The following is a 57,671-nucleotide window of genomic DNA, read 5'->3' on the forward strand; positions in this document are numbered from 1 at the left end:
ACGATGAAGAGACTGAGACCCTTCGTCCCGGCGGGCGCTCCTTCCACCCTGGCAAGAACGAGATGGACGATATTGCTGGCGAGATCGTGCTCGCCCGCCGAGATGAAGATCTTGGTCCCGGTAATGGCATAGGTGCCATCGCCCTTCCGCTCCGCCCTCGTGCGGATGAGACCGAGATCCGTGCCGCATTGCGGCTCGGTGAGGTTCATGGTGCCGGTCCAGGTTCCCGCCACCATCGGGGGAAGATAGAGGGCCTTCTGCTCCGCTGTGCCGTGTTGCAGGAGCGCCGCGATCGCGCCCTGCGTCAATCCGGGATACATGGCGAGCGCCATGTTGGCGGAGGATGCGAATTCGTTGACGATAGCCGCGAAGGTATAAGGCAGCCCCTGCCCCCCATAGTCAGGCGGCGTGGCAAGGCCGACCCACCCCCCCTTCACGAAAGCCCCGTAAGCTTCCGCGAAACCCTCGGGCGTGCGCACGGAACCATCGGGATCGCGACGACAGCCCTGTCGGTCCCCCACGGCATTAAGCGGGGCAAATCCTTCTTCGGCGAGTCGGGCAGCTTCCGTCAGCACCGCCGAGGCGAGATCCGGAGTGATGTCGGTGAAGGCATCGAGATGGCTGTAGTGATCAAGGGAGAACACGTCGTTGATCAGAAACAACACATCCTCGAGGGGCGCCTTGTAGCTCGGCACGATATCGTCTCCTCCCATCGGAACTTCCCGCCACCTCTTAGCTAGGAAGACTTGCGACATTTACCAAATGCGCACGCACGAATGATGCATCCCCTGCCATTTTACGTGAAGCGGATGCAGGCGGAAGACACCGCCCTACGCAGATTGATCAGGAAAAATACGCGACCTGCGGACGATACAACCATTTGGTGCAAACATCCACTTCATTCGTTAACTGGTTGTTAACCGTAAATTGAAAAGAGTGGCATTGCGAGGCAGACTCTCGATTCCGCCGCTTTTGTGAAGTTGCGGTGGTCCCAACTCAGAGAGATGCCTTCGGCAGCACGTGACCGCACGAGGACCATCGCGATCATGACTCAGAACGTTCCCTGGAGTGTCAAAGGGATCGATCCCCAAGCCCGCGAGGCTGCGAAGGATGCAGCCCGCAAGGCCGGCATGACGCTGGGCGCGTGGCTGAACAGCATGATCGCGGAAACAACCCAACCGGGCGGCGGCGGGCTCCACCGCTTTTCGTTCGACAGCGAATCGCAGGATGTCTTCGCGCACGCGGCCGACAGGCTTTCCCTCGAGACGGCGGCACTGAAAGCGCGCGCCGCCGAGGCGGCCTCCCGCGGCGCGCACACCTCCCAGCCCGGCCCGGTCGCCGCGCTGGAAAACCTGCTGGACAGCGTCGCCAGGCGCCTCGACGCGATTGAAACCCGTCTCGATACGCAGCACGCGGCGGAGCCGACGCTGTCGGCCGTCGAGAAGCTTGAACAACGTTTGGAGTTCCTCACCGCGGCGGTAGCGCCGTCCGGTGCAACGGCGGCGGAAGATATGTTGCGTACTCTCGAGAAGCGATTGACGGACATCATCGTTCGGCTTGGCCCTGATGCCAGCGCAGCGATTGCGCCCCGGCGCGAGACCCAAAGGCATCTTACCGAGGGGGCGAGCACCGGTGGTGGTCAGCATGAGCCGCCCCTCTCGCCCCACAGGGCCGCGAGCCTTCGTGGGACGACCCCGTTTCATGAACCCATCACCCGCCCTGGCGGCGGTGATGCAGACATCGATCGATTCGCGGCAACTATCGCCGAGATCCGCCGTCGGCAGGCCAGACTGTCTGAAGAAGGCGAGCAGGACATCGCCGACATGCCGGCCGACACGGAAGACGCCGATATGGACCAAACTGACAAGGCCCGCCCCGCATACAGGACGGCCATGCCGGCAAGCCAGTCGGCGCCGAGCGGGATTTCGGTAGACGTTGCGGAGCGGCTCGAAGCCCTGACGGAAAAAATCGACGCTTTGCTCGTGCCGGGCCGCTTCCCCGCGCTCGACGGCGTGATCGAGCGGCTCGATCGAATCGACGCCCACATCGAGCATCCGAAGCTCCCCGGCGATTTCGGACGTGTCGAGCAGTTGCTGACGGTTGTCGCTGACCGGCTCGAAGCGAACCATGACAAGGCGCTCGATACGGAGAGTCTCGATGCGCTTGAAACACAGATCGCGCACCTCGCTCATCGCGTCGATGATGCCCTGCGCAACAAACCGACCGACGCCAGCCTCGAGAAGAAGCTGGGCGAGCTCGAGGTAATCATCGTCGGCCTCGTCGATCGGGTGCAGGGCCTGCAGAAAGAAGCTGTCGAATCCGTCGAGTTCGCCACGCGCAGCGCCGTATCGGACGCCCTCAGCGCGAAGATTTGGGACGGCTCTGACGACATGAGCGGCCTCAAAGCCGATATCGCTGACCTCAAATCCGTTCACAGCGCTATAAGCGAACGCACGCAGGACACCCTCAGCGCCGTGCACCAGACGCTGGAACTGGTGGTGCAGCGGCTTGCTCTCATGGAATCGGAACGCGCTTTTGGCCGAAAGCCGGACCTCTCGCGCTCGCTGTTCGAAAAGCAGGCGTCACAGATCCTTGCGGCCGATCGCGAGGCCTCGGCCGGCACGCCGCCGTCCACCGCGGAATCCGCACGCGCTGCCGCCGACGCGGCCCCCATGCCGGCGCCGGATGTCAAATCGAGCTTCATCGCCGCTGCACGGCGCGCCGCCCAGACGGCAACGGTCGAAATGGGAGTGGCCGCAGCGGCGCCGCAAGCCGCCGCAGCGCAAGCCACGCCGAAGCAACCTCCCGTGGCGGCCCCTGCCTCCACCGCGCCCCAATCCGAGGCGGACGGGGCTGCCGCCATCGTGCGGGGACGTGGTGAATCCCTGATCGAACGCCTGCGTCAAGGCTCGACCCGCCGCCGCAAGTTGGTCTTCGGCCTTGCCGCTCTCGTCATCGCTCTCGGTGCGGCGCAACTCATCGTCTCGTATGGGCGGCTTTCGAAAGACGGCACCGCGCCCATCGCGACCAATGAACACAGCGCCGTTCCGTCCGAACCCGCGCCGAATGCGCCGAGCCTCGCGCAGGCTAAGCCCCATAACGCACCGCCCGCGACCAAAGCTCAACAGTCGGTTGCGCTCGGGCCAAATTCGCAGATGGCGGATGTCCCCGCCGCGAGCTCCGCTCAACCAGGCCAGCTCGGATTGAAGGACTTTGTCAATCCTCTTGCCCCGCCATCAGCCAACCCGGCTGCAAGCTCCGATAACTCGGTTACCACCGGCTCCATAAAGCCGCTGCCCGAGTCGACCCTTCCCGACACCAGGCCCGCTCAAGACAGTCGGTCCACCCAGGTCGGCACTGTTCCCATGGCGCCCTTGTTCCCCGCGCCAAGCCCATTCGCGCCCGAAACCGTGGCTCCCGAAACGGCAAAGCCTCGCGAGATCACCACCCTTCTGCCTAAGGACATGTTAGCAGGCATTCCCGCGGGCATCGGCACGGACGCCCTGCGACAGGCAGCAGAAAAAGGCAATGCCGCCGCCGTTTATGAACTGGCGTCACGGCTCGCCGAGGGGCGCGGGATCCCCCGTGACATGAAGAGCGCGGCGCGGCTGTTCGAGATCCAGGCGGAAGCAGGTTTTGCACCGGCGCAGTATCGTATCGCCAATCACTACGAGAAGGGCTTTGGCGTCGATCGCGATCTTGCCAAGGCGCGTGAGTGGTATCAGCGTGCCGCCGAGGCCGGCAACGCGAAGGCCATGCACAATCTGGCCGTTCTCTACGCAGAAGGCGTCAGCGGTAAACCGGATTACCCGACCGCCGTGAAATGGTTCCGCAGGGCGGCCGAACTCGGCATTCGCGACAGCCAGTTCAACCTCGCCATCCTTGCCGCGCGTGGCCTCGGCATGGATCCCGACCTGGTGCAATCCTACACCTGGTTCGCCGTTCTCGCCGAGAACGGAGACGCCGACGCCGCCGAGAAGCGGGACAGCGTCGGCGCCCGCCTGTCCCCCACGGACCTCACCCTGGCGCGCGCCGCCGCGGAGCAATGGGTCGCCAAGACGCCCGATCCGGCAGCCAATTCGGTCGAGGTGGCGCCGGAGTGGAACAGGCCGGCGATGCCGAAGAACACGACGGGAGACGCCGGCGCAGGCGCTAAAACGAAAACGCGAGGTTGACCTTTCGTTCCGTGGGCGTAACCATCTGAAAAAACGCATATCCAAAGGGTGGAATCGACGATTCTCTAAGGACTATGCGCCGTATTGTTGGACCGGCATCGTGCTTGCGGTGCCGGTGCTTTGTCACATGTGCTGATTCCGTTCGTAAGGCGCGTCGTGCAGATCTATCTTCCCATCGCCGATGTCTCGGTGAACTGGTTGCTGCTGCTGGCAATGGGCGGCGGTGTCGGCTTCATTTCCGGCCTGTTCGGCGTGGGCGGCGGCTTCGTGATGACGCCGTTGCTGATTTTCATCGGCATTCCGACTGCGATCGCCGTCGCCACCCAAGCGGCGCAGATCGCCGCGTCCTCGATGACCGGTTCCATCGGCTACTGGCGACGACGGGCCGTGGACGTGAAGCTCGGCCTGGTGCTCGCTGGGGGCGGCCTCATCGGCACAGTCCTCGGCGTGTGGTTCTTCAATGTGATGCGGCGGCTTGGCCAGCTCGATGTCATTATCGCCATCGCCTATGTCGTGCTCTTCGGCGTAATCGGCGGATTGATGCTGTTCGAGAGCCTGCGCGCCATATGGCTGACCCGCAAGGGCGTCAGACGACCGCCGCGCAGGCCCGGCGAACATCCCTGGTATCTCGGATTGCCGCTGAAGATGCGCTTCCACCAGTCGAAGCTCTACGGAAGCATCATACCGCTGGCGCTGCTCGCCCTCCTCATCGCCTTCATCGGTGCCGTGCTTGGCATCGGCGGCGGCTTTATCGCCGTTCCCGCGCTGATTTACCTGTTCCGCATCCCGGCCGCGGTCGTGGTGGGCACCTCGCTCTTCCAGATCCTGCTCACCATGGTGGCGGCGACGATCATGCACGCCACCTCCAACCATTCAGTTGATCTGGTCCTCGCCCTGCTCCTGATCGTCGGGGGCGTGATGGGAGCGCAGTTTGGCGCGATCGTCGGGCGTAATCTACGCGGCGACGCTTTCCGTCTGCTGCTCGCGCTCCTCATACTCGGCGTCGGCGTCCGCTTCGCCGGCGATATCATCCTGAAGCCCGACGAGACCTTTTCCATCGTGACGCTGGACAACTGATGAAACGGAGCGCGCTGGCCCTTCTCGCTTGTCTCGCCAGCATGTTACCGGCGACCGCGGAAACGCTCGTCACCTCGCTGTCGACCTATCGCGTTGCCATCAACTCGAATTACACCGGAGCCTCCCTCGTCCTCTTCGGCTCGATCGAGCGCGACGCGCGCACGGCGACACGCGCCGCGCCCTATGATCTCGTCGTCACCGTGCGTGGTCCCAGGCGTACGGCCCTGGTGCGCGAGAAGGAACCGCTGGGTCCGCTCTGGATCACCCGCGGGCAGCGCCGCTTCGTCGACCAACCGGTTTATCTCGCCGTCGTAAGCTCGCGCGCCATCACCGACATCGCGGGAGAACCCGTGCGCGGGCGGCTGAAGCTGGGACTGGAAGCGGAATTCGCGTCGCCTCTTCCCGGCGCGAACATCATGGGCGAGGACTTCATCGACGCCTTCATTCGACTGCGCCGCCAGCAACACCTCTTCCAGGAAGATCCCGAAGGTGTTGTCTTCCTGACGCGGAACCTGTTCCGGGCGAAGATTGATCTGCCCGCCATAGCCCCGACAGGCCTCTATGAGGTGGAAACCATCCTCTTGTCTGACGGGGTCGCGCTCTCGCGGCAGTCAACCAATTTCGAGGTCGAAAAGACGGGCTTTGAACAGGCAACGGTCGTTCTCGCCCGCGACTATGGCTTCCTCTACGGTCTCATCGCCGCCGCGAGCGCGCTCTTCCTTGGCTGGCTGGCGACAGTCGTCTTCCGCCGTGAGTAGCGGCGCGAAAGGCGTCGGCGCTCAATCCGGCAGCAATTGCGGCGACGCGATAGCGAAGGTGCGACGGCCGAGCACGTGGGCTGTCATCCCGCGCGGGAAGAGCGGCGCGAAGGCCTCATCGCGTACGTTCAGCCCGCCGGCATAGGCGCCAAAGGCCGGTAGCACGCAGCGCCCAGGCCCGAGTGCGAAGCAGCGGCGGCGGACGACCTGGCCTCGCGAGGCAACTTTCGCGACAGGATGCAGATGGCCAGCAAGCTCGAAGGCCGCACGGCAATCCGGCGCGCTACCGGGAATATGCCGCAAGGCTATCCCGCCGGCCGACATCTCCGCGACCACGTCGCCGCCAACTCCGACCGGCGGTGAGGGATCATGATTTCCGGTGATCCAGATCCATTGGCGTCCGCGCTGCAACGCCTCAAGCCGGTCCCGATCACCAACATCGAGCCTCGATCCGCCGCCATCATCGTGGAAGCTGTCGCCGAGCGCGACAACGATGCGCGGCGCATATATGTCGATCACGGCCGCCAGTCGCTCCAGCGTCGCCTTGGTATCGTAAGGCGGCAGAAAGATCCGGCGGCGAGCATAGGAGGAGCCCTTCTCAAGGTGCAGGTCCGCCACCACGAGCATGCGCTCCTCGCTGAGGAAGAGCGCCCCGCGCGGATCAGCCTCGGCCACAAGCCCACCGAGCAGCACCGCGCGAGCAGTGTTCTGGCTTCCGCCCTCGGCGCTCTCCCTGGCGATCACCATGCTCAAATCAATGTCTCGCTCATTCGCCGCAGCCGCGCCTTACCCCAGTGCCTCTTCGATGAGGCTCGCCTCCGCATCCGCCAGGATCGTCTCAGCTGCCTCGCCGTAGACCAGCTCACGGCCGATTTCCAGCATCACGGCGATCGAGAGCGGCGACAGCCGCTCAAGCGGCTGATGCGTGATTCGGCCCTCGATGCGCCCCAGCATGCCGGCGAGGCGCGCGAGGTCAAGCAGGCCAGTGGCCGCATCCGCCCGCGCCGCTCGGAGGAGGAGATGCTGCGGTTCGTGGCGGCGCAGCACGTCGTAGACGAGATCAGTCGACATGGTGACCTGGCGCTGCGACTTCTGCTGCGCGGGAAAGCGGCGCTCGATGAGACCGGCGATGATGGCGCATTGCCGAAAGCTGCGCTTCATGAGCGCCGATTCGGCGAGCCATTCCTCCAGGTCGTCACCCAGCATGTCCTGGCCGAAGAGGCCATTGACAGACAATCTGTCCGCAGCAATGGCGGCATCAATATCCGACAGGCACCAGGCGGCGAGGCCATAATCGTTGGCCACGAAGCCAAGGGGGTTGAGCCGTGCCCGCTCCAGCCGGCGGGTCAACAGCATGCCGAGCGTCTGATGGGCGAGCCGCCCCTCGAAAGGGTAGCAGACAAGAAAATACCTGCCCGCGCGCGGAAAAGTCTCCACCAGGAGCCCCTCGCGGCCGGGCAGGCGCGAAAGCCGTCGCTGCCCCTCCAGCCAGTTCGACACGGGTGTTGGCAAGCGATGCCAGTCGTCCGGGGCCGCCAGCATCGCACGCACCCGATCCGCGAGAAAGGTCGAGAGGGGAAACTTGCCACCTTCGTAAGAGGGGACCTTGGGATCGGTACCAGGCGCCGTGCGCTGGGTGATCACCTCGTTCTCCACAATGGCCTCGAAGCGCAGGACCTCGCCGGCGAAGACGAAGGTGTCACCGGGCGAAAGCCCCTCCGCGAAATATTCCTCCACCTCGCCGAGGACGCGCCCGCCGCGCATCCAGCCTTGAGTCGGCTGGACGCCCCGGCGCGGCTTCGAGACGCGCACCTTGAGCATCGCCGCCTCGACTATGGTGCCGACGTTCAGACGGTATTGCTGGGCCACGCGTGGATTGGCGACGCGCCACAATCCGTCGCGCCCCCGCGCGATCTTGGCGAAGCGCTCATAGCTTCTGAGCGCGTAACCGCCGGTCGCGACAAAATCGACGGTTGCGTCGAAATCAGCCCGGCTGAGGCCGGCGTAAGGCGCCGCACGCCGTACTTCCTCATAGAGCGCATCAGCCGCGAAAGGGGCTCCGCAGGCCATGCCGAGAATATGTTGCGCGAGCACGTCCAGCGCGCCGATGCGCGCATCCGGCGTGTCCTGTGCAGCCTCGGCGACCGCATCGAGCGCTGCCCGGCACTCCAGCACCTCAAAGCGGTTCGCCGGCACCAACACCGCCTGCGACGGCTCGTCGAGCCTGTGATTTGCACGTCCGATACGCTGCATCAGACGGCTCGCCCCCTTCGGCGCGCCCACATTGACGACGAGATCGACGTCACCCCAGTCGATGCCGAGATCGAGCGTCGAGGTACAGACGACGGCCTTGAGTTGGCCCGCCGCCATTGCTTCCTCGACACGGCGGCGTTGTGCGACGTCGAGCGAGCCATGATGGAGCGCGATGGCGAGATTGTCGTCGTTGATATGCCAGAGCTCCTGGAACAAGAACTCTGCCTGCATGCGAGTGTTCACGAACACAAGGCTGAGCTTGTGCGCACGGATGGCTGCATAGATCTCGCGCATCGCGTGGCCAGCGGTGTGACCGGCGAGTGGCGGCGCCACCTGTGTCTCCAGGATGCCGATGTCCGGCTGCGCGCCGCCCTTGACCACGACAATATCGGGAGGCGCATCCCCCGGGAGATAGCGGGCGAGCACCTCCGGCTCCCGCACCGTGGCGGAAAGCCCGACAGCGGTCAGACCTGGCGCGAGCTTTCCGAGCCGCGCCAGGCCGAGCGAGAGTAAATCACCCCGCTTGGAGGTTACGAGCGCGTGCAATTCATCAAGCACCACGCGCTTCAGGCTTGCGAAAAAGGCCTCGGACTCGCGGTGGGCAAGGAGAAGCGCCAGTTGCTCCGGCGTCGTCAGCAGGATGTCCGGTGGCCGCTCGATCTGGCGGGCGCGCTTGTGGGCAGGCGTATCGCCGGTGCGCGTCTCGATCCTGACCGGCAGCCCCATCTCGCGCGCCGGTGTCTCCAGATTGCGGGCGACGTCGACCGCCAGAGCCTTCAGTGGCGAGATGTAGAGCGTGTGCACGCCGCGCGAGAGGTCCGGATGTCGGCTGCGCGCGGTGAGCTCGACGAGACTCGGCAGAAAGCCGGCCAACGTCTTGCCGGCGCCGGTTGGTGCAACCAGCAGCGCCGATCGGCCGGCCTCTGCCTTGGCCAAAAGTTCGAGCTGATGGACGCGCGGTGTCCAGCCCCGGGCGGCGAACCAGCCGGCAAAAGGCTCCGGCAAAGGGAATATGGGCGGCGCATCGGGCACGGAGCCAATCTAGTGCATTGCGCTGAAAAGTGTATGCGGATTTGACGGATCTGGCCTCCATTGGACGCCGCCCTGATCCCTCTCCTCCAGGGGAGGGGGCGCCGCAGGCACCGCGTGGGGGGCCGGACGGCTGACCCCGGCCGGAGAACGGCGACAGCCGCATGGCCAGCACAGCATCGCTCTCTGCCTCGTTGCGCGCCCACCCGACCTCGCTGCGCGAGGCCACCCTCCCCTTGAAGGGAGGGATCAGCGGCAGCGGTTCCCTCGTGTCATTCCCGGCGAGACGAAGCGTCGGAGCGGGAAACCAGGGCTGTCTTTTCAAAAGCGCTTCTCTCGACATGTATGCGACAATCACCCCTGCCCCTGTGCATGGCCGCAGAAAGACTTATCTTTCGGGGAGCATGCGCCCCACCGATCTTCTCACGCTCACGCCCGAAGGGCTTTATTGTCCGCCTGGCAACTTCCACATCGATCCGCTGCGGCCGGTGCCGCGAGCGTTGATCACTCATGGCCATTCCGACCATGCCCGGCCAGGTCATGGCGCTGTGCTCGCCACGACGGAGACGCTCGCCATCATGGCGGTGCGGTGCGGCGAGGGGTTCTGCGGCACGCGGCAGGCGGCCGTGCTGGGCGAACCGATGCGGCTCGGTGGCGTCACCGTCACCTTCCATCCGGCAGGTCATGTGCTCGGATCCGCCCAGATCCTCATCGAGGCAGGCGGTTGCCGCATCGTCAATTCGGGCGACTACAAGCGCGAGCCGGATCCGACTTGCACCGCTTTTGAACCGATCGCCTGCGATGTTTTCATCACCGAGGCGACCTTCGGCCTACCCGTGTTCCGCCATCCGCCGACGCGCGACGAAGTAGCGAAACTGCTCGATTCAGTCGCCCTGTTTCCAGAGCGCAGCCATCTCGTCGGCGCCTACTCGTTGGGTAAGGCGCAGCGGCTCGTCGCCCTCCTGCGTGAGGCGGGACACGATGCGCCGGTCTATATCCACGGCGCCATGGAACGGCTGATGGCTCTCTATGAGACGTTGGGCGTCCCTTTGGGTGATATCCGCAAGGTCCCTCTCGCCGAGGAAGCTGGCCGCGGCACCTTCGCGGGTTCGATCATCCTCTGCCCGCCGAGCGCGACGCAGGAAATCTGGTCGCGCCGCTTTGCCGATCCGGTCACTGCCTTCGCCTCAGGCTGGATGCGGGTGCGGGCCAGAGCACGTCAACGCGGCGTGGAGCTGCCGCTGGTGGTCTCCGACCACGCCGATTGGGAGGATCTCTGCACCACCATCTGCGAGACCGGCGCCTCTGAGATCTGGGTCACTCATGGCGAGGCCGACGCCTTGGTCCACTGGTGCACGACCCGTGGCCTCAAGGCAAAGCCTCTGCACATGCTTGGCTATGGCGACGACGAGGAGGCGGCCGCAGCCGAGAACGAGATGCCGATTGCGAGCGAAGGAGCGACGGAGGGCAAAACGCCATGAACCGCTTCGCCGAGCTGCTCGATCGCCTCTCCTATGAGCCACGCCGCAATGCCAAGCTCAGGCTGATGAGCGCCTATTTTCGCGAGACGCCTGATCCTGAACGTGGCTTCGCGCTCGCTGCGCTGACCGGCGCGCTCTCCTTCGCCAACGCAAAGCCCGGCGTCATTCGGTCCTTGATTGCCGAGCGCACGGATCCCGTTTTGTTCGCCCTGTCCTACGACTACGTCGGCGATCTCTCGGAAACCGTCGCCCTGATGTGGCCGGGGCCTGTCCCGGCTGGCATGGCGGCCATCGATCCCTCCCCTCAAGGGGAGGGTGGATCCGCGCGCAGCGCGGAGACGGGAGGGGGCGCCCCAGCCCCTCCGCTGCGCGAAGGGCCCTCCCGTGAAGGGGAGGGATCTTCGAGCCTTCCCACAAGTGGCCACAATCATCCGCCGGCTCCAACCTTGACCGAAGTCGTCGAGGCGCTCACGGCGACGCTGAAGCCCGACCTGCCGCCCCTCGTCGCCGGCTGGCTCGATGGTCTCGACGAGACAGGGCGCTGGGCCCTGCTCAAGCTCATTACAGGCGGCCTGCGCGTCGGCGTGTCCGCGCGACTTGCCAAGACGGCGGTGGCAGAACTCGGCGCTCTCGAGGCGGACGATATCGAGGAGGTCTGGCACGGACTGGAGGCGCCGTACGAGGCCTTGTTCGCCTGGGTCGAAGGGCGCGGCGATAAGCCGGAAGCCACATCGGCGGTTCCCTTTCGCCCACCGATGCTGGCGCACGCGCTCGAGGAAGTGGACATCGACAAGCTCGATCCCGCCGATTTCTCCGCCGAGTGGAAATGGGACGGAATCCGCATCCAGGCCGTGGCCGGCACGAGCCGCGGGCGGAACGACGCCCATCGCCAGGTGCGGCTCTATACACGCACGGGCGAGGATATTTCGGGTGCCTTTCCCGATCTCGTCGGAGCAATCCTCGCCGACGCCGGGTTCGACGGCGCCATCGATGGCGAGTTGCTCATCATGCGAGGCGGGCTCGTGCAGAGCTTCAACGTGTTGCAGCAGCGGCTCAACCGGAAGTCGGTCACGCCGAAGCTGGTGGCGGAATATCCCGCCCATATCCGCGCCTATGATCTCCTGGCGGAAGCGGGGGAGGATCTGCGTGCGCTGCCGTTCAGCGAGCGCCGGCAGCGGCTCGAACGCTTCGTGCGCCGCCTTTCCGGCACCCGCATCGATTTGTCTCCTCTCGTCGTGGCGGCGAACTGGGACGCTCTGGCGGCGGCACGGATGGATCCCGCCTCCGCTGGTGGCGGCGCGGATGCTGCTGCCATCGAAGGCTTGATGCTGAAGCGCCATGACAGCACTTATGTACCCGGCCGTCCCAAGGGGCCCTGGTTCAAGTGGAAGCGCGATCCGCATACGGTGGATGCTGTCCTGATGTATGCTCAGCGCGGGCACGGCAAGCGATCCTCGCTTTATTCGGACTACACCTTCGGCGTGTGGCGCGGACCGGAAGGCGAGGAAGAGCTGGTACCGGTCGGCAAAGCCTATTTCGGCTTCACCGACGAGGAACTCACCAAGCTCGACCGCTTCGTGCGCCAGTCCACCGTCAATCGTTTCGGCCCCGTACGGGAGGTCGTACATGCACGCGACAGCGGATTGGTCCTGGAGGTTGCCTTCGAGGGCCTGCAATCGTCACCACGCCACAAATCCGGTATCGCCATGCGCTTTCCGCGCATAAGCCGCATCCGCTGGGACAAGCCGCCGCGGGAAGCGGACCGCATCGAGTTCCTTGAAGCCTTGCTCAGAGGCAAAGATTAGGGCAAGGACACTGTCCTATCGGATGGGGGATCGCGAAATTATCCCAATTTTTTGGTTTTTTTAGAGTTACTCTTGCGCCGCAAGGCGTGACGCGAAACAATGTGGCAAAATTCGGGAGGCCCATTCCATTGAACGATCAGCCATCTGTGCAGATCGTCATCGCAGATGACCACCCGCTTTATCGCGGGGCTTTGCAGCAAACCATTACGACGCTGATGCCTCAGGCGACGGTGATCGACGTCGGCACTTTTGATGACGCGGTTGCGGTCCTGGCGGAAAAAGGCGACGTCGATCTTGTCTTGCTCGATCTCGCCATTCCCGGAGCACAGCGCCTGTCCGGCTTGATGTATCTTCGTGCACAGCATCCCGGCACCCCGGTCGTCATCGTGTCCGGCAACGACGACAGAACGGTCATTCGCGGCTGCATGGACTGTGGCGCCTCAGGATTTATCCCTAAGTCTCTCGGCGTCGCGAGCATCGGCGAGGCCGTGCGTTCCGTCCTCGCGGGACACACCTGGGTCCCGCCGGATATAGACCTTTCAACGGCCGGTGACGCGGCGCTGAGCGATGCTGCTAAACGCCTTTCCCGCCTCACGCCACAGCAGTTGCGTGTCCTCATGATGCTGACGGAGGGGCTGCTCAACAAGCAGATCGCCTATGAGCTCAGCGTGTCCGAGGCCACTGTGAAGGCTCATGTCTCCGCGATCCTGCAGAAGCTCGGCGTCGAGAGCCGCACGCAGGCCGTCATCCTGGCCGGCAGGGTTACCGGGACGGGAACCGCCGCCTGAGAGCGGCCCCTCCCTGTCATTCTCTGAGGGACCTGCCGGCACCTGTAAGAACCGATTGCCCCGGTCTACGCGGTCTTCTATGCAGCCGGAGAACCTAGAACTCCGCCAGAAAAGCTTCGCTGCGGCTCAGGGCCCTTTCGGTCAGGGCGCTTGGGAAGCCGATGAAGACATGACATCCGCCGGGGTAGACCGCGAGTTCCGCGCGATTGCCGGCCGCTGTCCAGCGCGCGCTCATGAACAGGCTGTCGTCGAGCAACGCGTCGCGGGTACCGATGGTGAAAATCGCCGGGGGCAGGCCACGGAGATCGCCGTAAAGCGGTGAGATGTCGGGGGCCCGCAGATCTCCGCCGTTGCGCAAGAAGTTCTGGACGAAGAGATGAATGTCGAGCGTCCGCAAAATCAGCTTGTCTTCGCCGAACTGCCGGGCGCTCGGAGTCATCCCGAGGTCGAAGGCTCCAGCCACGAGATTGGCGGCGCGGAAGGGCGTGAGCCGATGTCGGTCGCGGAGGCGCAGCAAGGTCACGACAGACAGATGCGCGCCCGCCGATTCCCCGCCGATGAACAATCGCTCCGTGCCGAAGCGGTCCTTGGCTTCCCGCACGAGCCAGAGCGCCGCCGCCTCGCAATCGTCAGGCGCGGCGGGATAGGGATGCTCAGGCGCGAGCCGGTATTCGACGGAAACACACGCCAGTCCCGCTTTCTCGACCCAGCGCTCGAGACGGCCATCCTGCAGGTCCGCCCCACCGAACGTCCACCCTCCGCCATGGACATGGAAATAGACACCGCGCGGTTGCTGCGGCGCGATGATCCGGAGCGCGAGAGGACCACCCGGCCCGGGGATCGTCACGGTCTCGGCGCGCGGGCTTTTTGGCGCCAGGGGGAAGGCCCCGATGCCTTTGGCGCGCATGTCGCGAATGACGGCCGGCGGCAGGCTCCACTGGTCTGGAGCCAAGTCGGCATTGGCGATGATCGTGGCATTGAGCGCCGCCGTCTCGGGGTCAACGGCGGCAGGATCGAACAGGGCAGGATCAAGCATGCGACAGACCGGTTGCGCTCGATGGACGGGCCTGCGATGAAACATCAATGAGCGATTGTCGTCCAGCAGGCGGCAGCATCGGCAACGGGAGCATGCGTATGGCCAATGGTTCACTGCAGCGTTTTCTCGGCGGTTCGCCGGGAGCGGTTCTGGTGCGGCTGGTCTTTCTGTCGATCCTTGTCGGCGCGCTCATGGCCTTTCTTGGGATCACGCCCTTCAGCCTGGTCGAAGGCATCGTCAGGTTCATCGATCGCATCTTCGGCCGAGGCCTGGAAACGCTGATGGAAGTCGGCCAATGGCTCGTCTACGGCGCCATCATCGTCGTGCCGATCTGGCTCCTGCTCCGCGTGACCAGCAGGGGGCGATAGGCCCCCAGCGATAGTCAGCCCGCGCGCGTCCAGGCGCTGGCGTCCTGGCCGACATGGTGGGCCAGCGTGCCTCCCTCGGCCGCGAGCCTGGCGATGAGGCCCTGCTGGATGACGCCCACCAGCTCTAGGCCGTGATAAACCAGCGCGCTGTAGAGCTGCATCAATGTCGCGCCGGCGCGGATCTTCTGCCAAGCGGTCTCTGCAGATGAAATGCCGCCGGCCGCGATCAACGGAAAGGCGCCCTCGACACGCAGGAAGGTCTCGGCAAGCATCCGCGTCGCGAGCGGAAACAGCGGCTGGCCGGAAAGGCCACCCGCCTCCGTCACCCGCGAATCCCGCAAGGTCGCGGGCCGGCTGATGGTGGTATTGCCGACGATCATGCCGTCGATGGCGCGGGCACGGGCCACCCTGACTATATCGTCGAGCTCGGCGAGGGTGACATCCGGCGCGATCTTGAGGATCACGGGGCGACGCGGGTCACTGGCGCCGTCGCGTGCCTCAAGCACGCGGGCGAGGAGATCATCCAGGGCGGCCGCCTGCTGGAGATCACGCAGTCCCGGCGTGTTGGGTGAGGAGATATTGACGGTGAAATAGCTGGCGTAAGGCGCGAAGGCCTTCACACCAGCCACGTAATCCGCCGCGCGATCGGCCGAGTCCTTATTGGCGCCGATATTGATGCCGACGATCGCCTCTGGGTGCGCCCTACCGCGTCGCGCTGCGAGCCGTGCCTCGGCGGCGGCATGGCCACCATTGTTGAAGCCGAGCCGGTTGATGACGCCCTGGTCGGCCGGCAACCGGAAAACACGGGGGCGCGGGTTGCCCTCCTGCGGCCGCGGGGTCAGCGTACCCGCCTCCACGAAGCCGAAGCCGAAGCCGAGCATCGCATCGGGCACCTCGGCGTTCTTGTCGAAGCCCGCGGCAAGGCCGACTGGGTTGGGAAAGCTCAAGCCGAAGGCCTCGACCTTGAGCTTCGGATCGCTCCGTGGTGGCCTCGCGGGCGGCAGCGCCGCCAATGCGCGGATGGTCAGGCGATGTGCCGTCTCGGCATCAAGCTGCGCCAGAAACGGCCGCGCGAGAGCGGCGAGCATCGACATCATGGGATTTCTTCCGGAAAGACATGCCCGCCATCGGCAGCGAGGGGCAGCGGCACGACGCGGCGCACCGCCGACAACGGCAGGGTGGCGTAAAGATGCGGAAAGAGGTCGCCCCCGCGTGACGGCTCAAAGCGCAGCGCAGCGCCAAGCGCGGCGGGATCGGTGGCGACCAGCAGAAGACCCTGCTGCCCGGCGAAGTGGCGGCGAGCGGTCTCGCGAACCTGCGCTGCCGTCGAGAAATGGATGAAGCCGTCGGCGTGATCCACCGGCGCGCCCGCGAAGACACCGTTACGCTCAGCCTCTCGCCACAAGGTCTCCGGGCAAATCTTGTAGATGCAGGATTCGTCGATGGTGGACACAGGCGTCGCCTCCTCATCAGGTGGGTAGGGCAGGCGCGGTTAGAGATCAACCCGCTCAGTGCAGATCCGACTGCGCCGCAGGGGCGCTGATGCGTGGGATCAGGGCATCGCAACGTCGAGCTTCCTTCGTGAATTTCGGGATCAGGAGGCTTTTGGGGCGCCAGCGCGTTACCAGAAGTCCCGAGGCCTGGCGCCTCCCCCCCCCACACCAGGTTGAAGGTAGCCCCCGCTGCAACGGCCGGGAGCCGCCTGCCCTCTTGCAAAAAGGCATATTATCCTATAGTAAGGGAATTATCCTAGCCTTACATGAAAGCCGCTTCGATGCTCTCGCATGATCAGATCTGGTCAGCCGTCGATGGGCTCGCGGCACGTTATGGCCTCTCGCCTTCCGGTCTTGCCCGCAAGGCCGGGCTTGATCCGACGTCCTTCAACCGGTCCAAGCGCATCGGCCCGGACGGCCGCTTGCGCTGGCCTTCGACGGAATCGATTGCCAAGATCCTCGAAGCGACGGGGGCCTCCCTTGACGAATTTATGGCGAGCCTGGAGCGTGGCGGGCGCCGCGCTCCGCGCGGGCTGCCGCTCATCGGCTTCGCGCAGGCTGGCCATGGCGGCTATTTCGACGACGGCGGCTTCCCTGTCGGCACCGGCTGGGACGAGGTCGCCTTCCCGGACATGGGTGATGATCGGTTCTATGCGCTGGAGATTTCCGGCGAATCCATGCTGCCGCTTTATCGCGACGGCGATGTCATCATCGTTTCGCCCACAGCGGCACCACGCCGGGGCGACCGGGTGGTGGTGCGCACGACCGATGGCGAGGTGATGGTGAAAGAGCTCAAACGCCGCACGGTGAAGACCGTCGAGCTGCGCTCCCTCAACCCCGACCACGCCGACCGCGTGCTGTCACTCGCGGACGTCTCATGGATGGCGCGCGTGATGTGGGCGAGCCAGTAGCGCGCCACACAACTTTGAGCCGTGGGTTTGATGCTCGCGCATGCTTTGAGATGAAAGCGTACAGCGTCGTGAGACGATCTGAGGGATCGCGGCCGCGACACACGTCACCTGCTGCAAAGGACGAGCGGCGCCATTCATGGCCGCCGCTCGTCTTCTTCGTTCTCAGGCGGCTCCGCGAGCGGCCAGGAAGGCTTGATGCTCGGCGATGAGCTCGCCGTTCAGCGCCTTGGCAATGAGCGCGCGTGTCTCCGGAATGCCGTAGACGGCGACGAAGGAGCCGAAACGCGGCCCGCGCTCCTCGCCCAGCAGGATCTGGTAGATCGTGTTGAACCAGGCGTTGGACACGCCGGGCCGCTCGGGCGTCGCGTTCTTGGCGTTGAAGTCTTGATAGCGCGGGATCGGCCGGGCCACATCGTAGAGAACTTCCTGGATCTTTTCGGCTGATGCGTCCGCAGGAAGCGCCGAAAGCGCCGCCGAGAGGGCCTCAAGCGCTGCCTTCTCCTCGTCGTCGGCCAAGCGATAGGTTTTCGCCGGCTTCACAAAGTCTTGGAAATAGCGGATGGCGTAGCCGACCAGCGCGTCGAGCCGCGGATGCGTCTCCGGGCCGACACCCGGCGCATAGCGACGGATATAGCCCCAGAGCATGTCCTTGCTCTCGGCGTTCGCGACCGCCACGATATTCAGGAGCAGCGCGAAGGAGAGCTGGCTGCGCCCGCTGTTATCCCCGGCCGCCGCGACGGTCTCCGGCTCCGGCGGGTTGCCGGCGTGGATATGCCAGACGGGATTCGAGAGCCGCTGCGGCTCCGCCTGCTTCTGATAGGCGGCGAGATGGGCCGCATATTCATCGACCTGCCGCGGGATGACGTCAAAATAGAGCCGCTTGGCTTCACGCGGCTTCGAATACATGAAGAGCGCGAGGCTCTCCGGCATCCCGTAGGACAGCCATTCCTCGATCGTGAGGCCGTTGCCCTTGGACTTCGAGATCTTCTGGCCCCTCTCATCCAGGAAAAGCTCGTAGTTGAAACCATCCGGAGGCACGGCGCCGAGCGCGCGCGCGATCTGGCCCGATAGCTTGACGGAATCGATCAGGTCCTTGCCGGCCATTTCGTAGTCCACGCCGAGCGCCACCCAGCGCATAGCCCAGTCGGGCTTCCACTGCAGCTTGGCATGGCCGCCCGTGACCGGCGTCTCGAAACGCTCGCCAGTCTCTGGATCACGCCACACGATCGTGCCCGCGTCGGGCTTTATCTCATCGAGAGGCACCTGCATGACGATGCCGGTCTTGGGATGAATGGGCAGGAAGGGCGAGTAGCTCTGCGCCCGCTCAGCCCGGAGGCTGGGCAGCATGATGGCCATCACCGCATCATAGCGCTCCAGCACCAGCTTGAGCGTGGCATCGAACACGCCCGACTTATACGTCTCGGTCGCCGACTGGAAGGAATAGTCGAAGCCGAAGGCATCCAGGAAGGCGCGCAGGCGCGCATTGTTGTGTTGCCCGAAGCTCGGATGCGTGCCGAACGGATCCGGCACCTGCGTCAATGGCTTGCCGAGATAGGCGGCTGTCTGCTCCTTGTTCGGAATATTGTCGGGGACCTTGCGCAGGCCGTCCATGTCGTCGGAAAACGCCACGAGGCGGGTTGGAATCTTGTCTTCGGTCAGCACTCGGAAGGCATGGCGCACCATCGAGGTGCGCGCCACTTCGCCGAAGGTGCCTATATGCGGCAAACCGGAGGGCCCGTAGCCGGTCTCGAACAGCACCGATTTTTTCCCCGAGCGTTCCAGGCGTGCAACGAGCTTGCGGGCCTCTTCGAAAGGCCAGGCCTGTGATGCGTGAGCCGCATCGATAACGCCGCGATCGAGCGCGAGGGGGGTCGTCATGAACTCAACTTTCAGGTTTTCAGGATGTCAAAGGGGTCTGCCACCAGAAGCTCTATAGAGGCCAAACTGAGGCAAACGCGGCGGACACTAGAACATCGATCGCAAAAGTGCACGTGGTTTCTAGTGAAATGCGTTGCTCGAACAAGAGGATAGCGTGTGAGACGCAGAAGCGCACCCGATACCTTCCTCACGCGGAACTCCCGACATCCGCTGGCGAGCCTCAGTAGAAGCTCACCGGAAAGTAGCGGAGGTAAAGCTCCGCATAGGTGCCATCTTCCCATACCTTCTGCAGGCCGTAGTCGAGCGCCTGGCGCAGGATGGGATCATCCCGCCGGGTGATGAATCCCACCCCCTCGCCGAAATACCGGCTCTCGGTGTAGGGCCCGCCGATGAAACGACAGCAGCCTGCCGCATCGCTCCCGTTCAGCCAGAGCGCCATGCTGAGACCGTCGGCGAAGACATAGTCGACCTTGCCATCACGCAGCGCATCCTGTGCCAGGCCGAGATTGATGAAGGTTTCGACCTTCGCGCCCGGAAAAGTCGCCTTGAGGTAGGCGCGGTGAGCTGAGCGCTCCACGACACCGACCGTGCGCCCGACGATCGCTTCCACCGTGGGCTCGGGCAGATCGCCGCCTGCCCGCGCCACGAAACGGGCGGGGGTCCTGTAGTACGGCGACGTCACCGAGAAGCGCTGACGCAAATCCTCCCGGATCGGGATGGCGGCGGCGATGGCATCGCCACGGCTCTCGGCAAGCGACTCGAGAAGCGTATCGAAACGCCGGACCTGAATGGTGCAGGCAACCTGCAGGACGTCGCAGACGGCCCGCGCGAGATCCACCGAAAAGCCAGTCGGTAAGCCCTCCGCATCGGCAAAATGCAACGGCGGATACAAATCATCCGTGAGAAAACGGATGACCCGCAAACCAGTCAGATCCGGTTTGTTGGGGGAATTCTGCCGATTCCAGAAATTTGGAACAGCAACCTCGTCCGAGACGCCACGCGGCCGCCCTTCCTGAGCGGAAGAGATGCCCACACTCAAAGCCAGAACGAAGAAAGCCGTCATGGCAGCGGCAATCGCCGACGGCCGCCGCCACGACCAAACGATCCGGAGAATACAGGGCAGGAAGGGCTTCATTCTGATCCAGGCATCGGATGGCCAGCGTCTATTCGACCATGGAATGAGTCGGATTTGACTCGCAATTGTTGCGAAAGTTCTAGCACAATGCGCTCCGGGGACAATTTGGGGGAAAACTATGCATCGGGGCAGCAATGCCGGCGGGGAAGGCCGGCTGTTGCGTTATCGGTGGTCACCTGAGGGCGACAACGAGCCCTTGCCGCCTGAGATCGCCTTTCTGGCGGCGCACGGCGTGACCGTTCCGCAACTCATCAAAGCCAAGCGCTACGCGCTCCTGTGGGGTGTCACACCATCCGAGGCCTTGCTGGCTTTGGGATTCCTTGACGAAGACACCTTCTATCGTGCGCTGGCCACAGAAACTGGCGTGCCACTCCTCCCTCATGACGTGGCCATCAGCCCGCAAGCGCCCTACGACTTGGGAATTCGCGCCGGTATCGTGGCATTGCAACCGAACCGGCGCCACCTGGCCTTCGCCATCGCGCCACGGGGCAGCGCCGTGCAGGAATTGCTCCTGCGAGGACCCAAGTTCTCCGGGCAGCGAGTGGCTTTGATCGCGCCACGGCGTCTGGCCGAGCGGGTCATGGCGGCGTCCGCCGCCCGCATCGCGCGTCGTGCGGCCCACGAACTGCCCGATGAGGACCCTGCCCTTTCCGCGCGTGACGGCGCGACAAAGGCGCAGATCGCGTCCGCGGCGACTGCCGTGTGCGCCGCGAGCTTCATGGCAACGCTGGCCCCCGACATAGTCCAGCAGGTCATCGTCGGTCTCATCAGCCTTGTCTTCCTGGCAATGATCACGGTGAGGCTCGCATGCTGCCTCGAGCGGGTACCGGTTCGGCCGCGGCGCAGGCCTTCACTCGCATGGGGCAGCGAACAGCACGGCGACGAGCACTTGCCGACCTACACCATCATCGTGCCGCTGTTTCGAGAGACGCGCGTGCTCGGCCAGATCGTCAGTGCTCTGCAAAACCTCGATTATCCAGCCGCCAAGCTGGATATCAAACTTGTCCTCGAAGAAGACGACGAGCCGATGCGCGCCGCTGTCCGGTCCATGGAAATACCCAATTTCATCGAGGTCATCATCGCCCCGTCAGGGCAGCCCCGCACGAAGCCACGGGCGCTGAACGTCGCCCTGCCGCTCGCGCGCGGAGAATTTGTCGTCGTCTACGACGCCGAAGATGTGCCGGATCGCGACCAGCTACGCCTGGCCGTCGGGACCTTTGCCCGCATGCCGCGTTCCGTCGCCTGCCTCCAGGCGCGTCTCGTCATCGACAACTTCAAGGACGGCCTTCTCGCTTCCCTGTTCGCCATTGAATACATGGCGCTGTTCGACGTCATCAATCCCGGTCTCGCCAGCTACGGCCTACCGGTTCCGCTTGGCGGCACCTCCAACCATTTTCGCACCGACGTGCTGCGCGACATCAGGGGCTGGGACGCCTGGAACGTGACCGAAGATGCCGATCTCGGAGTGCGGCTCGCGTGTCGCGGCTACGAAGTCGCCGATTTGCCCTCGGCGACCCTCGAGGAGGCGCCGATGCATCTTGGAGCCTGGATGCGCCAGCGGGCCCGGTGGATGAAGGGCTGGATGCAGGTCTGCATCACCCATAGCCGGGCGCCGCTCAATACGGCCAGGACACTCGGCGGGGCCGGTTCGCTCGGCGTCGTGACGATGGCCTTCGGCACTGTCGCAACCGCATTGGCTTACCCGGTGTTCGCGACACTCGCCCTTATCGTGCTGACCAAGCTTATCGTGAATAACGGCACCATAGCGGTTTCCTCGATAGCGGACGCAGGTTTTGCCGCTCTGGCGCTTGTCGTCTTCACTGCAGGCTTCGTATCGATGCTGCTGCCGCCGATGATCGGCATCGCCCGGCGCGGCCCGTGGAAGCTGATGCTCTATGTGCCGCTGCTGCCCTTCTATTATGTCCTGGTGTCGGTCGCATCGTGGCGCGGTCTCGTCGGCCTCGTCACTTCCCCCTTCAACTGGAACAAGACTGAGCACGGGCTATCCGCCCGGCGCCGCAGCCTCCAGATTACAGGTAACTCAGCAGATCTTTCGCAGCGACGTCCGGTGCGCGCTTGAGATCGAAGCCGTTTACGAAGCCCCCCTTGGCATCCATCAGATACACCATGGCGGTGTGATCCATGGTGTATCCGTCGCTGGTCGGCACCTTTCGCGCGTAGACCTTGTAGGACTTGAGAACGGCGGCGATTGTCTCGGGCGAACCAGACAGGCCGATGATGCGTGGATCGAAAGCGCCGAGATAGCTCTTCAACACTTCGGGCGTGTCACGCTCGGGGTCGACCGTGACGAACAGGACGCGCAGCTTGTCGCCTTCGGGTCCCGCGGCTCTCAGCAGCTCGGAAGCCTCGAACAGCGTCGTCGGACAGACATCGGGACAGTGGGTGAAACCGAAGAACACCAGGAATGGCGCGCCGAGGAGATCCTTGTTCGTGACCGTGCGCCCATCCTGCGCGGTCAGGGCGAACGGCCCCCCAACGGACGAAATCACCGGCTCATCGCGCCGAAAATCAACAAGCGAGACGATGGCGATGCCGAGCACAATGACACTGAAGAGGAAAGCCGCGAGGGGCAGCGCCAGACGCCGGACACGGTCACGATTCATATGCGTTGCTCCCGTTACGCCACCCAAAGGCGGCGCCGATGCTCCAGAGCCAAGCTCCCGTCGACCAAGCTTCTCCACCAGCCCTCTTGTACCCAGACCTTCCGGACCAAGTTGGCGGAGAACCCCGGTAGCATCGCTATACCCGGCAGCGGCCTGGCAGGAGAAGGCGGCACATGGTCGCCTCTCGAAAACGTCATTTCATGGAAATGGTGGCTCTCGCCAATCTCACCACCGCCGACCCGCCCGGCTTCAAAAACAGCCAGCCACCGCCGCCGTGACCCAGGCGACGAAAACGCCGTCACCCTGGCTCGCCCACAGCATCGCCCCCGCGAAAAGCGTCAGCACAGCGGCCGCCGCTGACAGCGCGACAACCAGCCGCCGGTTATCAGAAGGCGTTGCGGTCGTCCTGGTGACGGATTCAGACGAGGCCATGGCGAGAAGGATCCTCATGATCGGTCGGTTGCGGACCACTCCTCATAAGATAGAGTGCGGCGGTACATTTTGCGAGCATTTTCAGCGCCTTCTTTCAAGCGGCAGGATTCATGACCCACAGCCGTCGACAGGCATTCGCGTCGCATGATTAGAATAACGCCCTGGAACCTGTATGATGACGCACGAATCATAATCATGATTCTGCATTCGAACGATCGCCCATAGGATTGAATGATAAGGTTTTATGACAGTTTCTATGAAGTTCATCAGAAAATAAGTAAATGTGACAGCTGCGACTCCTAGGACCATCGTAACACTTGTCATGCAAAACGTTCTACGCCATGGAAAAGGCGCGGGAGAAGTTGAATGACCGGCATATCACGAGGTGACATCGACGCGCTCGTTGGCACGATAGACGATATGATCGCGACCGAAATGATCGGAACCGGTGCGAGCACGGCCGAACTCGTCGAGGCAATGGCGCGCCTGGACGAGCAGGCAGGGCGGACAATTCCAGGTTCCTTGCCCACCCGCCGGGTCCGGCGTCTGATCGATCTTCTGCTGGCTGTGGGCGTGCCGGCAGCGCAGCTGCAGCCGGAAATGACCTGATCGCAGGCTCGTGCGGCGACACGTCAGCGCGCCGCACAATTCGCGCGATGGGCGAACCGGAACCCGCCCCTCGACCGTTACGTCTCGCCGAGCCAACAGAAAGCGAACAACAACCTCCCGGAATTGCCCAGCGCATTTCCGGGACGATGCGGCCTGGCCGTGCCTGTGCTTCGCTCTTTAGCTCTTCGGCCCGCCAAACTCGGATTTGCCACCGTGGGCGGCGGACCACTGGGTCGGCTGATTGAGAAAAGCCTCCACCTCGGCCAATACGCCGGCATCGAAATGGCCGCTCGCCTTCGCGACCTCCAGCACATCCCACCACGTGACGAGCGCATGGAGATCGAGCCCAATGGCCTTCAGATCAGCGCGAGCCGTCGGGAATATGTCGTAGAAAAAAAGCACGAAGCAGTGATCGACAGTCTGGCCCGCGTTGCGGATGGCATCCGCAAAGGTCACCTTGCTGCCACCGTCGGTCGCCAGATCCTCGACCAGGAGCGTCCGCGCGCCCTCCACGACCTCACCCTCGATCTGGGCGTTGCGGCCAAAGCCCTTCGGCTTCTTGCGAATGTACTGCATCGGCAGCATCAGCCGGTCCGCAATCCACGCGGCAAAGGGGATGCCGGCCGTTTCGCCCCCGGCCACACAATCGATCGATTCGTAGCCGATGTCGCGCAGGATGGTCGTCGCCGCGAAATCCATCAGCCCAGCGCGCAGCCGCGGATATGAAATCAGCTTGCGGCAATCCGTGTAGACGGGACTCGCCCAACCAGACGTGAAGATGAATGGCTTTTCGGCGTTGAAATGAATGGCCTTGACCTCGAGCATCATGCGGGCGGTCTGGTGGGCGATCGTTTGTCTGTCCGCCAACGAGGCTGCTTTCACCATCACTCTCTCCATCATCCCGGCGCATCACGCCCTGCTGCCCGCCACGGTGTTCCACCGCTTCATGATCGATAGCTCGACCGCAGGCCGCTTAAGAACACTGGTGGGCTCATCCTGACAAGCCCATTTGCTCAACAGCCTCGTCAACATGCCTTGGCTTTGCGTGGTCCGCCCCCAATTTTGATCCTCCTCACCGGCGCCTGTGACAGGTCGCAGTTGCCTTGACCCTTATCTCCGCCTTCGCTAGACAGCCGCATAGGCTGGCCGGACGCATCGGCGTTCCTGTTCTCCGCGGCTGCCCGCTAGAGCGGTTCCGGCGGAGCAAGCGGCCATTGTTCTGCCCTTGCATCCGGGGGCGTAGCGGAGACGGAAGCGATGACCTGACTTAGGTTTTTTGGAGCTTCCCTACTGGCCAGATTTTTCTTGTCGAGACCCGAATCCGAGAATCCCTCATGTCCTTGAGCCCGACACGTCGCGACTGGCGGCTTATGCTGAACGATGTCGTGCGCGGTATCGCCGCTTGGCACGTCTGGGTGCTGCTCGGCTTCAGTGACATTCGCCAGCGCTACAAGCGATCCAAATTCGGACAATTTTGGATCACGCTGAGCATGGGCATTTTTGTCGCAGGCATCGGCATCGTCTACGCTTTCCTGTTCAACCAGCCCGTTCGCGAATATCTGCCGTTCCTCGCGGTCAATATGGTCGTCTGGACCTTGATTGCGGGCATCATCAACGAGGCGACGCTCGCCTTCGTGCAGGCAACGGTCTATCTCCGCCAGGAGGCGATGCCGAAGACGGTTTTCGTCCTGCGCATCCTCGTGCGCAACCTCATTGCCTTTGCCCACAATCTCATCATCATTCCCATCGTCTGGCTCTGCTTTCTGGTGGTGCCGAGCCCGGCCATGCTGCTCGCGATCCCCGGCCTGGTGTTGATGATGGTGGCAGCCTTCCTGGCTGCGATGATCATCGGTATCCTGTCGACACGCTTTCGCGACTTGCCGCAAATCATCCAGAACCTGCTGCAGATCGCGTTCTTCATGACGCCGGTCATGTGGCGCGTCGATCAGATGGGCGCCGCGGCCTGGTATATCGTGGGATTCAACCCCTTCGCGGTGTTCCTGCGCATTGTGGCCGAGCCGCTTCATGGCCGCATACCCGGCCTCGCGACCTATGCGAGCGCCTTTGTCGTCATCGCCGTGCTGGTACTCATCGCGGCGCCGCTGTTCGCCCGCTTCCGGGCGCGCATCGTCTATTGGCTTTAAGCTTTGAGATCGGACAGGGCCATGCCGTCGATCGACCTCGTCAATGCCTCCGTGGAATTCCCCATCTACAACGCACGCGGGCGATCGCTCCGGTCGAGCCTCCTGAAACGCGTCGGCGGCCAGATCGAAAGCGAGAACGGTGACGTGGTCACCGTGAAGGCACTGCGCAATATCAATCTATCGCTCAAGGCAGGCGATCGCCTCGCCCTCATCGGCCACAACGGTGCGGGCAAATCGACCTTGCTGCGGGTCTTTTCGGGTTCCTACGAGCCCTCCGACGGCACCGTGGACATCGAGGGGCGCGTGTCCTCGCTGCTCGATATCAGCATGGGCATGGATCCCGAGCTTACGGGCGCCGAGAACATCATCCTGCGCGGCGTCATAGTCGGCATGTCCATCGCCGAAGCCCGTGCCCGCATCGGCGAGATCGCCGACTTCTCGGAATTGGGCGGCTATATCGACCTGCCCATGCGCACCTATTCTACCGGCATGTCCCTCAGGCTGGCCTTCGCCATCTCGACGGCGGTGCAGCCGGACATCCTGCTCCTCGATGAGCTCATCAGCGTCGGCGACGCTGGTTTCGCCGACAAGGCATTGCAGCGCACCGAGGACATGATGAACAACGCCAGCATCCTCGTGCTGGCGTCACACGACAGCAACGCTTTGCGGCAATACTGCAACCGCGCTGTCATGCTGCGTGAAGGCCGCATTATCGCCGAAGGCGGTGTCGACGAGATCCTCGACGTCTATGCGTCCTCGCGGGCCACGCCAGCGGCCTGATCCGGCCCTCGTCCGCCATTGATGACGGTTGTTCCGGTGTCGGCCCCGAAGAGCGCGGCGACGCGGTATCAAACACGTGATGGCGCTGCTCTAATAAATGCCGGATAATGGGTTCAGCGTCCCTTTTGGCGTTACATGAGCAAATGTTAACTTGATCGGCACGCGAGTTGCTTAGAGGATCCGGATCGCTCCGCAGCGGATGAGACGAGAATGCGAAAGTCGGTTTTGGCAGTTGTTGGTCTTGTCGCTCTGGCCTCTGCCGGCGCCTTCGCGCTCGACCGTGGTGGAACGGACTTTTCGGCCGAGGTCAAACGGCTGAAGGAAGCCGTCTTCGGCGAGGCGCGCGCGCGCGACCAAAGTGCCGCGCCAGCCCGGCAACAGGCCGCGGCCATGCCGGTTGAAGCGGTGCGGCCACGGCGTGGTGAAGCCACTTCCGATATACTGGCCGTCGGCGGGCTCCAATCCGATGAATCGGTGGTTGTCTCGTCGGAGATCGCAGGCCGGGTTGCCGAGATCCTTTTCAAGGAAGGCCAGCAGGTCAACGCGGGGGCGGTTCTCGTCAAGCTTGACGGCTCCCTGACGCAGGCCGAACTTGATGACGCGCAGGCGCGTCTCGATCTGGCGGATTCCAATTACAAGCGGACAAATGCGCTGGCAAAGGGTGGCAATGCGACCCAGCGCGCCAATGACGAGGCTTTCGCCGGTCTCGCGACTGCCAGGGCCGCCCTGTCCCTCATTCAAGCACGTTTCGACAAGCTGTCGATCCAGGCGCCATTCCCGGGCGTGCTCGGCATCCGCAAGGTGTCCGTGGGAGCCTATCTCAGCCCCGGCGCCGCCATCGTGAACCTGGAAAAAATCGACGCCTTGAAGGTTGACTTCAAGGTTCCCGAGATCTTCCTGTCGCGCGTGTCAGTGGGGCAGACGATCGAGCTGACGGTCGACGCCCTGCCGGGCCGCGTGTTCACCGGCACGATCTATGCTATCGACCCCATGGTCGATGTGAACGGCCGGGCGCTCACCATCCGCGCTCGCCTGCCGAATACGGATCTGACCCTCCGGCCCGGGCTGTTCGCACGCATCACCGTGAAGGGACAAAGCGTGCAGAACGTCTCGCTCGTGCCGGAAGAGGCCGTCGTCCCGCGCGGCAAGGACTCGCTTATTTATCAGATCGTCGACGGCAAAGCGGTGGAGACCAAGGTTCGCCTTGGCAGCCGCAAGGCTGGCGAAGTCGAGATTCTCGAAGGCCTGATCGCCGACGCGCCGGTGGTGACATCGGGACAATCCCGCCTCCGCGACGGCGTCCGCGTCGAGGTCGTTGCCGGTTCATTGCGCCAGACCTGACCTAACAACGCATTGTTGCTGACTTTTACCCCCGCACCGCATTCAGACTACGCCCGACGCGTACCAGGCACCATCGAAAGGCACGGCTGATATGGGTTTCTCCGAGCTCTGCATCCGCCGGCCGGTTTTCGCGACGGTGCTCAGCCTCATCATCGTGCTGATCGGCGCCGTCTCGTACCAACGTCTGACCGTACGCGAGTACCCCAATATCGACGAGCCCGTGGTCTCCGTGACCACCACTTATCCCGGCGCCTCGGCCACCATCATGGAAAGCCAGGTGACGCAGGTGCTCGAAGGCTCGATTGCGGGCATCGCCGGCATCGACGTTCTGGAATCGACGAGCCGCTCGGAGTCGAGCCGTATTACCGTTCGCTTCCGCCTCGGAATCGATGCCGACGTCGCGGCGAGCGATGTGCGCGATCGCGTCAGCCGTGTGCGCCGGCGCTTGCCGGACGAGATCGACGAGCCGGTGATCGCGAAAGTGGAGGCTGATGCCCAGCCGATCATCTTCATCTCGTTCATGGCCAAGAACATGAACGCTCTGGAGCTGACGGACTATATCGACCGCTATGTCACCAACCGCCTGAAAAACCTCACCGGTGTCGCAGATGTCACCATCTTTGGTGAGCGGCGCTATGCCATGCGTATCTGGGTCGATCGCGAACGCCTTGCCGCCTATAATCTGACCGTCCAGGACATCGAGGCAGCGCTGCGAGCGCAGAACGTCGAGCTCCCATCCGGCCGCATCGAGAGCCGGGACCGCGAGTTTACAGTGCTCTCGCGCACGGGCCTGACGAATGCCCAACAGTTCGAGAATATCGTCGTTAAGCTGTCCGGAAATTACCAGGTCAAGCTGAAGGACATCGCCCGCGTCGAACTCGGCGCGGCGGATGAACGGCGAGACGGGCGCTACAACGGCCAGACGAGCGTCACGGTCGGCATTGTCAAGCAGGCGGTCGCAAACCCGCTCGACGTATCGGAAGCGCTCCGGGGTGTGTTGCCGGACATCAGCGCCTCGTTGCCTGATGGCGTGACCGCCGAGATCGCCAACGACAACGCGGTCTTCATCGATCGCTCGATCCAGAGCGTCTTTCACACCATTCTCGAGGCCATCGTCCTCGTCGTTCTCGTCATCCTGTTTTTCCTGCGCTCGCTGCGAGCCTCGCTCATTCCCATCGTGACGATCCCGATCTCACTGATCGCGACCTTCACGCTGATGTATGCGCTTGGATTCAGCATCAACACCCTGACCCTGCTCGCCATGGTGCTGGCGATCGGCCTCGTGGTTGATGACGCCATCGTGGTGCTTGAGAACATCCACCGGCATGTCGAGCACGGCATGAAGCCGAGAGCGGCCGCAATCAAGGGCATCAAGGAGATTGGCTTCGCCGTCATCGCCATGACGCTCACGCTCGTGGCGGTCTACGCACCGGTGGCCTTCTCGCCGGGGCGCACAGGCCGCCTCTTCCTGGAATTCGCGCTGACACTCGCCGGTGCGGTTCTCGTGTCGGGCTTCGTCGCGCTGACCCTGACGCCCATGATGTGCTCGAAGATTCTCAAGCACGAGCCCAATCCCGGCCTTCTCTTCAGAGTGCTTGAGCGCGGCTTCAATGCCTTCGAGAACGGCTATCGTCGGCTGCTCGTTGCCACGCTCAAGGTTCGTTTCCTCATCATCCTGCTCGCGCTCGGCGTCGCCGGCATGAGTGGCTATTATTTCACGCATCTCAGGGCGGAACTTGCGCCCGTCGAGGATCGCGGTGTCATCATGATTCGCGGCAGCGGTCCGGAAGGCGCCACCCTCGCCTACATGAGCCGCTATTCCCGCCAGATCGAGGACTCGCTCCGTGAAGTTCCGGAGATGCAGTCGGTCCTGGTCATTCTCGGCTTCCCGGAAATTACAGATTTCATGATCGTTGGACGCCTGAAGGACTGGGATGTTCGACAGCGCAGCCAGCAGGAAATCGCCGCTTCCATGCGGGCCAAGCTCGCTCGCATTCCCGGCGTTCAGGCTTACGCCAACAATCCCGCCTCGCTTGGGCAGCGTGGTTCATCCCGCCCCATCGAATTCATTCTGCAGACCTCCGGGACCTACGAGGAACTGCAGGGCTATGTCGACACGTTCATCAAGCGGGTCGGCGACTATCCCGGGTTCATCAATCTGGAATCAGACCTCAAGCTGAATAAGCCTGAATTCCGGATTGAGCTTGATCGCGCAAAGGTGGCTGATCTCGGTCTCGACGTGTCGGTCATTGGCCGGACGCTGGAAACGCTGCTCGGCGGACGCCAGGTGACGCGTTTCGAGGTTGAAGGTGAGCAGTACGACGTCTACGTGCAGATGGCGGCGGAGGATCGCGCCTCGCCATCGACACTGTCCACCATCTTCCTGCGCGCCCCGAATGGAGAGATGGTGCAGCTCTCCAACATCGTGAAGGTGTCCGAATCGGTTGCGCCGAAGGAACTTCGACGGTTCAACCAGCTGAGATCCGCCACCATTTCAGCCAACCTCGCGCCAGGCTACGCATTGGGTGACGGCCTTGCCTATCTGGATAAGGCCGCCCAGGAGGTTCTCCCCGCGACGGTACAGACCGACTTCGGCGGGCAGAGCCGTGAGTTCCATTCGTCCAGCCAGAGCCTAGCGGTCGTCTTCGTGCTGGCGCTTGGCTTCATCTACCTCGTCCTTGCCGCGCAATTCGAGAGTTTCCGTGACCCCGTCATCATTCTCCTGACCGTGCCATTGTCGATGACGGGCGCTCTCGCAGCGCTGTATTACGCCGGTGGAACGCTCAACGTGTATTCACAGATCGGTCTCGTGACCCTCGTCGGCCTGATCACCAAGCACGGCATTCTCATCGTCGAATTCGCCAATCAGCAGCAGGAGACCGGCAAGACCCGCCTGACGGCTGTCGTCGAAGCGGCGACGCTGCGCCTGCGACCCATCCTTATGACAACGGGCGCCATGGTGCTCGGTGCTGTGCCGCTCGCGCTCGCGGAAGGCGCGGGCGCCGAGAGCCGCCAACAGATAGGCCTCGTCATCGTCGGCGGGCTCACCCTCGGCACGCTGCTCACGCTTTTCGTGGTGCCCACCGTCTACAGCCTGGTTGGCCGCATTCACAAACCTCATGAAGAGCACGACGACGCCCATGCGCATCACCATCACCCCAAGGGCGCCGCGGGACCCGGGCATCTGACGCCTGCAGAGTAATGTCCTGCACAGGGGGACGCGGAAGATTTCTGCGTAAAGCGTCCGGGTTGACCATTGCCATCGCACAAGCGGCGAATTATGGTCCGCCCCGCTCGCAAGACTTGCGTCGCCAAGGGTGACGAAGCGTGCACCGCGTTGGGGCGTCGCCAAGTGGTAAGGCAGCGGATTTTGATTCCGCCATGCGGAGGTTCGAATCCTCCCGCCCCAGCCAGCCTCTTCATTGATCTCAATGTCCCGAAGGCTCCGCGAGAATGCCCCGCCTCGGATCTCGTTGCCTTCGGGAGCGCTGATTGCGTGAAGGCGGCTTTGTACCGTGGCGCGCTCAAACCGCCCTCTTCACCGTGCTCATCCCTCATGCAGGCCCGGCGTCGAGGAAGCCGATGACGGTTGCAATACGGCCCTCGTGATCCAGACGCACAATATCCGTCCCTTCGGCGATGGTGTGTCCCTCGCCACCCTTCAACGACCATGAAAAGCGCACATGGTCATTGTGGCTGTCAGGCGTTCCCCGCAGCTCGAAACGGTGACCGGGAAATTGCGCGCGGGCGCCCTCTATCATCGCTGCAATTCCATCGGTTCCGGTCCCGGACATCAGCGGATCCACATAATGCGCATCCGTGGTCCAGCGCGCCGTGATGAGCTCTCGCCGCAGCCCGGCATCCGCTTCATTCCAGGTGGCAAGATAGATGTCCGCGATGTCTCGACTGTCGGTCATGATTCGTCACTCCTGTGGTGGATATGACGATCCTGCCGTGTTGCGGAACCCGACGCGATTACCTCGGAGGTAATCATCCCGGCCGCGCCTTTTCGATATAGTCCTGCTATGGAAACAACGATCGACAGCGTCGGCTCACTGTTGCGCGAATGGCGCCAGCGACGCCGCTTCAGCCAACTCGACCTCGCGAGCGAGGCCGCCCTGTCCACCCGGCACCTGAGCTTCGTCGAGAGCGGGCGGGCGTCGGCAAGTCGTGAGATGCTGCTCCGCTTGGCCGAACATCTTGCGATGCCGCTACGCATCCGAAACCGGCTGCTTCTCGCGGGCGGCTTCGCACCGGAGCACGCCGAACGTCCGCTTGATTCTCGCGATATGGCCGCAGCGCGCGAAGCGGTGGAGGCAGTCCTTGCCGCCCATATGCCGTTTCCCGCTCTTGCCGTGGATCGCCATTGGAATCTCGTGCTTGCCAATCCGGCTCTCGCGCCGCTTCTGGAGGGGATCGCCCCGCAATTCCTGGCGCCACCCGTGAATGTGCTGCGGCTCAGCCTCCATCCAGACGGATTGGCACCTCGCATCGACAATCTGGCCGAATGGCGCCACCATCTGCTCGAACGACTCACTCGCCAATGCGACGAGACAGGTGATCCGGTCCTGGCGGATCTGCTGGCCGAGCTCTCGGCGCTACCTTTCCGCGCGAGCAAGACCCGGCCGGGAGCGGCCAATCCCATCGCTGTGCCCTTGAGGCTCACTGTCGATGACGGTTCCTGTCTCTCGTTCCTCTCCACAACAACCGTCTTTGGGACGGCGACAGATGTGACGCTGGCGGAACTGACACTCGAATGCTTTTATCCGGCCGATGTCGCCACACGCGCGGCCTTGCTGGCCGCGCCCCTGTCCCCGGATGCCCTGGGAGCTTCATCATGAGCGTGACCTATCTCATCGAATTCGACGTCAAGCCGACGGAACGCGACCGCTTCCTTACTCTCCTCAATGGCGTCCTGGATGCCATGCGCGGTGAGGACAACTTCAGGAATGCAGTGCTGCACCGCGACCCTGCCAATGACTATCATTTCATGCTGTACGAGACCTGGGCGAACCATCAGGACGTTGTCGACGTGCAACTCCAACGCCCGTACCGTGCCGCTTGGCATGCCGCACTACCCGAGTTGCTGCAGGAACCACGGCTCATCAACATGTGGGAGCCGATCAGGATCGATCCGCCGATCGCTGTCTCGGTGAAGAGTGGTTGAGCACGCTTCTGTGCCAGCCTAGGCCGCTGGACCTTAAGTCCTCGCGGTCGAAAACGGCAGTGAAGGTGGCGCTAGGTTCCGTCACAGCCGCCCCGTCACGCGCCTGCCCCGCCCGACGGCGGCCTACCAGCGAGCCCCTGCTTGCCCGCAGGCCCATGGATGGCCGGCAGGCGTAGATCGGCGAGACTGTCCTTCACATCACGCAACCGCTTGAGCAGAGGCTCCCCGAAATGAAGGGCAACGGCGGTCACGATGATGTCGAGCACCACCGCATGCGCGATCCGCGACGTCATTGGCGCGTAGACTTCCGTATTCTCATGCGCGTCGATTGCGAGCAGGATATCCGCCGCGGCAGCAAGCGCGGTGCCGGGCCTGGTGAGGCCGATGACGCAGGCGCCAACCTCCCTCGCCTTCATGGCCATCTTCACCGTGTCCCTGATCTCGCCCGTGTGGGAGAAGCACAGGACGATGTCGCGGGGCCCCAGCGTGGCCGCCGCCATGCGCTGTAGATGGGTGTCGACGTAAGCCATCACGGGCAGTCCCAGTCGCATGAGCTTGTGCTGCGCCTCAATGGCGAGGATGCTGGCCGCGCCAGCACCGAAGCAGTCGATGCGCCGTGCTGCAACAATCATCTGCACGGCACGCATCAGTGCCTCGCGATTGAGCGACTGGCGGACCGTATTGAGGACATGGATGCTCGAGTCGAAAATCTTGTCCGCGACCTCGTCCAAAGTGTCCTGAGTTCGGACCTCGCTATGAAGATAAGGCGTGCCTGAGACGATGCTCTGCCCCGTGAGCAACTTGAGATCGGGATAGCGTGACAGGCCGAGCGAGCGCACGAAACGCAGCACCGTCGGCTGGCTCACCCCCACTGATGCCGCCAATTCTGCAATCGACATGCGGATGATTCGCTCGGGATGATCGAGAACGAAATCGGCCACCCTCCGCTCAGAGGGGGACAATTGGGCCCTTTGGGCCGCGATCTTGTCCAGGAAACGCGACGCGTCTTGCATCAACATCCCACTGGCCGTCTTGGTGCCAGCGCGCTGTTCAGGCGTAGCACCAGTGTCGTCCGATACCATGGCTTCACCCTGGCCCCGCGGCAAATTCATCACTGTTTTCGATATGAGCCCGTTTCATCGCCAGAAAACTCACGATTCCGCCGCCAGCAACGCCAAGGCCGCCCCTATAGGAAAAACTTTCGACCGCCGTGAGACGGATGTGTAATTTTTCTCCATTCAATGCCACCGATCACGATTTCTTCCTCGATATGAACTGCCGACGTAAACGCGGCTGGCGTCGATACATTCGAAATATTTTTCAAAAACAGAGTGACGTTTCAATCCCGGATTGCACAATCCGGGGGATTACCGTGCCTCTGCCATTGAAACACCAGTGAAATATCAACAGCGTCGAAAGAGAATGCGATTGCACCGATAAATAACCGATGCTTTTGAGCGGGAAGCGTGAATGATCCCGCAGGCGCCACGGTAAGCGTAATAAAGCTACAAAGCGCTCGCGGTCCCGCGCACCACGGTGTATGGTGATAGCGCCGCTAGAGGCCGCAGGAGTGACGTCTGGCCGGAATATGAATGATGAGACCGGTTTCCCATCGGGCAAGGCCCCTACTAGCTGACGTACTGCCCACAGCATCGCACGGGACTTGGCTCCGCCCGGGAAAATCAGAACAATCCAGGAAACGACCATGCCCGCCACACAGCGTGACCCGACCACAGGTCTTGACCGCCTCACCCTGTCTCACCTTCCGACCCCGCTGGACGACGCGCCCAGGCTGGCACGGGCGCTCGGTGTTGCGAGCCTTGCGATCAAGCGTGAGGACATGGCGGGTTATGCGCTGGGTGGCAACAAGCTGCGGCAGCTCGACTTCATTCTCGCGGAAGCGATAGCTGCCGGCGCAGACATGCTGGTTACGACGGCGGGGAGCCAGTCCAATTTCTGCAGGTCACTCGCCGGAGCTGCCGCCAAGCTTGGACTTGGCTGTCATCTCCACCTGCGAGCCGCGATGGGCACCGAGCGGGTGGGCAATCTTCTGCTGGATGACGTTTTCGGCGCCACGATCACCTTCACCGCCGTGACAGACCCCTGGGACCGGACCGTCGCGAACGAACTTGACGCCATTGCCGCCGATTACGCCGCCGAGGGCCGCAAGCCATTCATCGTCCAACTGACGGGGGTAAGTGCCGCCGTTGGCGTCTGCGGGTGGATGTCAGGCGCAGCCGAGCTCATCGAGGATTTCGCTGCCCGCGGCTCGGTGCCGGACGTCATGGTGGCGGTCTGCGGGTCGGGCCTCTCACTGGCTGGCCTTGCTCTCGGCTTCAAGCATCTCGGTTGCCGCACGCGTCTCCTGGGCATCAGCGCGCAGCAGCCGGCGTCCCGGCTCAGGACATGGATTTGCGGCACCGCGGATGAAGCCTCGTCCCTGCTCGGCATTGATACCCGGTTGACGGAAGACGACTTCGATGTCCTCGACAGCGAAATAGCGCCGGGCTATGGCAAGCCCTCGCCGGCGAGCCTGGCGGCGGTGCGCCTCGCCGGCCGCATGGAAGGTCTGGTTCTCGACCCCGTCTACACCGGCAAGGGCATGGCCGGCATCGCCACCGCGGTAAGGACGGGCGCGATCAAGCCGGAGCATTCTGTCGTGTTCCTGCATTCCGGCGGCACACCCGGTCTCTTCACCCATGCGGAAGCGCTCGCCAGGGGGGCGGCGGCGTGAGTCCAACGTCGAGTGCCCGCCAACCCGGGCCGGCACGGCTCGATATCCCGCTTGACCGACCAGGACGCACCATCGGCGCGTTGCGCCTGCCGTGGTCGCACGACCGTTCCGCGTATGGCCAGATCGTGATCCCGGTCATCGTGATCAACGGCGCCCCCGGGCCGACCGTGCTATGCACCGGGGGGGTCCACGGCGATGAATATGAAGGGCCTATAGTCCTTGGCGCGCTCGGTCGCGACCTCATGCCTGAAGATATCAGGGGCCGCCTCATCATCGTGCCCACCGCCAATCCGCCGGCGGCACTGGCCGGCCGACGCACCTCGCCCATCGACGGCGGCAATCTCGCGCGCCTGTTCCCGGGCGAGGCGAGCGGCAGTCCCACGAGCCAGATCGCCGAAGGGATCACCCGGCTTCTCCTGCCTGAAGCCGACTATCTCCTGGATTTCCACAGCGGCGGCAGCACACTCGACTATCTGCCCTGCGCCTTCGGCCGTCTGCCAGAGGACAAGGCCCTGGCAACGCGCGTGCTGGATCTGCTCGCAGCCTTCGGGGCACCGGTGACGGCGGTGGTGAAGCGTCCCGAAGCGAAGGGGACACTCGTAGCCACGGCCCTGGATCTGGGCATCGTCGCCATGGCGACGGAACTTGGCGGAAGCGGCGGCGTCACACAACAAACCGTGGCCATCGCAGCCGCCGGCCTGCGCCGTGCGCTTGCCCATGTCGGCATTCTCGTGAACAGCGGCTTAGGACCGGAAAGCGCATCGACACGGCTCCTCGCGGTGGGCGGCGAGCATTTCCTGCGGTGTCCTGGCCGAGGCCTCTTCGCTCCCGCCTTCATGCTCGGCGATACCGTTGCGTCCGGCGCCGTGGCTGGCTGGCTGAGTGATCCCGAACGGCCCGAACGCGCGCCGGAACCGCTTCATTTCGCGGCGGCCGGCGTCGTCATCTGCCGGCGCGTCCCGACGCTCGCTGAAGCGGGAGACGTTCTTGTCCATCTCGGCGAAGACACGAGCCCGGAGGCCCTGATCGAGGCGGCCTGCCCGTGCGCCTAAAGCAGGCGCGGCCATCCCGGTTAGCCGGAAACGACCGCGCCCTTCCCCCTCTTATTCCACCAGTTTCTCAGCCAACCAGCTTCTGGACCGTCACCGTCAGCTCATCCATCGCCTGCTGAGGCGTTTTCATGCCGAGCACGACCGTTTCCGCTTGCTCCTTGAACAAGTCGGCGGCGCGGGCGGCATTATCAAAGGCCGGTAGCGGCACGCGGGAGACCTGGAGCACCTTGCGCTCCGCTTCCGCATAGGGGAGAGCCTCCTTGATGCGCGGATCATCATAAGTGGAGCCACGAACCGGCCCGTTGCCGTTAAGCGCGGCTGCCAGTGTCGCCTCCTTCGAGGACATGGCCTTGATGAAGGCCCAGGCCAGTTCCTTGTTCTTGGAGTTCTTGGGTATCGCCATGCTCCAGAACTCGACCTTGGTGGGCGCCACCTCGTATTTGCCCTTGAGGGCCTCAGCGATCGGGAAGTAGGTCGTCTTGATCTTGCCGGCGACCTGCGACTTGGCCGGATCATTGTAGAGGCCGTTGCGGCTCATGGAGCTCGCGGCCATGGCCGCCCGCCCCTGCTGCATCCAGGTATTGGCGTCTTCGGCCTTCATACCCGTGAGGTTTTTTGGCACCGCACCGGAAGTGTAGAGGTCACGGATCATGGTCAAAGCCGCCACCATCTCCTTGGAATTGGCGACGACCTTCATGTCGGGCGTGATGAAATCCGCATCCCAGGCTCGAGCGAGTGCGATAACCTCGGGATAGGCGACGCCCGGCAGGATGAAACCGACGACCGGCGTGCCGTCCGGCCGGGTGTAGGTGCATTTCTTGGCGACCTCGACGAATTCCTCGATTGTTTGCGGCGGTCCCTTGATGCCACGCTCGGCGAAGATCTCCTCGTTATAATGGAGACCTGTCGATGCATGCCGGAACGGCACCGCGTAAAGCTCATCACCAATGGTCACGCCCTTGACCAGGCCCGGAAACAGGTCCTTTGGATCCTCGACGGGATCCTTCGCCATCCTAGGACCAAGCGGCTCGAACAGCGTGGCGATGCGCGGGGTCGCATAGGTGTTGAGAATGAAAGCCACGTCGACGGTGGATTCCGCGAGTGAAGCCTCGCGGAACAAGCGGTCGTGCAGGGGCCCTGTCTCGAAAGTCACCCAATTGACCGTGTCACCGGTCGCCTTGGTGAACGCCTGAGTGACATCACCCCCCTTTGTACCGTTGGACACGTTCTGCATCACGCGATGCGCGAAGACGTTGATCTGCTTGCCTTCAGCGCGCAGCGACCCCGCGAAGGGCAGAAGCGCCGCGGTAGCGGCACCCGTTTTCAGAATTGTCCGTCTCGTCAGGCTCATATTTATCCCTCCCGCAAGCTTCATAGACCGGCCCGTTCGCCCGTGGCGTGGCTTCATTTGCCTTACTTTGCCCGCACATCGCGAGATTATCCGGATGTTTGCGGTAGGGCCATTCAAGGGGTCGTGTCGTAGAATAATTACATTCCAAAGCCGCTTCAACGAAGAAATTGCGACGCGCGGTGCCGGATTTCTGTAATAAAACTACAATATGGAGCGGCAAGCCTAGATATGGGTCCACAGACCACAGCCTCGCATCAGCGTCGAGCGAGCCTGCTCTCCCAATCCATGCGGTAACGATCCGGGGCGGCCGCCACGGCAGCCATGCCGAGCAGCACCGCTTTCTGCTCAATGACAAGCACAGTCGCGATGCGGCTCATAAAACCATCAACCGGGGCCTTTTCGGCGAAGATGGCCGCGAAGACACCGGGATCAATCAATGAATGGATCCGCGGCAGGATTCCGCCAGAAAGATAGACACCGCCGCGCGCGCCGAATGTCAGCGCGACATCGCCAGCAAAGCGCGCCAAGATCGCGAGGAACAGTCGCACCGTGTCGCGCGCCGCCGGATCGCTGCCATCGATCGCCGCTTCGACAAGCGGGGGCGGCTCACCGTAGCGCGGCTCTAGTCCTGCAACCGCGCATTGCGCCTTATAAAGCCTTAAAAGGCCCGGGCCGGACAGGACGCACTCCGCCGTCACCCGACCATCAACCCGCTCGATATGCGGCCAAAGCGCATATTCCTCATCTGTGACCGGGCCGAAGTCGATATGACCGCCCTCGCTTGCAACGGGGATGAACTGGCCCGCGCTCTCGATGAGGCCTGCGACACCAAGACCCGTCCCGGGTCCCAGCACCACCCGCGTTCCCGCTCGCGGCGCGAGATCGGGCGTGATGCGATGCAGCGCCTCACGCGGCAAGGCGGGCAGCGAGAGGGCCTGCGCCTCGAAATCGTTGAGCAGCAGACACTCCTCCAGGCCAAGCTCCTCGAGTAACGCCTGCTGGTCGAGCACCCAGCCGGCGTTGGTGAGCTGAATGCGTCCGTCGACCAGCGGCCCCGCGCCACATACGATCATCGAGCGGGGCGCCGGCAAGGGCGGGGATGCCGTTTCAGGAAAACCACCGCGCATGGCAGCGATCGCCGCGACGACACCGTCGTGGGCACTCGCATGCTCGTGCGTATGCAGTTGGACGGAAGCTTCAAGCGGCGCGCCAGGGGCTTCGACCAGCGCGAAGCGCGCATTGGTCCCACCGATATCGCCCACTAAAACGGGGTGAGGAAATGTTGCCGTCATCGTTCCTGTTAAACGAGAGCGTTGCACTGAGGGTTCCGTGGCCAGCGGGATCTCCGGAAATCCGGCGACATTGCGCGTCGGCGGACCTCTTGAGATGGCCTTGTCCCGCTTTGGCAGAGCGGGGTCAAGCGCGCGAGCCCGTCTCGTAGCGATCACCGCCATGCCGAAACAGATCAGGAAGACTTATGGCAAGACTGGTCGCAAGACCCTGGATAGGGCTATGCATGGCGCAGTATGGAGAGATGACAAGGACAGCGACGCATGCCATCCGGAACGACAGGCTCGAACCGCACGGTAGCCGCGCGATTTCTGAGCTTAGGCTTCACGACTCTGGTTGTCGGCTTGAGTCTCGCACCTGGCGCAGCGCAGGCGCAGGCGCAGGCCGGCACGCCCTCATGCAAGCGCGATCTCTTCGTTCTCGATTCAACGCTGCGCAACGCCTTGCGCAATCTGGAAGCCGTGGCTCAGGCGAGCGATGATGCCAAATGCAGCGCCTATCGCAAGCATGTCGATGTCATGCGTGAGGCGAGCAAAACCTTCGCCCGTTGCACGACAGGGCGTGAGCGCCAGGAGAACGTGGCTCAGATGGACGGGTCCGTCGCGGATTTCGAGGTGCTGATTCGCTCCCGCTGCACGAAACCTTGAGAAGGACGGGATCCCCATGGGGCAAGCCCGCCTTCCAGCAGTCCGTACGGCCTCGCTCTCAGCGCCCTGTCTTGATGCGCGTCCACAGACGCGTCGCGGTGCGCTGGGCCTGCTCGTTATAGGCCGTGTTGGTGAAAAGGCGTGACATGGTCTGCTCATCCGGATAGATGCCGGGATCGTTCAGGATCGCTGGATCGACATCCTTCTTGGCGGCCAGATTGCCGCTGGCATAATGCACGGCATTGGCGTTCCGCGCCGCGATCTCCGGCCTGTTCATGAAATCGATGAAGGCATGCGCCTCCGCGACGTTCTTCGCGTCCGCGGGGATCGCCATCGAGTCGAACCACATCAGCGCACCTTCCTTCGGAATGACATAGCTGATGTTGACGCCGTTCTTGGCTTCCTCGGCGCGGGCCTTCGCCTGGACGATATCCCCGGAATAGCCGACAGCCACGCAGATATCGCCGTTGGCGAGCGCGTTGATGTATTCGGATGAATGGAACTTGCGGATGTTGCCGCGCACCTTCATCAGGGCATCGGCCGCCTTGTTGAGATCCTTCGCGTCCTTCGAATCGGGATCGAGGCCGACGTAGTTCAGGACCCCGGGAAAGAGGTCCTCCGGGGAATCGAGCATATAGATGCCGCAGTCCTTCAATTTCGCCGCGACCTCAGGCTTCAGCACGAGATCCCAGGTATTCAGCGGCACATCGCCGAGCCGCTCCTTCACCTTGTCGACATTCAGGCCGATGCCCGTGGTGCCCCACATGTAGTTGACAGCATAGACGTTGCCAGGATCGAAGACGGTCAGCTTCTTGGCCACGTCCGGCCACATGTTGACCAGATTGGGGATCTTCGCCTTGTCGAGCGGCTGGAATACCTTGGCCTTGATCTCGCGCTGCAGGAACGGTCCGGACGGCACCACGATGTCATAGCCGGATTTCCCGGCTAGCAGCTTCGTCTCGACGATCTCGTTGTTGTCGTAGGTGTCGTACACGACCTTGATCCCGGTCTCCTTCGTGAACTCTTCGAGCACCGTCGGATCGATGTAGTCGGACCAGTTGTAGACGTTGACGGTCTTTTCCTGCGCCATGGCGACACCCGCCGCGGCGAGCGCGGCGATCGATACCAAGGAGCGAAGCATCAGAGAACGGATCATGCCGGCTGTTCCCAAGCTGGAGTGTGTTGCGTGTTTTGGAGTGTTGCCAAACAATGTGGGGCAGTTCAACGGCGCTGCACAAGCCCCTCCAACCGCTCCAGGGCGCGATCGAGGGTCGCGTCAGTCTTGGCGAAGCAGAAGCGCGCGACTGTGCGGACCGCGCCTTCCGCATAGAAGGCCGAAACGGGGATCGCGGCGACGCCACGCTCCGTCACGAGCCGCTTGCAGAAATCCACATCATCCGTCTCGCCGAGGGGAGCGATGTCCACATTGAGGAAATAGGTGCCGTGGCTCGGCAGCACGGTGAAGCCCCTCTCCTTGAGGCCATTGCTGAAACGATCCCGGCTGCGCTGGAAATCTGCCCGCATGCCGGTGAAATAGTCGTCAGCCTTGCCAAGGCCAAAGGCGACGGCCGCCTGCAGGTTGGGCGCCGTGGTGAAGGTCAGGAACTGGTGCGCCTTGGCGAGCACCTTGAGGATGTCCGGCGCCGCGCAGGCAAAGCCCACTTTCCAGCCTGTCAGCGAAAAGATCTTGCCCGCCGAGCCAATCTTGACGGTGCGTTCGCGCATGCCTGGCTCTGCCATCAGCGGACGATGGCGGCGCCCGTCGAACACCACATGCTCCCAGACCTCGTCACAGACCGCGATGGCGTCATGCTTGACGCAGAAGCGGGCGAGCAAGGCGAGGTCCTCCTCCGGGAAAACAACAGCGGAGGGGTTCAGCGGATTGTTGAACAGAACCACCTTTGTCTTATCCGAGAAGGCCGCGGCGAGCGCCTCTTCCGTCAGGCGCCAGTGCGGCGGCTGCAACGTGACGAAGCGCGGCACGCCACCCGCGCGCCGCACGAGTGGCAGATAGGCATCATACATCGGCTCGAAGAGCACGACCTCGTCGCCCGGTTCGATGAGCGCGAACAGGGCACCCGCAATCGCCTCCGTGGCGCCTGATGTCACCATCACCTCGTCCGCCGCAAGATCAAGGCCCTGATGATGGGCATAGTGCTGAGCGACCGCTTGCCTGAGCTCGGGCAGGCCCATCATCGGCGGATACTGGTTCCATCCGGAGATCACGGCTTCCGCCGCCTTGGCCCGCACGTCATCCGGGCCGGCGCCGTCGGGAAAGCCCTGCCCTAGGTTTACCGCTCCCGTCTCGCGAGCGAGCTGCGACATGGCTTCAAAGACAGTGGTAGGCAGGGAAGCGAAAATGCGGTTCATGGAGCGGCGCCTCTTAATGGGGTCAGCCTTAGCACCGCTGAAGGGTAGGCGAAATGGCATTCGTCTCCCACAGCACGGGACGCGGCGCCGAAGTATCGACCCTCCTGCAACATTTCGCGTGAGATTGCACAGTAAACGCGGGCCAGCGTGTGCCAGCGCACAGCCTGCGCGGAACTTCGGTGCACGTCGCGCCCACAAGATGCAGGTTTGTTTGACTTCGGGAGCAATGGCGCCGAATGTTTGGCTGTCGGCTCGGCAGGGCCGTCTGGCTGGACCGTTCTCCGGTGCCCCCTCCCAGCCTCGCGGACTTGCCGGGCCGGTTCCCGTTCCGGGGACCACCCGCGATGCCTTGCATTGCCCCTGAGGTCGTGACACCAATGGGCATGCCCCTGGCCAGCGCACCACGCCCCTTCCTGTCCCTGATTCTCGGCGGCGCCCGCTCCGGCAAGAGCCGCACGGCCGAGGCCCGCATCACATCCCTGCCGCAGCCGTGGATTTATCTCGCCACCTGTGAGCCTCGCGATGATGAGATGGCGGAACGCGTCGCCCATCATCGCGACCGTCGCTGCGGCGGATGGATCACCCGAGAGGAACCCATTGATATCGTCGAGGTGCTGGATGACGCCCCGCCCGGCGTCCCGATGCTCATCGACTGCCTGACCCTCTGGCTCACCAATGTGATGCTGGCGGAATACGACGTCAGCGGTGAATGCGACCGGCTGATCACCCGACTGGAGGCCAATGACCGGCCCCTCGTCGTCGTCAGCAACGAGGTCGGCCTCGGCATTGTGCCGGACAATGCGTTGGCCCGCACTTTCCGCGACCAGGCGGGCCTCATCAACCAACGCGTCGCGGCCATTGCCGATGAAGTGGTGATGGTCGCCGCCGGCCTTCCCCTGAAACTGAAATAGATCCGTTCACGGCCCGGGCTGCGCGCGGCCCATCAGAAACCCCGAGGACACCATGAGCCTGAACACCGACGATGCGCGCCATCGCGACAAGATGATCAAGCGGAAAGCCGCCCAGGATGCAGAGGTTGCCTCCAAGACCATCGAGAAAGGGCTCCTTATCGTCCACACGGGCAAGGGTAAGGGCAAGTCGACAGCCGCCTTCGGGCTGATGCTGCGGGCGCTCGGCCACGGCTGGCGGGTCGGTGCCGTGCAGTTCATCAAGGGCGCCTGGTCAACCGGCGAGCGCAAGGCGCTGGAGGCATTCGGCGACCAATTGCACTGGTACAGCATGGGTGAGGGCTTCACCTGGGAAACGCAGGACAAGGCACGCGACATCGCCGCCGCGACCCGCGCCTGGGCAAAGGCCCGAGAACTCATGGCGGACCCGGCCGTTCGCCTCGTCGTCCTCGATGAGCTCAATATCGCGCTGCGCTATGACTATCTTCCGCTGGACGAGGTGGTGACGACGCTCGCTGCGCGCCGCCCAGACTTGCACGTGATCGTCACGGGCCGCAATGCCAAGCCGGAACTCATCGCAGCCGCCGATCTCGTCACCGAGATGACCCTCGTGAAACACCATTTCGAGGCGGGTGTGCGCGCACAGGAAGGCATCGAGTTCTGATTCCATCCTGACGTCGCTGATACCAGTCGCGGCGTTCGACAGGGGCCATCGCCATGCGTTTGCTGGTCAATATAGACGTGCCGGATCTCGTGCAGGCCGTGGCTTTCTATACGGCGGCCTTCGGCCTTACGCCTGGGCGCCGCCTCGGAAAGACTGTAGTCGAGCTCGATGGAGGCCCGGTTCCGATCTACCTTCTCGAGAAAGCACCGGGCACGTCCGGCGCCGCCAACGATGCCCGGCGTTACGAGCGCCATTGGACGCCGATACATCTCGATATCCAGGTCGATGACATCGACATTGCCCTTGCCCGCGCCGTCGCGGCTGGTGCGACCGTGGAAAACGGCGTCAATACAACCGTCTGGGGCAAGATCGCCATCTGCGCCGATCCTTTCGGACATGGCTTCTGCCTGATCGAGTTCCAGAATCGCGGCTATGACGAAATCGTCGAAGCCGATGGCTGAAATGTCCTCTACCCCGGCCATCATGATCCAGGGCACCGGCTCCAATGTCGGTAAATCGCTCTTGGTCGCCGGCCTCTGCCGGTACTTCGTCCGCCAGGGCCTCAGGGTGCGGCCGTTCAAGCCGCAGAACATGTCGAACAACGCCGCCGCGGTCGAAGGGGGCGAGATCGGGCGGGCGCAAGCCCTGCAGGCGCGGGCGGCCAGGGTGGCGCCAACAGTCCATATGAACCCGATCCTCCTGAAGCCGGAGAGCGAGCGCGGCTCGCAGCTCATCGTCCATGGCCAGCGCTTCGGCCGGCTGGAGGCGCGCGATTTTACATCGAAGCGTGAGCGGCTGATGCCCTTCGTCATGGAGAGCTTCACGCGGCTTGCGGGTGAAGCGGACCTCGTGATCGTCGAGGGAGCAGGCAGCCCGGCGGAAACCAACCTCCGTGCCGGCGACATCGCCAATATGGGCTTTGCCCGCGAAGCCGGGGTGCCCGTCGTTCTCGCCGGCGATATCGATCGTGGCGGAGTGATCGCCAGCCTCGTCGGCACCCACGCGGTGCTGGACGGGGCCGACAGGACGATGATCCGCGGCTTCCTCATCAACAAGTTCCGCGGAGATCCGACCCTGTTTGCCGCCGGTCTCGACACCATCGCGGCGCGCACCGGCTGGCCATCCATCGGCGTCCTGCCTTGGTTTCCGCACGCGGGCCGCCTGCCCGCTGAGGATGCGATGGACCTCCGGCAAGGGCCGCCGAACACGAACGGAACCATCCGCATCGCGGTCCCGGTGCTGCCACGCATCGCAAATTTCGACGATCTCGACCCGCTCCGGCTTGAACCATCGGTGAGACTGACATTCGTCGAACGCGGTCTACCGCTGCCGGGTGATGCCGATCTCATCATCCTGCCTGGCTCGAAGACGACGATTGCCGACCTCGCGGTATTCCGGGAGGAAGGCTGGGATGTTGACCTCGCGGCCCACATCCGGCGAGGCGGCGCGGTTCTCGGCCTATGTGGCGGCTATCAGATGCTCGGGCGGACGATCGCCGACCCCGACGGCCTCGAAGGTCCTCCCGGCATGGTCGACGGCCTCGGGCATCTCATCGTCGATACGGTGCTGGGGGGAGACAAGACGGTTCGGCCCGTCAGGGCGCTCGCCCTGGACCACTCTGAGCCACTCGAGGCCTACGAAATCCACCTTGGCCGCAGCGGTGGCGCCGATTGTGCCCGCCCTCTCTTCCAGATCGACGGACGGCTTGAAGGCGCTCGCTCGCCAAACGGCCGAGTGCTGGGCACCTATCTGCACGGACTATTCACGGCAGATGCCTTCCGCCGCGCATTTCTAAGGTGGCTTGCGGACAGGCCAGCAGACGGACCGGGCACGCCGCCACTCGCCTATGAGGCGACGATAGAGTCGACGTTGGATGAATTAGCGGCCCATATGGGCCGCCATCTCGATACCGACGCCCTGCTCTCGATCGCGCGCAGCTGGAGATGATCCCGGTGTTGCGGGATCAAGCGATCTTGGCTTTGGGCGGTTCCCCCGTGGCGACATCGCGACGGTCGCTGAGATACAGTGCGATGGCATAGAGCAGGAGCAGACCCCCGCCGATGAACAGAAGATCATCGATGAAGCCGGTGTTCCGCATCCCGATCACGATCTGGCCAATCGCGCTCAGGATCGAGCCCGCGGCGAAGACCGGCAGGCTCTGACGGCCGATCACGCACAGCGGCGCAAACAGGCTACCGCTCTTTGCCATGAGGGTCAGGCCCGAGTGGTAAAGCACATAGGCGAGCGCCAGGAAATGGATCATCCGGATCGGCGCCAGATTGGTCTTGCTCATGTCGACCACGCTGTTGAGCTGTTCCGGCAGCAGCGGCAGAAACCCGAATGCTTTCGTGATCACAAAGGCGGAGGCGGCCAGGATCACGACGCTCGCGGCAAAGATGCGGCGATCGAAACTGATGTCCTCACCCTGGCGCAGGCGCAAGCCGATGAAGACACCCGCCGCGAACAGGAATTGCCAGGTGAAGGGATTGAAGAACCATCCGCCGTCGACTGGCCAGGTCGGGAAGTTCCAGCCATATTCACGGGCGAAGAGATAGATCAGCGCCGCGGAGCCCAGCATCAAGCGATCATCGACGCGCGCCAGGAGAAGCAAGGCCGGAGCCCACAGCAGGAAGACGATATACATCGGCAGAATGTTGAAATAGCCGAGCTGGTGGCTCAGGCCGGTGACGGCCACCACAGCGCGCATCGGATTGGACAGGAAGAGATCCCGCCCATGTTCGTGCATGATCGTGTCATCGTCGAAAATCAGCGCGCCTATGGCAAAAATGGCGATGGCCATAAACGACATGGCGATCTGCACGCCATAGAGGGTCACCGCCCGGCTCACGATGGCGCGAAGTCCTCGCCACGACTGGTTCCCCAAGAAACGCCCGCCGTAAGCGAGCGCTACCGAAACGCCGGCCAGAAACACGAACGCCTCGGCGGAATCGCTGAAGCCGACGTGGCGATGGGTCATAATCTCGAAACCGTTGCCAGGCACATGATTGATGAAAATCATTGCGAGGACGATGCCACGCCAGAAATCAATGCCGTCAATCCGCTTCGATCCGCTCATCACCATGTCCATTTTAACAATAGGTTAACGAGCGCCCAGCTTCGCCTTGGCAAGTTACGCACGCCGTATCGCGTAGGACGCAGAACACCTATCGAAATATTTCCAGTTCAGTTTGGTTCCCGCCGTCGAATCGGGCTGGACGCTTCAGCTGGACCTTTAGACTCAGAAATCCGGCCAGGGGAAGGCGAGAAAAGGTGAATGGACTCAATAAGCTCGTTCTTGCACGCGATGCGTGGCAAACAACGTCGCCACGGGCTGCCTCCAACATTGACAAAAGCGTGTTGTGAGCGGATATCCCGCACGACCCATGGCCCGGCTTGAACTCATCCCTTCCCTCAAGAAGACGTTGATCGTCATCCACGATCTCGTCGCGACGGCGCTTGCCGTCACGCTGGCCTTCGTCATCCGCTTCGAAGGGGGGCGGCTCGCCACCCGGCTCGACTTGTTGCCGTCGATCCTACCTGTCTTCCTGATTTACGCCGGCGCGATCTACTGGCTGTTCTCGCTCTACAAATCGAAGTGGCGCTTCGCGTCACTGCCGGACCTGTCGAACATCGTACGCGCCTCGACGGTGCTGGCGCTGACGCTGCTGGTGGTGGACTACGTGCTGGCGTCGTCGACGTTCTACGGCTTCTTCTTCTTCGGCAAGATCACCATCGCGCTCTACTGGTTGCTGCAGGTCGCGCTGCTCGGCGGCCCGCGCCTTGCCTACCGCTATATGAAGTACGAACAGGCCAAGACCCATGCGAAGGATGGCGCCCATCCGGCGCTTCTGTTGGGGCGCGGCACGGACATCGAGGCGCTGCTGCGCGCGATAGAGTCCGGGGCGTTCCGCAAGATCGCGGCGGAGGGCATCCTCTCTCCGCGCCAGGGCGATCTCGGCCAGGCTATCAGGGGTGTGCCCGTGCTCGGCAGCTTCGCGGACCTCGAACAGGTGGTCGCAGAGGCTCAGGAGCGCGGTGTCGCCATCCGCAGGCTCGTGCTTACGCAGAATGCCCTCACCGGGGAGCATGGCAGCGACACGGAAGGCAGTGACCTTCTCCTGCGCGCCCGGCGCCTTGGACTGCCGCTGTCGCGCATGCAGGACGTCGAGGAGGGTATGAGCGCCGCGGCGCTGCAGCCCGTTGAGATCGAGGATCTCTTGCTGCGCCCGACCGTTGAGATCGATCGTGCCCGGCTCGCCCGCTTTGTCCGTGGGCGGCGTATCGTCGTCACCGGCGGCGGGGGCTCCATCGGCAGTGAGCTTTGCCTGCGCTCAGCCGCCTTCGGTGCCTCCGATATACTCGTCATCGAGAACTCCGAGCCTGCCCTTCACCAGATCACGGAAGCGCTCGCCAATCTCGGCACCGAGACGAAGGTGGAAGGCGCCATTGCCGATGTGCGCGACCGCCTGCGCATGGACATGCTTTTCGCCCGTTTTAAGCCGGATGTGGTCTTCCACGCCGCAGCATTGAAGCACGTGCCCTATCTGGAACAGGACTGGGGTGAGGGTATCCGCACCAACGTCTTCGGCTCCGTGAACGTCGCCGACGCCGCCGTTGCGGCGGGTGCCAGAGCCATGGTGATGATCTCCACCGACAAGGCCATCGAACCAGTATCAATGCTCGGCGCAACCAAGCGCTTCGCCGAAATGTACGCCCAGGCCCTCGATGCGGAGATGGCCGGCGCCGACGACGGGCGCGGTCATCACGACGGTGGCACGCGCCTCATTGCCGTGCGTTTTGGCAATGTGCTGGGATCGAATGGCTCCGTCGTGCCAAAGTTCAAGGCGCAAATTGCCCGCGGCGGCCCTGTCACGGTCACGCACCGCGCCATGGTGCGCTACTTCATGACCGTGCGCGAAGCCGTGGACCTTGTCATCACGGCCGCGTCGCACGCCGACGGCGAGGGTCGCGTTGCGAGCGGCACCGTGCCCACCTCGAGGCCAGGCAACACTGCGCCGCGTGAACAGGCTTCCGTCTACGTGCTCAAAATGGGACAGCCCGTCCGCATTTATGCGCTCGCCGAGCGCATGATCCGTCTGGCCGGCTTCGAGCCAGGGGCAGATATCGATATCGTCGAGACCGGCATCCGGCCGGGCGAGCGGCTGCACGAGATCTTGTTCAGCCAGCAGGAACCCATGGCGGAAACCGGCATCGATGGCGTCATGGCCGCCAAGCCGCTTTTCGCCGACCGGCAGTATCTCTCCGCGCGCCTTGCGGCACTCGCGGAAGCGATCGCCAGCGGCGACCGCCTGGCGGCGGAAGCCATTCTCGAGGATGCTATCCCCGAGTTCGCGGCGCGCAAGAACCCGCCGCTAAAAGACGCAGCTGTAGTCGGGTCTGCAATTGTGGCACAAAGCCGGATTGCCTGAGCGCCGCTGCGTCGACCTCCAGTGATCTCGTAAGGCGTGTCCAAGCCTCAGAGCGCCCTGTGATCATGCAGAGCGAACGGGAAAGCCCCTCCGGCACTGTGAAGAGGCCCGGCCGCCGCCCCATTCCTTCCCGCAGCGCCGCGACGATCTCTCCAACGGTGACCGACTGCGGGTCGGCAACGATGAAGGCAGACCTTGGCGCCGCCGGCAGGGCGAGGCAGTGGCGCACGGCGCCCGCGAGGGTCTCGACCGCCACAAGGGAGCGGCGTCCCTTGAGGCCGTTCACCGGCAAGGGAATGGGAAGGCGCGCCAGCCACAGCAAGGCGCCCATGTTACCGCCCACCCCCTGCCCATAAACCAGCACCGGCCTGAGCGCGACCCAGTCCCCCCCGAGTTCGGCTAATGCTTGCTCCGCGGCAAGCTTGGAGCGGCCATAAGCGTCCTCGGGGCGCGGCACATCAGCTTCCGTCAGGACGTGCGTGGCCGTGGGGCCGCTCTGGGCACGGATAGACGAGATGAAGAGGAAGCGTCGCGACGGCCCGGCTGCTTTCGCCAACGCCACCGTCGCTTCCGTATTCACGCGGTGATAGCGCTCCTCGGCAATGCCCGGCCCGGCGTGCGCAATGCCCGCCGCATGGACAACCGCGTCCACTCCGGCTAGCGCTTCGCTCCAGTCGACAGGGCGGTCGAGGTCGCCCACGACGACCTGCTCGACCCCCGCCGGCAGGGCGGCAGGCCGTCGGGTAGCGGCGCGGACGATGATCCCCGCGCCCATGAGATCGGTGATGAGATGGCGGCCGACGAAGCCCGTCGCCCCGGTGAGGAGAACCCGGCGCGCCATCAGCCTCTCCGTTCCGCGACTGTCGCGCGCGGCCGGCCGAAACGGGCCAGCACGATGGCCACCGCGACAAGACCAGCTATCAGGAGCCCGGTGGGGATAAAAATCCCCTCGGCGAGAACCGCGGCTGTCGCCAGCGCGGCCAGCACCAGATTGAGCACGAAGACCGTTCCGACGACATCCATCACCGTGAAGCCATTGTCCGTGGCACGTTGGTAGAAATGGCTGCGATGCGCCTGCCAGACCTTCTCGCCGCGCCTGAGGCGCATGAGAAGCGTGAGCGTCGCGTCCGCGAGATAATAGAGCGGTAGGAGAAGCGCCGCCGTGAGATGCCCTTCCCCCGCGAGGCGATAAAGGAGGAACCCAAGGATAAGGCCGATGGGAAGCGAGCCGACGTCGCCCAGAAACAGCTTGGCGACGGGACGGTTGAAGGGCGCGAAGCCGAGCATCGCGCCACACAGCCCCATCGCAACGAGCCCAGCATCAAGGGGAAGGGTGCCGAAAAGCGATAACAGCGCTAGCGCGGCCGAAACCGGCACGACTTCGGCCACCGTGATCCAGTCCAGCCCATCCATGAAATTGACGAGATTGACGAACCAGACACCAGCCAGGACGACCAGCGCGAATTCCACGGGAGCGGGAAGAAGAGCAGGAAACAACCGGATCTCGCCCACCGCGGCCACGGCAAGGGCGACGGCGCCGAATTGGAGCAGCAGGCGCGGAAGAACCGGCAACGGCCGGATGTCGTCGAAAGCGCCAATTAGGGCCAAGACCACGGCGCCAATCGCGGCCGGTGTGAACACGGCAATCGAGCCTGGTGCGAGAACCCAGACGCCGGCGCCTGCCGCCAGGAGCAGCGCGGCCAATACGGCAATGCCCCCTCCCTGTGGCGTCGGCACGCGATGGCTGGAACGGGCATTCGGACGGGCCAGCGCATAGCGCCGCATGAGGGGAAAGAGAAGAAAAACGAGCGCTGCGGAGAGCACCGCCGCTACGAGCCCGACACTGGCGAGGCTTACCAGAAGTGATATCGTCATGCCCCGCCAGTCCTTGCCCGCGACAATGGAGAGTTGCTGGCCGGACAATAACGACCGGTTTCCCGATCGCAAGAGACGGGCGCCGCCTTTCCGCAAGGCAATGCGCTGATCTGATATCGAGGGGAGGAAGCGGCGGTAGGCCCAATCCCGTCAGGCAGGCACTTCCGCTGCCACCGGAGCAAAGACGAGAGATTGCCCCTGGCGTGCCACGAATGAGCCGGGCATAGCCTTCGTGAGATCCGCTTCCATGTCGAGCAGGAAGGCATCATTGTGCATCGGGTGCATGTGGAAAGCAGCCAGCTGCTTCACGTCAGCGCGGCGGCACAGCTCCACACCCGCCCTGATCGTGGAATGCCCCCACCCGCGACAATGGCTGTATTCGTTCTCGCAGAACATTGCGTCATAGATGACGAGGTCAGCGTCCCGCACGAACTCGACAAGGTTCTCCGGCGGCCAGTTTTCGCCATGCTCGATATCGCTGACATAGCAGACACTGCGGCCGCCATGGTCGAATCGATAGGCAGTCGCCCCCGACGGGTGGTCCAACAGGCAGGTACGAACGGTCTGGCGCCCGAATGACAGCGTCTCACCGGCTCTGAAGCCGTTGTAGATGAACTTGGCCGGCAGCTGCGCGAGCGTAACGGGGAAAATCGGCGGCGAAAACAGCCGCTCAAGCGGCTTCTCCGCAGTTTGCCCATCGAGGTTGCCGCAAGACAAGCGGATTGTCTTGTCCGGATAAAGGGCTGGCTTGAAGAATGGCAGGCCCATCACATGGTCGAGATGGAGATGGCTCAGCAAAATCTCGATCTGTGGCGGCGCAGTCTCCTTGATGGCCAAGCCGAGATTGGTGATCCCCGTACCCGCATCAATGATGAAAAGCTGATCACCGCAGCGGACTTCGACGCAGGGTGTATGGCCGCCAAAGATGACGTGATCCGTTCCGCAGACCGGAATAGAGCCGCGAACGCCCCAAAACTTGACGAGGAGCGCATCATCGGCTGGAGCAGGATAGGCGCACATCGACTACTGATACCTCAAAAACGCCGCAAATTCCGTGCGCTAACACACATAAGGGAATTTTTCGCCGCAATTGCCACAATTAGATCCGTCCTGCGATCTCATTCAGCCTTATCAGCACCATGAAGATCGCCGCGTGGCAACTGCCTTCTCACATCGGAGCGGCTTTCAGGTACCGAATATGGTGGTGCCAGACCCCGAATTCCACGCCATATGGGGATACGAGGCGCCGTTAGCGCGAAATTAGCGTTGAATTCCAGCATTCTTAATCGCTGCGTGTGCGAGCGCACACGAGGAGGCTCATCCCTCCGCTGGAATGACTGCAGCACCCCCGCCAGTGGTAACAGGTGCCGAACCGCCGGGGATCTCCACGCGATCCTGCGCCGTGAGGACATGGTCACCCTCGAAACGGATGATCTGCGAGAAAGCGCTCAGATCGAAGGTGGAAGGCACCACCGCGATGAGGCTGCCGTTCGCCATGAACAAATCCAGGCGCTCCATCAGGGCGGCGATCTCGGCGATGGAGAGACCGTTGAAAACTCCATCGAGAACAAGAAGATCCGGACGGCGGACGAGGCAGCGCGCCAGATCGATCAGTGCGACGTTCAGGTGCTGGAGCCGCTCCGCCCCGTGGCTGACATGGGCAGACAGGCCGAGACGCAGCACGTCCTCATCGAGGCCGAGATTGCTGAGAACGCGCCGCGCGGTCGCGTGAACCTTGTCCTCCGCGCCGGCCACGTCATAGGCGATGCGCCCGAATAGAAGGTTATCGCTGAGCGAGGCGGCGGCGCAGATCGCATCCGCTTCATAGAACGAGATCGCCGGCCTGAGGCTAGGTGGAAGCAGCCGCGCAAAAGTGTGCCGAGCTGCAACGAGGCGTTTTTCCATCGCCTCGTCGAGAACGCCGAGACGATGCCGCGCTTCACAGTAGCGAAGTGCGAGGGCTATCTGCCGGTCACGATCACGCCCGGTCTCTGCCGACCGCCGACGCTCCGATCGACGCGCCACCATGTCGGCGCAGAGGCCACGCTCGGCGGCGCTGAAGAAGGCGAAGCGCTGGAAGAGCGGATGCCCGTCCGGCACGCCGTCGAAGATCTCCACGAGGCTGGAGGCAATGGCAAACCCCATCTCCGCGAGCGGGCGCGTCAGATCCTCGGCTTCGAGCACAGCCCGCAGGAAGGGGTTGGAGGCAAGATGGACCTCTCGGAACGTGTCGCCGACGGGTACCCCATGCAGAATGTTCTCAGCGACGGTGCCGTAGCGATTGTAGCGATTGGGCTCGAAGGGATCGACCAGGTCGCCCAAACCGTTGGAGCTGAGCTCCGCCCGGATAGCACGGCGGACCTCCACCACCCGCTCCGCCAGTCTGGGCGCCGTCTGGCTGCTGACACTTGTGGAGAGGCCAAGGGCATAGGCATCATCATCGATGCCGGCCGTGCGCATGACATCGCAGAGCACCGCATCGATGTCCTCTCCGCCAAGATCGGGGGCTCCATAGAGAATATTTTGACGCAAGGTGCCGTCGAGAATGATGGGTGTATGGCCCGCGAGCGCAACGCGTCGGGCACGGCGAGCGGCCGGCACCGTAAGAAGATTGATGCCGTCCAGCTTGATCTCACCCGAGGAGGGCTCAAGCGCTCCACCGAGCGCCGCCGCAATGATATGTCCGCCTCCCTCATCATCCGTCACCAGAGCCGTGCGTGTCGGCAAAGGAATATCGAGGTCGACAGCAGATAGCCGATGGCTGGTCAGCGGATCGAAAATCGACGCCCGGTCGATACGGAGCTGGCTCCAATTTTCCGGCAAATCTGTATCGGAAAAACGCCGGGCCCGCGCCTTGAGGTCGCCGATCGACCGCGCGATCTCGTCGAAGAGTTGCGTTGCGGCATGCCGCTCGCGCGTCCAGAGCGCCATGGCCTCGACGGGGCGGATCAGCAGGAATGCCGCGCTGACGGCGGCCAGCAGACCACCGGGTGTGAGCTTGCCCTGCATCATCAGCCAGCCCCCCACCATGAGCATCAGCACCGGCATGCCATCGCGCACGATGCGCAGGGCGATGCCCAGAAGCGTTAGCTGGCCTAGCGGCGGCCGGTGCTTGTGCGCGACATTGGCCAGACGCTCGGCGAAATGCTCGGCCTCGCCGTCAGCCGTGCCGTGCACGCGAATCGCGGGCAGGCGCTCGACCGCGTGACGCCCCATCTGGATCGCCTCGGTCTCGCCCGCGCTCATGCGCCTCACCATCGTGTCCCGCTCGGCCTCCCGTGCCGGGACGAGCATAGCGTCGAGCATGGCCGCCACCATCAAGGCCACGCCAAGCCAGAGGTTCAGCGTGAAGACGAACAGGATGACGATCACGCCTTCGGCGAAAAACAGCGCGGGCGCCGCCAATGCCCGCCCCAGGAACGGCGTGACAGTCGCAACGCGATGACCGAGCGAGGTGATCGCGTTCTCCACGGCCTCGCTGGTGGTGCGTTCAGCCACCAGATGGCGAAAGAGAAGGAGCCTGAGGTCGTCGGCAAGGCTAGGCCCGAGGCGCGCGCTGATCAGCCGGATGGACACCCTGAGCACCGCCCTGAGGAGGACGAGCGCGGCAATGACCATCAACCCGACCGTGAAAGCCTGGTCCCGGCTCAGCGGAAAGCCGGAGAAGAGCACCCGCTCGCCCCCGAAGTGCCACGACAGGGGCAAGGCGAGCCTCAGGAAGGCATCGACCTGACCGTCCGCGCCCGCGTTGCCGATGAAGACCATATCGACGAGTTCGCGCGGCACCAGCAACAGCAGCCATACCACCGGCAACAGCACGGCGACGATGAGGAAAGCCAGACAATGGACGCCCCGGCTGCGAGTCCAGACATATCGGATCGGATTGCGTTCCATCAACAATACCGGTGTTCAGCGGCAGTGGCCGGGTTCCCGCCGCCTAAATCGCATCCGGCCCCCACAACTTCAAATCCCATTGGGTGATGCGGTCAATAAGTTGCTATCGGATCGGCAAATTGAAAGAGGCTGCGGCAAGAATGCCCGCCAAGCCTGCATGCCCGCCAGGCCTGAATGCCCGCACCAAGCCTGAATGCCCGCTTGGCCCGCTTCCCCGCGGTTGGCCTTGTGGACCCTCTGGATGGCTCGCGGCTTAGTTTAATGCGTCAGTTCGACCTTGACTCGCGCACGGCCAATGCCGACAACGCCTTGCACCCGGTTTCGCCCACCGGATGTCGCCCGTGCCGTCCACAGCTGCCAAGGATCTTGATTTATGAGCACTGAACAACTCGCTTCCGTCATCGAGACCGCCTGGGAGGCGCGTGCCGAGATCAGCGCCGCGACACAGGGCGAAGTTCGCGACGCGGTGAACGAGTCGCTCCTCCTCCTCGACAGCGGGAAAAAGCGCATTGCCGAGAAGGACGCCGCCGAAGCGACGGGCTGGCGCGTTAATCAATGGCTGAAGAAAGCCGTCCTTCTTTCCTTCCGCCTCAACGACATGGCCGTCATCCCGGGCGGGCCGGGCGAGGCGGTCTGGTGGGACAAGGTTCCCTCCAAGTTCGACGGCTGGGGGGCGGGTGAGTTCAAGGCGGCCGGCTTCCGCGCCGTGCCGAATTGCACTGTGCGCCGGGGGGCCTACATCGGCCCGAACGTCGTGCTGATGCCCTCCTTCGTCAATCTCGGGGCCTATGTCGACGAAGGAACTATGGTCGACACCTGGGCGACCGTCGGCTCCTGCGCGCAGATCGGCAAGAACGTGCACCTCTCGGGCGGCGTCGGGATAGGCGGCGTGCTCGAGCCGCTGCAGGCGGGGCCCGTGATCATCGAGGACAATTGCTTCATCGGCGCCCGCTCGGAGGTGGTCGAAGGCGTGGTCGTCGGAGAGGGCGCCGTACTGTCGATGGGCGTTTTCATCTCGTCGTCCACCAAGATCGTGGATCGCGCCACCGGCGAGGTGTTCTACGGCCGCGTGCCGCCCTATTCGGTCGTGGTGCCAGGCAGCCTGTCCGGCAAACCCTTGCCGGATGGAACGCCGGGCCCCTCGCTCTACTGCGCCGTCATCGTCAAGCGCGTCGATGCCCAGACCCGCTCCAAGACGGCGATCAACGAGCTGCTGCGGGACTGAGCTGAGTTGATGCTCGCGCGGATTCAATCCGCGCGGCCGCGTCCCTCGACGGCCCATTGCGCCACAAGCCTGTCGCCATCGACCACATGCAGAACATCGTGCATGTTGATGGTGGGATCGCAGTGCGGAACCGTGCATTCGACGACCGTGCCAATGGGCAGGGTGGCGCAGCCGGAGGCTGGAAGGATGCGGCCGAATTCATCGCCGCACCATTCGATCGTACCGACAAGCCGCTCGCCTGAAGGTCCCGGAAGCAGCACGCGCGGCGGCGGTCCGTCCCAGGCGAAGCTCTTGCTGCCCCCATCGGTGATGGCGAAGCCTGCCGATGAATGGCCGATGACGGTGACAGCGATGCGCAGGGCCGAGCCGAAAACGAGCTCGCCGCTGCCCGCGATATCGACCGAATTGTAAGCCTCATCCATGAAGACATAGGAACCCGGCTGCACCTCCGTGAACAGGCGGCGCTCGGCATCCAGCACATGGCTGCCGGTGCCGCCGCCGGAGATGATGGCAGGGGCGAGCGAGGCAGCAGCGAGGGCGTCCAACATCGGCACCAGCCGCCGGGCAACCTCGTTGTTGGCCGCACGCCGCTGGTCAAAATCATCGATATGCTGGACACGCCCCTGATAGGCCTGCACCCCGGCAAAACGCAGATAAGGGTGGTCAGCCGCGGCACGCGCCAGCGCAACGGCATGGGCGGGCTCCGCCACGCCACTGCGCAGCAGGCCGACATCGAGATCAACCACCAGATCGATGCGCGTGTCATGCCGCCTGGCGGCGTCTCCATAGGCGGTTATGAGGTCCGCCCGGTCCGCCACCACCATCAGGCGAGCTCCGCGTGCGGATGCCTGCGCCAGCGCGTCGATCTTGGCGAAACTCGCCACAGGCGCTGTCAACATCAGATCGTCGATGCCGGCCCCGAACAGGGCGAGCAGCTCACCTGGCTTG

48 protein-coding genes and 1 tRNA gene (2 of these 49 cut by a window edge) are annotated in these 57,671 nt (G+C 63.5%); 26 read left to right on the forward strand and 23 right to left on the reverse strand.

Translation table 11 applies throughout. The annotated features are described in order from the left end of the window. A protein-coding gene (locus KIO76_RS05565; RefSeq protein ID WP_213325047.1) for an acyl-CoA dehydrogenase C-terminal domain-containing protein crosses the window boundary here: on the reverse strand, positions 1-695 show its start. It extends 1,114 nt beyond the left edge of the window; the window shows 695 of its 1,809 coding nt (coding positions 1-695); it begins with the start codon at positions 693-695; its stop codon lies off the left edge, out of view. A gap of 351 nt (positions 696-1,046) precedes the next feature. Between KIO76_RS05565 and KIO76_RS05570 the strand changes: the two genes are divergently transcribed. From KIO76_RS05570 to KIO76_RS05580, 3 genes are all read left to right on the forward strand, one after another. Beyond that, the gene (locus KIO76_RS05570; protein WP_213321849.1) at positions 1,047-4,175 is read left to right on the forward strand and encodes a tetratricopeptide repeat protein; all 3,129 of its coding nucleotides are present in this window, start codon (positions 1,047-1,049) and stop codon (positions 4,173-4,175) included. A 156-nt stretch (positions 4,176-4,331) separates the two neighbouring features. After that, complete coding sequence (locus tag KIO76_RS05575; protein WP_213321850.1) at positions 4,332-5,252, forward strand: sulfite exporter TauE/SafE family protein; 921 nt, start codon at positions 4,332-4,334, stop codon at positions 5,250-5,252. Next, positions 5,252-6,010: a TIGR02186 family protein gene (locus tag KIO76_RS05580; protein WP_213321851.1), complete on the forward strand. Its 759-nt coding sequence runs from the start codon at positions 5,252-5,254 to the stop codon at positions 6,008-6,010. Before KIO76_RS05575 ends, KIO76_RS05580 begins: the two co-directional genes overlap by 1 nt. Before the next feature lie 21 nt (positions 6,011-6,031). On the opposite strand, the gene pdeM is transcribed toward KIO76_RS05580, so the two are convergent. Continuing rightward, positions 6,032-6,757, reverse strand: coding sequence for a ligase-associated DNA damage response endonuclease PdeM (gene pdeM / locus KIO76_RS05585; RefSeq protein ID WP_213321852.1), 726 nt, complete (start codon positions 6,755-6,757; stop codon positions 6,032-6,034). Between the two features lie 39 nt (positions 6,758-6,796). After that, positions 6,797-9,295, reverse strand: a complete 2,499-nt coding sequence (locus KIO76_RS05590) for a ligase-associated DNA damage response DEXH box helicase (RefSeq protein ID WP_213321853.1) — start codon at positions 9,293-9,295, stop codon at positions 6,797-6,799. 401 nt (positions 9,296-9,696) lie between these two features. Here KIO76_RS05590 and KIO76_RS05595 point away from each other — a divergent pair, with 401 nt between their 5' ends. The 3 genes from KIO76_RS05595 (at position 9,697) to KIO76_RS05605 (ending at position 13,366) form a co-directional block, all read left to right on the forward strand. Further along, positions 9,697-10,773: a ligase-associated DNA damage response exonuclease gene (locus KIO76_RS05595; RefSeq protein WP_213325048.1), complete on the forward strand. Its 1,077-nt coding sequence runs from the start codon at positions 9,697-9,699 to the stop codon at positions 10,771-10,773. Then, on the forward strand, positions 10,770-12,578 hold the full coding sequence (locus KIO76_RS05600; RefSeq protein ID WP_213321854.1) for a cisplatin damage response ATP-dependent DNA ligase: 1,809 nt from the start codon (positions 10,770-10,772) through the stop codon (positions 12,576-12,578). The genes KIO76_RS05595 and KIO76_RS05600 overlap by 4 nt, the downstream gene beginning before the upstream one ends. A 128-nt stretch (positions 12,579-12,706) precedes the next feature. Further along, positions 12,707-13,366 (forward strand): LuxR C-terminal-related transcriptional regulator, encoded by a 660-nt coding sequence (locus KIO76_RS05605; RefSeq protein ID WP_213321855.1) that lies wholly within the window; start codon positions 12,707-12,709, stop codon positions 13,364-13,366. 94 nt (positions 13,367-13,460) lie between these two features. Here the strand turns inward: KIO76_RS05605 and KIO76_RS05610 are convergent, their stop codons facing one another. Then, positions 13,461-14,402, reverse strand: a complete 942-nt coding sequence (locus KIO76_RS05610) for an alpha/beta hydrolase (protein WP_213321856.1) — start codon at positions 14,400-14,402, stop codon at positions 13,461-13,463. Positions 14,403-14,500: 98 nt separating this feature from the next. Here KIO76_RS05610 and KIO76_RS05615 point away from each other — a divergent pair, with 98 nt between their 5' ends. Beyond that, on the forward strand, positions 14,501-14,770 hold the full coding sequence (locus KIO76_RS05615) for a DUF6460 domain-containing protein (protein WP_213321857.1): 270 nt from the start codon (positions 14,501-14,503) through the stop codon (positions 14,768-14,770). Positions 14,771-14,784: 14 nt separating this feature from the next. On the opposite strand, the gene KIO76_RS05620 is transcribed toward KIO76_RS05615, so the two are convergent. Together KIO76_RS05620 and KIO76_RS05625 are read right to left on the reverse strand one after the other, a co-directional pair. Then, positions 14,785-15,867, reverse strand: a complete 1,083-nt coding sequence (locus KIO76_RS05620) for a quinone-dependent dihydroorotate dehydrogenase (protein ID WP_213321858.1) — start codon at positions 15,865-15,867, stop codon at positions 14,785-14,787. Then, complete coding sequence (locus tag KIO76_RS05625) at positions 15,864-16,223, reverse strand: DUF952 domain-containing protein (RefSeq protein ID WP_291975749.1); 360 nt, start codon at positions 16,221-16,223, stop codon at positions 15,864-15,866. The genes KIO76_RS05620 and KIO76_RS05625 overlap by 4 nt, the downstream gene beginning before the upstream one ends. 321 nt (positions 16,224-16,544) lie before the next feature. Here KIO76_RS05625 and KIO76_RS05630 point away from each other — a divergent pair, with 321 nt between their 5' ends. Beyond that, positions 16,545-17,174 carry a S24 family peptidase gene (locus tag KIO76_RS05630; protein ID WP_213321859.1) on the forward strand — a complete coding sequence of 210 codons (630 nt, stop codon included), beginning with the start codon at positions 16,545-16,547 and terminating at the stop codon, positions 17,172-17,174. A gap of 162 nt (positions 17,175-17,336) precedes the next feature. Here the strand turns inward: KIO76_RS05630 and KIO76_RS05635 are convergent, their stop codons facing one another. Continuing rightward, a complete protein-coding gene (locus tag KIO76_RS05635; protein ID WP_213321860.1) occupies positions 17,337-19,052 on the reverse strand; it encodes a lysine--tRNA ligase in 1,716 nt (571 codons plus the stop codon). Positions 19,053-19,272: 220 nt separating this feature from the next. Next, a complete protein-coding gene (locus tag KIO76_RS05640) occupies positions 19,273-20,115 on the reverse strand; it encodes a transporter substrate-binding domain-containing protein (protein WP_213321861.1) in 843 nt (280 codons plus the stop codon). A gap of 190 nt (positions 20,116-20,305) precedes the next feature. Between KIO76_RS05640 and KIO76_RS05645 the strand changes: the two genes are divergently transcribed. After that, complete coding sequence (locus KIO76_RS05645) at positions 20,306-22,267, forward strand: glycosyltransferase (RefSeq protein ID WP_213321862.1); 1,962 nt, start codon at positions 20,306-20,308, stop codon at positions 22,265-22,267. On the opposite strand, the gene KIO76_RS05650 is transcribed toward KIO76_RS05645, so the two are convergent. Next, positions 22,218-22,811: an SCO family protein gene (locus KIO76_RS05650; RefSeq protein ID WP_213321863.1), complete on the reverse strand. Its 594-nt coding sequence runs from the start codon at positions 22,809-22,811 to the stop codon at positions 22,218-22,220. The two genes, KIO76_RS05645 and KIO76_RS05650, sit on opposite strands and share 50 nt — an antisense overlap. A gap of 249 nt (positions 22,812-23,060) precedes the next feature. Further along, entirely contained in the window at positions 23,061-23,243 is a 183-nt protein-coding gene (locus tag KIO76_RS05655; protein WP_213321864.1) for a hypothetical protein, read from the reverse strand. 366 nt (positions 23,244-23,609) lie between these two features. Here KIO76_RS05655 and KIO76_RS05660 point away from each other — a divergent pair, with 366 nt between their 5' ends. Further along, on the forward strand, positions 23,610-23,852 hold the full coding sequence (locus KIO76_RS05660; RefSeq protein WP_213321865.1) for a hypothetical protein: 243 nt from the start codon (positions 23,610-23,612) through the stop codon (positions 23,850-23,852). A 177-nt stretch (positions 23,853-24,029) separates the two neighbouring features. On the opposite strand, the gene KIO76_RS05665 is transcribed toward KIO76_RS05660, so the two are convergent. Then, positions 24,030-24,737, reverse strand: a complete 708-nt coding sequence (locus KIO76_RS05665) for an orotate phosphoribosyltransferase (protein WP_213321866.1) — start codon at positions 24,735-24,737, stop codon at positions 24,030-24,032. A 449-nt stretch (positions 24,738-25,186) separates the two neighbouring features. Here KIO76_RS05665 and KIO76_RS05670 point away from each other — a divergent pair, with 449 nt between their 5' ends. The 5 genes from KIO76_RS05670 (at position 25,187) to KIO76_RS05690 (ending at position 31,530) form a co-directional block, all read left to right on the forward strand. Beyond that, positions 25,187-25,996, forward strand: a complete 810-nt coding sequence (locus KIO76_RS05670; RefSeq protein WP_213321867.1) for an ABC transporter permease — start codon at positions 25,187-25,189, stop codon at positions 25,994-25,996. Between the two features lie 21 nt (positions 25,997-26,017). Further along, complete coding sequence (locus KIO76_RS05675; RefSeq protein ID WP_213321868.1) at positions 26,018-26,776, forward strand: ABC transporter ATP-binding protein; 759 nt, start codon at positions 26,018-26,020, stop codon at positions 26,774-26,776. A 210-nt stretch (positions 26,777-26,986) separates the two neighbouring features. Next, positions 26,987-28,117 (forward strand): efflux RND transporter periplasmic adaptor subunit, encoded by a 1,131-nt coding sequence (locus KIO76_RS05680; RefSeq protein ID WP_213321869.1) that lies wholly within the window; start codon positions 26,987-26,989, stop codon positions 28,115-28,117. Positions 28,118-28,208: 91 nt separating this feature from the next. Then, the gene (locus tag KIO76_RS05685) at positions 28,209-31,319 is read left to right on the forward strand and encodes an efflux RND transporter permease subunit (RefSeq protein ID WP_213321870.1); all 3,111 of its coding nucleotides are present in this window, start codon (positions 28,209-28,211) and stop codon (positions 31,317-31,319) included. Between the two features lie 136 nt (positions 31,320-31,455). After that, positions 31,456-31,530, forward strand: a tRNA-Gln gene (locus KIO76_RS05690). Between the two features lie 141 nt (positions 31,531-31,671). Here KIO76_RS05690 and KIO76_RS05695 read toward each other — a convergent pair. Then, the gene (locus KIO76_RS05695) at positions 31,672-32,034 is read right to left on the reverse strand and encodes a nuclear transport factor 2 family protein (protein WP_213321871.1); all 363 of its coding nucleotides are present in this window, start codon (positions 32,032-32,034) and stop codon (positions 31,672-31,674) included. A gap of 108 nt (positions 32,035-32,142) precedes the next feature. On the opposite strand from KIO76_RS05695, the gene KIO76_RS05700 reads away from it, so the two are divergent. Together KIO76_RS05700 and KIO76_RS05705 are read left to right on the forward strand one after the other, a co-directional pair. Then, positions 32,143-32,958 (forward strand): helix-turn-helix domain-containing protein, encoded by an 816-nt coding sequence (locus KIO76_RS05700; RefSeq protein ID WP_213321872.1) that lies wholly within the window; start codon positions 32,143-32,145, stop codon positions 32,956-32,958. After that, entirely contained in the window at positions 32,955-33,284 is a 330-nt protein-coding gene (locus tag KIO76_RS05705) for a putative quinol monooxygenase (RefSeq protein WP_213321873.1), read from the forward strand. The genes KIO76_RS05700 and KIO76_RS05705 overlap by 4 nt, the downstream gene beginning before the upstream one ends. A 95-nt stretch (positions 33,285-33,379) precedes the next feature. On the opposite strand, the gene KIO76_RS05710 is transcribed toward KIO76_RS05705, so the two are convergent. After that, positions 33,380-34,396 (reverse strand): SIS domain-containing protein, encoded by a 1,017-nt coding sequence (locus tag KIO76_RS05710; RefSeq protein WP_213321874.1) that lies wholly within the window; start codon positions 34,394-34,396, stop codon positions 33,380-33,382. A gap of 593 nt (positions 34,397-34,989) precedes the next feature. Here KIO76_RS05710 and KIO76_RS05715 point away from each other — a divergent pair. Next, positions 34,990-36,018, forward strand: coding sequence for a 1-aminocyclopropane-1-carboxylate deaminase/D-cysteine desulfhydrase (locus KIO76_RS05715; protein WP_213321875.1), 1,029 nt, complete (start codon positions 34,990-34,992; stop codon positions 36,016-36,018). Continuing rightward, positions 36,015-37,070, forward strand: coding sequence for a succinylglutamate desuccinylase/aspartoacylase family protein (locus KIO76_RS05720; RefSeq protein ID WP_213321876.1), 1,056 nt, complete (start codon positions 36,015-36,017; stop codon positions 37,068-37,070). The genes KIO76_RS05715 and KIO76_RS05720 overlap by 4 nt, the downstream gene beginning before the upstream one ends. A 67-nt stretch (positions 37,071-37,137) precedes the next feature. Here KIO76_RS05720 and KIO76_RS05725 read toward each other — a convergent pair whose 3' ends face one another. Together KIO76_RS05725 and KIO76_RS05730 are read right to left on the reverse strand one after the other, a co-directional pair. Continuing rightward, positions 37,138-38,421: an ABC transporter substrate-binding protein gene (locus tag KIO76_RS05725; protein ID WP_213321877.1), complete on the reverse strand. Its 1,284-nt coding sequence runs from the start codon at positions 38,419-38,421 to the stop codon at positions 37,138-37,140. A 254-nt stretch (positions 38,422-38,675) separates the two neighbouring features. Next, positions 38,676-39,713, reverse strand: a complete 1,038-nt coding sequence (locus KIO76_RS05730) for a glucokinase (RefSeq protein ID WP_213321878.1) — start codon at positions 39,711-39,713, stop codon at positions 38,676-38,678. Positions 39,714-39,974: 261 nt separating this feature from the next. Here KIO76_RS05730 and KIO76_RS05735 point away from each other — a divergent pair, with 261 nt between their 5' ends. Further along, positions 39,975-40,358: a hypothetical protein gene (locus tag KIO76_RS05735; protein ID WP_213321879.1), complete on the forward strand. Its 384-nt coding sequence runs from the start codon at positions 39,975-39,977 to the stop codon at positions 40,356-40,358. Positions 40,359-40,416: 58 nt separating this feature from the next. Here the strand turns inward: KIO76_RS05735 and KIO76_RS05740 are convergent, their stop codons facing one another. Together KIO76_RS05740 and KIO76_RS05745 are read right to left on the reverse strand one after the other, a co-directional pair. Beyond that, positions 40,417-41,514 (reverse strand): polyamine ABC transporter substrate-binding protein, encoded by a 1,098-nt coding sequence (locus KIO76_RS05740; RefSeq protein WP_213321880.1) that lies wholly within the window; start codon positions 41,512-41,514, stop codon positions 40,417-40,419. Positions 41,515-41,579: 65 nt separating this feature from the next. Then, positions 41,580-42,728: an aminotransferase gene (locus KIO76_RS05745; RefSeq protein ID WP_213321881.1), complete on the reverse strand. Its 1,149-nt coding sequence runs from the start codon at positions 42,726-42,728 to the stop codon at positions 41,580-41,582. 383 nt (positions 42,729-43,111) lie between these two features. Between KIO76_RS05745 and cobU the strand changes: the two genes are divergently transcribed. The 4 genes from cobU to KIO76_RS05765 are packed head-to-tail and all read left to right on the forward strand — an operon-like array spanning position 43,112 to position 46,247. Further along, a complete protein-coding gene (gene cobU / locus KIO76_RS05750) occupies positions 43,112-43,639 on the forward strand; it encodes a bifunctional adenosylcobinamide kinase/adenosylcobinamide-phosphate guanylyltransferase (RefSeq protein ID WP_213325050.1) in 528 nt (175 codons plus the stop codon). 52 nt (positions 43,640-43,691) lie between these two features. Beyond that, positions 43,692-44,300, forward strand: a complete 609-nt coding sequence (gene cobO, locus KIO76_RS05755) for a cob(I)yrinic acid a,c-diamide adenosyltransferase (RefSeq protein WP_213321882.1) — start codon at positions 43,692-43,694, stop codon at positions 44,298-44,300. Positions 44,301-44,353: 53 nt separating this feature from the next. After that, the gene (locus tag KIO76_RS05760) at positions 44,354-44,761 is read left to right on the forward strand and encodes a VOC family protein (protein ID WP_213321883.1); all 408 of its coding nucleotides are present in this window, start codon (positions 44,354-44,356) and stop codon (positions 44,759-44,761) included. Between the two features lies 1 nt (position 44,762). Further along, complete coding sequence (locus KIO76_RS05765; protein WP_213325052.1) at positions 44,763-46,247, forward strand: cobyric acid synthase; 1,485 nt, start codon at positions 44,763-44,765, stop codon at positions 46,245-46,247. A gap of 16 nt (positions 46,248-46,263) precedes the next feature. On the opposite strand, the gene KIO76_RS05770 is transcribed toward KIO76_RS05765, so the two are convergent. Then, on the reverse strand, positions 46,264-47,376 hold the full coding sequence (locus KIO76_RS05770; RefSeq protein ID WP_213321884.1) for an OpgC family protein: 1,113 nt from the start codon (positions 47,374-47,376) through the stop codon (positions 46,264-46,266). 307 nt (positions 47,377-47,683) lie between these two features. Here KIO76_RS05770 and KIO76_RS05775 point away from each other — a divergent pair, with 307 nt between their 5' ends. Then, a complete protein-coding gene (locus KIO76_RS05775) occupies positions 47,684-49,729 on the forward strand; it encodes a nucleoside-diphosphate sugar epimerase/dehydratase (protein ID WP_213321885.1) in 2,046 nt (681 codons plus the stop codon). On the opposite strand, the gene KIO76_RS05780 is transcribed toward KIO76_RS05775, so the two are convergent. From KIO76_RS05780 to KIO76_RS05795, 4 genes are all read right to left on the reverse strand, one after another. Further along, positions 49,638-50,570 (reverse strand): NAD-dependent epimerase/dehydratase family protein, encoded by a 933-nt coding sequence (locus tag KIO76_RS05780; protein WP_213321886.1) that lies wholly within the window; start codon positions 50,568-50,570, stop codon positions 49,638-49,640. The genes KIO76_RS05775 and KIO76_RS05780 overlap by 92 nt on opposite strands. After that, positions 50,570-51,604: an MraY family glycosyltransferase gene (locus tag KIO76_RS05785; RefSeq protein WP_213321887.1), complete on the reverse strand. Its 1,035-nt coding sequence runs from the start codon at positions 51,602-51,604 to the stop codon at positions 50,570-50,572. Before KIO76_RS05785 ends, KIO76_RS05780 begins: the two co-directional genes overlap by 1 nt. Positions 51,605-51,754: 150 nt before the next feature. After that, positions 51,755-52,624 carry an MBL fold metallo-hydrolase gene (locus tag KIO76_RS05790; protein ID WP_213321888.1) on the reverse strand — a complete coding sequence of 290 codons (870 nt, stop codon included), beginning with the start codon at positions 52,622-52,624 and terminating at the stop codon, positions 51,755-51,757. A 297-nt stretch (positions 52,625-52,921) separates the two neighbouring features. Continuing rightward, complete coding sequence (locus KIO76_RS05795; RefSeq protein WP_213321889.1) at positions 52,922-55,498, reverse strand: ABC transporter transmembrane domain-containing protein; 2,577 nt, start codon at positions 55,496-55,498, stop codon at positions 52,922-52,924. A 373-nt stretch (positions 55,499-55,871) separates the two neighbouring features. On the opposite strand from KIO76_RS05795, the gene dapD reads away from it, so the two are divergent. Further along, the gene (gene dapD, locus KIO76_RS05800) at positions 55,872-56,723 is read left to right on the forward strand and encodes a 2,3,4,5-tetrahydropyridine-2,6-dicarboxylate N-succinyltransferase (RefSeq protein ID WP_213321890.1); all 852 of its coding nucleotides are present in this window, start codon (positions 55,872-55,874) and stop codon (positions 56,721-56,723) included. Between the two features lie 23 nt (positions 56,724-56,746). On the opposite strand, the gene KIO76_RS05805 is transcribed toward dapD, so the two are convergent. Further along, on the reverse strand, positions 56,747-57,671 hold the 3' portion of the coding sequence (locus KIO76_RS05805; RefSeq protein ID WP_249729757.1) for an alanine racemase. Its footprint extends 239 nt past the window's final position; 925 of the gene's 1,164 nt are visible here — the last part of the coding sequence; its start codon lies beyond the right edge, outside the window; it ends in the stop codon at positions 56,747-56,749.

This window comes from Chelatococcus sp. YT9 (assembly GCF_018398315.1).
In the GTDB taxonomy this organism is placed as follows: domain Bacteria; phylum Pseudomonadota; class Alphaproteobacteria; order Rhizobiales; family Beijerinckiaceae; genus Chelatococcus.

Coding starts and splice junctions, on each gene's coding strand:
- KIO76_RS05710 (WP_213321874.1), bottom strand. CDS start 34,396: ATGAATTTGCCGCGGGGCCAGGGTGAAGCCATGGTATCGGACGACACT.
- KIO76_RS05745 (WP_213321881.1), bottom strand. CDS start 42,728: ATGAACCGCATTTTCGCTTCCCTGCCTACCACTGTCTTTGAAGCCATG.
- KIO76_RS05675 (WP_213321868.1), top strand. CDS start 26,018: ATGCCGTCGATCGACCTCGTCAATGCCTCCGTGGAATTCCCCATCTAC.
- KIO76_RS05715 (WP_213321875.1), top strand. CDS start 34,990: ATGCCCGCCACACAGCGTGACCCGACCACAGGTCTTGACCGCCTCACC.
- KIO76_RS05730 (WP_213321878.1), bottom strand. CDS start 39,713: ATGACGGCAACATTTCCTCACCCCGTTTTAGTGGGCGATATCGGTGGG.
- KIO76_RS05725 (WP_213321877.1), bottom strand. CDS start 38,421: ATGAGCCTGACGAGACGGACAATTCTGAAAACGGGTGCCGCTACCGCG.
- KIO76_RS05790 (WP_213321888.1), bottom strand. CDS start 52,624: ATGTGCGCCTATCCTGCTCCAGCCGATGATGCGCTCCTCGTCAAGTTT.
- KIO76_RS05600 (WP_213321854.1), top strand. CDS start 10,770: ATGAACCGCTTCGCCGAGCTGCTCGATCGCCTCTCCTATGAGCCACGC.
- dapD (WP_213321890.1), top strand. CDS start 55,872: ATGAGCACTGAACAACTCGCTTCCGTCATCGAGACCGCCTGGGAGGCG.
- KIO76_RS05700 (WP_213321872.1), top strand. CDS start 32,143: ATGGAAACAACGATCGACAGCGTCGGCTCACTGTTGCGCGAATGGCGC.
- KIO76_RS05775 (WP_213321885.1), top strand. CDS start 47,684: ATGGCCCGGCTTGAACTCATCCCTTCCCTCAAGAAGACGTTGATCGTC.
- KIO76_RS05740 (WP_213321880.1), bottom strand. CDS start 41,514: ATGATCCGTTCTCTGATGCTTCGCTCCTTGGTATCGATCGCCGCGCTC.
- KIO76_RS05705 (WP_213321873.1), top strand. CDS start 32,955: ATGAGCGTGACCTATCTCATCGAATTCGACGTCAAGCCGACGGAACGC.
- KIO76_RS05570 (WP_213321849.1), top strand. CDS start 1,047: ATGACTCAGAACGTTCCCTGGAGTGTCAAAGGGATCGATCCCCAAGCC.
- cobU (WP_213325050.1), top strand. CDS start 43,112: ATGCCCCTGGCCAGCGCACCACGCCCCTTCCTGTCCCTGATTCTCGGC.
- KIO76_RS05795 (WP_213321889.1), bottom strand. CDS start 55,498: ATGGAACGCAATCCGATCCGATATGTCTGGACTCGCAGCCGGGGCGTC.
- KIO76_RS05665 (WP_213321866.1), bottom strand. CDS start 24,737: ATGGTGAAAGCAGCCTCGTTGGCGGACAGACAAACGATCGCCCACCAG.
- KIO76_RS05680 (WP_213321869.1), top strand. CDS start 26,987: ATGCGAAAGTCGGTTTTGGCAGTTGTTGGTCTTGTCGCTCTGGCCTCT.
- pdeM (WP_213321852.1), bottom strand. CDS start 6,757: ATGGTGATCGCCAGGGAGAGCGCCGAGGGCGGAAGCCAGAACACTGCT.
- KIO76_RS05660 (WP_213321865.1), top strand. CDS start 23,610: ATGACCGGCATATCACGAGGTGACATCGACGCGCTCGTTGGCACGATA.
- KIO76_RS05615 (WP_213321857.1), top strand. CDS start 14,501: ATGGCCAATGGTTCACTGCAGCGTTTTCTCGGCGGTTCGCCGGGAGCG.
- KIO76_RS05645 (WP_213321862.1), top strand. CDS start 20,306: ATGCATCGGGGCAGCAATGCCGGCGGGGAAGGCCGGCTGTTGCGTTAT.
- KIO76_RS05670 (WP_213321867.1), top strand. CDS start 25,187: ATGTCCTTGAGCCCGACACGTCGCGACTGGCGGCTTATGCTGAACGAT.
- KIO76_RS05695 (WP_213321871.1), bottom strand. CDS start 32,034: ATGACCGACAGTCGAGACATCGCGGACATCTATCTTGCCACCTGGAAT.
- KIO76_RS05770 (WP_213321884.1), bottom strand. CDS start 47,376: ATGAGCGGATCGAAGCGGATTGACGGCATTGATTTCTGGCGTGGCATC.
- KIO76_RS05780 (WP_213321886.1), bottom strand. CDS start 50,570: ATGGCGCGCCGGGTTCTCCTCACCGGGGCGACGGGCTTCGTCGGCCGC.
- KIO76_RS05610 (WP_213321856.1), bottom strand. CDS start 14,402: ATGCTTGATCCTGCCCTGTTCGATCCTGCCGCCGTTGACCCCGAGACG.
- KIO76_RS05760 (WP_213321883.1), top strand. CDS start 44,354: ATGCGTTTGCTGGTCAATATAGACGTGCCGGATCTCGTGCAGGCCGTG.
- KIO76_RS05650 (WP_213321863.1), bottom strand. CDS start 22,811: ATGAATCGTGACCGTGTCCGGCGTCTGGCGCTGCCCCTCGCGGCTTTC.
- KIO76_RS05685 (WP_213321870.1), top strand. CDS start 28,209: ATGGGTTTCTCCGAGCTCTGCATCCGCCGGCCGGTTTTCGCGACGGTG.
- cobO (WP_213321882.1), top strand. CDS start 43,692: ATGAGCCTGAACACCGACGATGCGCGCCATCGCGACAAGATGATCAAG.
- KIO76_RS05595 (WP_213325048.1), top strand. CDS start 9,697: ATGCGCCCCACCGATCTTCTCACGCTCACGCCCGAAGGGCTTTATTGT.
- KIO76_RS05620 (WP_213321858.1), bottom strand. CDS start 15,867: ATGATGTCGATGCTCGCCGCTCTCGCGCGGCCGTTTCTGGCGCAGCTT.
- KIO76_RS05630 (WP_213321859.1), top strand. CDS start 16,545: ATGCTCTCGCATGATCAGATCTGGTCAGCCGTCGATGGGCTCGCGGCA.
- KIO76_RS05580 (WP_213321851.1), top strand. CDS start 5,252: ATGAAACGGAGCGCGCTGGCCCTTCTCGCTTGTCTCGCCAGCATGTTA.
- KIO76_RS05785 (WP_213321887.1), bottom strand. CDS start 51,604: ATGACGATATCACTTCTGGTAAGCCTCGCCAGTGTCGGGCTCGTAGCG.
- KIO76_RS05655 (WP_213321864.1), bottom strand. CDS start 23,243: ATGGCCTCGTCTGAATCCGTCACCAGGACGACCGCAACGCCTTCTGAT.
- KIO76_RS05640 (WP_213321861.1), bottom strand. CDS start 20,115: ATGACGGCTTTCTTCGTTCTGGCTTTGAGTGTGGGCATCTCTTCCGCT.
- KIO76_RS05765 (WP_213325052.1), top strand. CDS start 44,763: ATGTCCTCTACCCCGGCCATCATGATCCAGGGCACCGGCTCCAATGTC.
- KIO76_RS05635 (WP_213321860.1), bottom strand. CDS start 19,052: ATGACGACCCCCCTCGCGCTCGATCGCGGCGTTATCGATGCGGCTCAC.
- KIO76_RS05735 (WP_213321879.1), top strand. CDS start 39,975: ATGCCATCCGGAACGACAGGCTCGAACCGCACGGTAGCCGCGCGATTT.